Source organism: Zobellella maritima (assembly GCF_003075035.1).
Taxonomy (GTDB): Bacteria; Pseudomonadota; Gammaproteobacteria; order Enterobacterales; family Aeromonadaceae; genus Oceanimonas; species Oceanimonas maritima.
On record NZ_QCZE01000001.1, the window covers coordinates 842720 to 899092 of the forward strand.

53 protein-coding genes (1 of these 53 running past the window's edge) are annotated in these 56373 nt (G+C 59.7%); 26 read left to right on the plus strand and 27 right to left on the minus strand.

The features are described from left to right. Together DCS96_RS03810 and lhpI are read right to left on the minus strand one after the other, a co-directional pair. Positions 1-118: the beginning of a proline racemase family protein gene (locus DCS96_RS03810; RefSeq protein WP_116473015.1), read on the minus strand. Its footprint begins 881 nt before the window's first position; the window shows 118 of its 999 coding nt (coding positions 1-118); its start codon is at positions 116-118; its stop codon lies beyond the left edge, outside the window. A 136-nt stretch (positions 119-254) separates the two neighbouring features. Next, on the minus strand, positions 255-1214 hold the full coding sequence (lhpI, locus tag DCS96_RS03815) for a bifunctional Delta(1)-pyrroline-2-carboxylate/Delta(1)-piperideine-2-carboxylate reductase (RefSeq protein ID WP_116473016.1): 960 nt from the start codon (positions 1212-1214) through the stop codon (positions 255-257). Between the two features lie 167 nt (positions 1215-1381). Here lhpI and DCS96_RS03820 point away from each other — a divergent pair, with 167 nt between their 5' ends. Then, on the plus strand, positions 1382-2206 hold the full coding sequence (locus DCS96_RS03820) for an AraC family transcriptional regulator (RefSeq protein ID WP_116473017.1): 825 nt from the start codon (positions 1382-1384) through the stop codon (positions 2204-2206). Here the strand turns inward: DCS96_RS03820 and DCS96_RS03825 are convergent. After that, positions 2155-3984, minus strand: coding sequence for a putative bifunctional diguanylate cyclase/phosphodiesterase (locus tag DCS96_RS03825; RefSeq protein ID WP_116473018.1), 1830 nt, complete (start codon positions 3982-3984; stop codon positions 2155-2157). The two genes, DCS96_RS03820 and DCS96_RS03825, sit on opposite strands and share 52 nt — an antisense overlap. Positions 3985-4533: 549 nt before the next feature. Here DCS96_RS03825 and DCS96_RS03830 point away from each other — a divergent pair. Together DCS96_RS03830 and DCS96_RS03835 are read left to right on the plus strand one after the other, a co-directional pair. Then, positions 4534-5529: a c-type cytochrome gene (locus DCS96_RS03830; RefSeq protein ID WP_198649911.1), complete on the plus strand. Its 996-nt coding sequence runs from the start codon at positions 4534-4536 to the stop codon at positions 5527-5529. Between the two features lie 137 nt (positions 5530-5666). Further along, positions 5667-6407, plus strand: a complete 741-nt coding sequence (locus DCS96_RS03835) for a DUF6969 family protein (protein WP_198649912.1) — start codon at positions 5667-5669, stop codon at positions 6405-6407. Between the two features lie 348 nt (positions 6408-6755). On the opposite strand, the gene DCS96_RS18515 is transcribed toward DCS96_RS03835, so the two are convergent. Further along, positions 6756-7217, minus strand: coding sequence for a glutathione S-transferase N-terminal domain-containing protein (locus DCS96_RS18515; RefSeq protein ID WP_157953572.1), 462 nt, complete (start codon positions 7215-7217; stop codon positions 6756-6758). A gap of 193 nt (positions 7218-7410) precedes the next feature. Between DCS96_RS18515 and DCS96_RS03845 the strand changes: the two genes are divergently transcribed. From DCS96_RS03845 to DCS96_RS03860, 4 genes are all read left to right on the plus strand, one after another. Next, a complete protein-coding gene (locus tag DCS96_RS03845; protein ID WP_198649913.1) occupies positions 7411-7794 on the plus strand; it encodes a thioredoxin family protein in 384 nt (127 codons plus the stop codon). 9 nt (positions 7795-7803) lie between these two features. Next, positions 7804-8532: a cytochrome c biogenesis CcdA family protein gene (locus DCS96_RS03850; protein ID WP_116473021.1), complete on the plus strand. Its 729-nt coding sequence runs from the start codon at positions 7804-7806 to the stop codon at positions 8530-8532. A 94-nt stretch (positions 8533-8626) separates the two neighbouring features. Next, on the plus strand, positions 8627-10021 hold the full coding sequence (locus DCS96_RS03855; RefSeq protein WP_116473022.1) for an SLC5/6 family protein: 1395 nt from the start codon (positions 8627-8629) through the stop codon (positions 10019-10021). Next, on the plus strand, positions 10021-10992 hold the full coding sequence (locus DCS96_RS03860; RefSeq protein ID WP_116473023.1) for a metallophosphoesterase family protein: 972 nt from the start codon (positions 10021-10023) through the stop codon (positions 10990-10992). Before DCS96_RS03855 ends, DCS96_RS03860 begins: the two co-directional genes overlap by 1 nt. 159 nt (positions 10993-11151) lie before the next feature. On the opposite strand, the gene DCS96_RS03865 is transcribed toward DCS96_RS03860, so the two are convergent. The 7 genes from DCS96_RS03865 to DCS96_RS03895 all read right to left on the minus strand — a co-directional run bounded on the left by DCS96_RS03865 (position 11152) and on the right by DCS96_RS03895 (position 17788). Further along, a complete protein-coding gene (locus DCS96_RS03865) occupies positions 11152-12261 on the minus strand; it encodes an FAD-dependent oxidoreductase (protein WP_116473024.1) in 1110 nt (369 codons plus the stop codon). Then, positions 12258-12872, minus strand: coding sequence for a TIGR04282 family arsenosugar biosynthesis glycosyltransferase (locus tag DCS96_RS03870; RefSeq protein WP_116473025.1), 615 nt, complete (start codon positions 12870-12872; stop codon positions 12258-12260). The genes DCS96_RS03865 and DCS96_RS03870 overlap by 4 nt, the downstream gene beginning before the upstream one ends. Beyond that, a complete protein-coding gene (locus DCS96_RS03875; protein WP_116473026.1) occupies positions 12869-13540 on the minus strand; it encodes a TIGR04283 family arsenosugar biosynthesis glycosyltransferase in 672 nt (223 codons plus the stop codon). The genes DCS96_RS03870 and DCS96_RS03875 overlap by 4 nt, the downstream gene beginning before the upstream one ends. Further along, positions 13537-15747: an FAD-dependent oxidoreductase gene (locus tag DCS96_RS03880; protein WP_116473027.1), complete on the minus strand. Its 2211-nt coding sequence runs from the start codon at positions 15745-15747 to the stop codon at positions 13537-13539. The genes DCS96_RS03875 and DCS96_RS03880 overlap by 4 nt, the downstream gene beginning before the upstream one ends. Positions 15748-15778: 31 nt before the next feature. Further along, entirely contained in the window at positions 15779-16747 is a 969-nt protein-coding gene (arsS, locus tag DCS96_RS03885; RefSeq protein WP_116473028.1) for an arsenosugar biosynthesis radical SAM (seleno)protein ArsS, read from the minus strand. A gap of 217 nt (positions 16748-16964) precedes the next feature. Beyond that, on the minus strand, positions 16965-17177 hold the full coding sequence (locus DCS96_RS03890; protein WP_116473029.1) for an anti-sigma factor family protein: 213 nt from the start codon (positions 17175-17177) through the stop codon (positions 16965-16967). Then, complete coding sequence (locus DCS96_RS03895; protein ID WP_232818176.1) at positions 17171-17788, minus strand: RNA polymerase factor sigma-70; 618 nt, start codon at positions 17786-17788, stop codon at positions 17171-17173. The genes DCS96_RS03890 and DCS96_RS03895 overlap by 7 nt, the downstream gene beginning before the upstream one ends. A gap of 462 nt (positions 17789-18250) precedes the next feature. Here DCS96_RS03895 and DCS96_RS03900 point away from each other — a divergent pair, with 462 nt between their 5' ends. Then, a complete protein-coding gene (locus tag DCS96_RS03900; protein ID WP_116473030.1) occupies positions 18251-20515 on the plus strand; it encodes an arginine/lysine/ornithine decarboxylase in 2265 nt (754 codons plus the stop codon). An 8-nt stretch (positions 20516-20523) separates the two neighbouring features. Continuing rightward, the gene (locus tag DCS96_RS03905; protein ID WP_116473031.1) at positions 20524-21123 is read left to right on the plus strand and encodes a DUF938 domain-containing protein; all 600 of its coding nucleotides are present in this window, start codon (positions 20524-20526) and stop codon (positions 21121-21123) included. Between the two features lie 305 nt (positions 21124-21428). Here the strand turns inward: DCS96_RS03905 and DCS96_RS03910 are convergent, their stop codons facing one another. Continuing rightward, positions 21429-22577: a GNAT family N-acetyltransferase gene (locus DCS96_RS03910; RefSeq protein ID WP_116473032.1), complete on the minus strand. Its 1149-nt coding sequence runs from the start codon at positions 22575-22577 to the stop codon at positions 21429-21431. A 443-nt stretch (positions 22578-23020) separates the two neighbouring features. On the opposite strand from DCS96_RS03910, the gene DCS96_RS03920 reads away from it, so the two are divergent. The 6 genes from DCS96_RS03920 (at position 23021) to oppF (ending at position 30245) form a co-directional block, all read left to right on the plus strand. Continuing rightward, positions 23021-24388, plus strand: a complete 1368-nt coding sequence (locus DCS96_RS03920) for a YjiH family protein (protein ID WP_116473034.1) — start codon at positions 23021-23023, stop codon at positions 24386-24388. Positions 24389-24653: 265 nt separating this feature from the next. Continuing rightward, positions 24654-26279: an ABC transporter substrate-binding protein gene (locus DCS96_RS03925; RefSeq protein WP_157953573.1), complete on the plus strand. Its 1626-nt coding sequence runs from the start codon at positions 24654-24656 to the stop codon at positions 26277-26279. Between the two features lie 145 nt (positions 26280-26424). Further along, positions 26425-27345 (plus strand): oligopeptide ABC transporter permease OppB, encoded by a 921-nt coding sequence (gene oppB, locus DCS96_RS03930; RefSeq protein WP_116473035.1) that lies wholly within the window; start codon positions 26425-26427, stop codon positions 27343-27345. 13 nt (positions 27346-27358) lie between these two features. Next, positions 27359-28267, plus strand: coding sequence for an oligopeptide ABC transporter permease OppC (oppC, locus tag DCS96_RS03935; RefSeq protein WP_116473036.1), 909 nt, complete (start codon positions 27359-27361; stop codon positions 28265-28267). A gap of 12 nt (positions 28268-28279) precedes the next feature. After that, on the plus strand, positions 28280-29254 hold the full coding sequence (oppD, locus tag DCS96_RS03940) for an oligopeptide ABC transporter ATP-binding protein OppD (RefSeq protein WP_116473037.1): 975 nt from the start codon (positions 28280-28282) through the stop codon (positions 29252-29254). Further along, positions 29244-30245, plus strand: coding sequence for a murein tripeptide/oligopeptide ABC transporter ATP binding protein OppF (gene oppF, locus DCS96_RS03945; protein ID WP_116473038.1), 1002 nt, complete (start codon positions 29244-29246; stop codon positions 30243-30245). The genes oppD and oppF overlap by 11 nt, the downstream gene beginning before the upstream one ends. A 290-nt stretch (positions 30246-30535) precedes the next feature. On the opposite strand, the gene DCS96_RS03950 is transcribed toward oppF, so the two are convergent. The 3 genes from DCS96_RS03950 to dinG all read right to left on the minus strand — a co-directional run bounded on the left by DCS96_RS03950 (position 30536) and on the right by dinG (position 34168). Next, positions 30536-31168, minus strand: coding sequence for a YccT family protein (locus DCS96_RS03950; RefSeq protein ID WP_116473039.1), 633 nt, complete (start codon positions 31166-31168; stop codon positions 30536-30538). A gap of 172 nt (positions 31169-31340) precedes the next feature. Further along, the gene (locus DCS96_RS03955; protein ID WP_116473040.1) at positions 31341-32108 is read right to left on the minus strand and encodes a sulfite exporter TauE/SafE family protein; all 768 of its coding nucleotides are present in this window, start codon (positions 32106-32108) and stop codon (positions 31341-31343) included. Further along, the gene (gene dinG, locus DCS96_RS03960; protein ID WP_116473041.1) at positions 32108-34168 is read right to left on the minus strand and encodes an ATP-dependent DNA helicase DinG; all 2061 of its coding nucleotides are present in this window, start codon (positions 34166-34168) and stop codon (positions 32108-32110) included. Before dinG ends, DCS96_RS03955 begins: the two co-directional genes overlap by 1 nt. Positions 34169-34423: 255 nt before the next feature. Here dinG and DCS96_RS03965 point away from each other — a divergent pair, with 255 nt between their 5' ends. After that, a complete protein-coding gene (locus tag DCS96_RS03965; RefSeq protein ID WP_116473042.1) occupies positions 34424-35437 on the plus strand; it encodes a porin in 1014 nt (337 codons plus the stop codon). A gap of 281 nt (positions 35438-35718) precedes the next feature. Here the strand turns inward: DCS96_RS03965 and DCS96_RS03970 are convergent, their stop codons facing one another. Beyond that, positions 35719-36090, minus strand: coding sequence for a transcriptional regulator, TraR/DksA family protein (locus DCS96_RS03970; protein WP_116474519.1), 372 nt, complete (start codon positions 36088-36090; stop codon positions 35719-35721). Between the two features lie 69 nt (positions 36091-36159). Continuing rightward, the gene (locus DCS96_RS03975) at positions 36160-37089 is read right to left on the minus strand and encodes a tRNA-dihydrouridine synthase (protein WP_116473043.1); all 930 of its coding nucleotides are present in this window, start codon (positions 37087-37089) and stop codon (positions 36160-36162) included. 158 nt (positions 37090-37247) lie between these two features. On the opposite strand from DCS96_RS03975, the gene DCS96_RS03980 reads away from it, so the two are divergent. The 4 genes from DCS96_RS03980 (at position 37248) to DCS96_RS03995 (ending at position 40890) form a co-directional block, all read left to right on the plus strand. Then, a complete protein-coding gene (locus tag DCS96_RS03980; RefSeq protein ID WP_116474520.1) occupies positions 37248-37640 on the plus strand; it encodes a YbaN family protein in 393 nt (130 codons plus the stop codon). A gap of 69 nt (positions 37641-37709) precedes the next feature. Beyond that, positions 37710-38255: an adenine phosphoribosyltransferase gene (apt, locus tag DCS96_RS03985; protein WP_116473044.1), complete on the plus strand. Its 546-nt coding sequence runs from the start codon at positions 37710-37712 to the stop codon at positions 38253-38255. Positions 38256-38261: 6 nt separating this feature from the next. Then, positions 38262-40508 (plus strand): DNA polymerase III subunit gamma/tau, encoded by a 2247-nt coding sequence (gene dnaX / locus DCS96_RS03990; protein ID WP_116473045.1) that lies wholly within the window; start codon positions 38262-38264, stop codon positions 40506-40508. A 52-nt stretch (positions 40509-40560) separates the two neighbouring features. Next, entirely contained in the window at positions 40561-40890 is a 330-nt protein-coding gene (locus DCS96_RS03995; RefSeq protein WP_116473046.1) for a YbaB/EbfC family nucleoid-associated protein, read from the plus strand. A 189-nt stretch (positions 40891-41079) separates the two neighbouring features. Here DCS96_RS03995 and DCS96_RS04000 read toward each other — a convergent pair whose 3' ends face one another. Next, the gene (locus DCS96_RS04000; protein ID WP_116473047.1) at positions 41080-41349 is read right to left on the minus strand and encodes a hypothetical protein; all 270 of its coding nucleotides are present in this window, start codon (positions 41347-41349) and stop codon (positions 41080-41082) included. A 638-nt stretch (positions 41350-41987) separates the two neighbouring features. On the opposite strand from DCS96_RS04000, the gene recR reads away from it, so the two are divergent. Together recR and htpG are read left to right on the plus strand one after the other, a co-directional pair. Then, positions 41988-42593 carry a recombination mediator RecR gene (recR, locus tag DCS96_RS04005; protein WP_116473048.1) on the plus strand — a complete coding sequence of 202 codons (606 nt, stop codon included), beginning with the start codon at positions 41988-41990 and terminating at the stop codon, positions 42591-42593. Between the two features lie 295 nt (positions 42594-42888). After that, positions 42889-44802, plus strand: coding sequence for a molecular chaperone HtpG (gene htpG, locus DCS96_RS04010; protein WP_116473049.1), 1914 nt, complete (start codon positions 42889-42891; stop codon positions 44800-44802). Positions 44803-45174: 372 nt separating this feature from the next. Here htpG and DCS96_RS04015 read toward each other — a convergent pair whose 3' ends face one another. After that, the gene (locus DCS96_RS04015) at positions 45175-46926 is read right to left on the minus strand and encodes an amidohydrolase (protein WP_157953574.1); all 1752 of its coding nucleotides are present in this window, start codon (positions 46924-46926) and stop codon (positions 45175-45177) included. 403 nt (positions 46927-47329) lie between these two features. On the opposite strand from DCS96_RS04015, the gene adk reads away from it, so the two are divergent. Together adk and hemH are read left to right on the plus strand one after the other, a co-directional pair. After that, positions 47330-47974 (plus strand): adenylate kinase, encoded by a 645-nt coding sequence (gene adk / locus DCS96_RS04020; RefSeq protein WP_116473051.1) that lies wholly within the window; start codon positions 47330-47332, stop codon positions 47972-47974. A 65-nt stretch (positions 47975-48039) separates the two neighbouring features. Beyond that, positions 48040-49008: a ferrochelatase gene (gene hemH, locus DCS96_RS04025; protein WP_116473052.1), complete on the plus strand. Its 969-nt coding sequence runs from the start codon at positions 48040-48042 to the stop codon at positions 49006-49008. A 67-nt stretch (positions 49009-49075) separates the two neighbouring features. On the opposite strand, the gene DCS96_RS04030 is transcribed toward hemH, so the two are convergent. After that, complete coding sequence (locus tag DCS96_RS04030; RefSeq protein ID WP_116473053.1) at positions 49076-49546, minus strand: hypothetical protein; 471 nt, start codon at positions 49544-49546, stop codon at positions 49076-49078. Positions 49547-49697: 151 nt separating this feature from the next. Here DCS96_RS04030 and DCS96_RS04035 point away from each other — a divergent pair, with 151 nt between their 5' ends. Together DCS96_RS04035 and DCS96_RS04040 are read left to right on the plus strand one after the other, a co-directional pair. Then, the gene (locus tag DCS96_RS04035; protein ID WP_116473054.1) at positions 49698-49895 is read left to right on the plus strand and encodes a DUF4250 domain-containing protein; all 198 of its coding nucleotides are present in this window, start codon (positions 49698-49700) and stop codon (positions 49893-49895) included. Positions 49896-49949: 54 nt separating this feature from the next. Beyond that, complete coding sequence (locus DCS96_RS04040) at positions 49950-50606, plus strand: thiopurine S-methyltransferase (RefSeq protein WP_116473055.1); 657 nt, start codon at positions 49950-49952, stop codon at positions 50604-50606. A gap of 5 nt (positions 50607-50611) precedes the next feature. Here the strand turns inward: DCS96_RS04040 and grxB are convergent, their stop codons facing one another. From grxB to maoP, 7 genes are all read right to left on the minus strand, one after another. After that, positions 50612-51262 (minus strand): glutaredoxin 2, encoded by a 651-nt coding sequence (gene grxB, locus DCS96_RS04045; protein ID WP_116473056.1) that lies wholly within the window; start codon positions 51260-51262, stop codon positions 50612-50614. A gap of 21 nt (positions 51263-51283) precedes the next feature. Next, positions 51284-52138: a cytidine deaminase gene (cdd, locus tag DCS96_RS04050; protein ID WP_116473057.1), complete on the minus strand. Its 855-nt coding sequence runs from the start codon at positions 52136-52138 to the stop codon at positions 51284-51286. 58 nt (positions 52139-52196) lie between these two features. Beyond that, positions 52197-53024, minus strand: a complete 828-nt coding sequence (locus DCS96_RS04055) for a methylenetetrahydrofolate reductase (protein ID WP_157953575.1) — start codon at positions 53022-53024, stop codon at positions 52197-52199. 197 nt (positions 53025-53221) lie between these two features. Next, on the minus strand, positions 53222-53908 hold the full coding sequence (locus tag DCS96_RS04060; protein WP_116473059.1) for an LrgB family protein: 687 nt from the start codon (positions 53906-53908) through the stop codon (positions 53222-53224). Then, on the minus strand, positions 53905-54243 hold the full coding sequence (locus tag DCS96_RS04065) for a CidA/LrgA family protein (RefSeq protein ID WP_116473060.1): 339 nt from the start codon (positions 54241-54243) through the stop codon (positions 53905-53907). Before DCS96_RS04065 ends, DCS96_RS04060 begins: the two co-directional genes overlap by 4 nt. A 16-nt stretch (positions 54244-54259) precedes the next feature. Further along, complete coding sequence (gene sbcB / locus DCS96_RS04070; RefSeq protein ID WP_116473061.1) at positions 54260-55675, minus strand: exodeoxyribonuclease I; 1416 nt, start codon at positions 55673-55675, stop codon at positions 54260-54262. A gap of 308 nt (positions 55676-55983) precedes the next feature. Beyond that, positions 55984-56322 carry a DUF413 domain-containing protein gene (gene maoP, locus DCS96_RS04075; protein ID WP_116473062.1) on the minus strand — a complete coding sequence of 113 codons (339 nt, stop codon included), beginning with the start codon at positions 56320-56322 and terminating at the stop codon, positions 55984-55986. Positions 56323-56373 lie beyond the last annotated feature (51 nt).

Consider the following 56373-nt stretch of genomic DNA (forward strand, 5'->3'; position numbering starts at 1 on the left):
ATCGTCTTTTTTCAAGAATAGTATCGCCTTCAATATGAGGGTAACCATTAGTGATGATCCGAAGGGGTTCACCACCAGTGTGCATGTCAACTACATCGATTCGTGGATAATTTTCCATTACGTCACCATTTATGGTTGGTTTAATTTTAATCAAAGGCTTCTACTACTAAATCTTCGACAGGAGATCCCACAGTTTAAAAACAGCAATACAATATTCTGGTGGGTATTTGAAGCATCACGTTATGTTTTCCGTCTTAAGGATTCTTGCTGCGCTGGTACGCCAGTACCGCCGCCGCCAGATCTTCAATGGAAGCGCCGACAGATTTGAACAGGGTGATAGCTTGTTCGGGTTCGGCAAGTTCGGCACGGCCCCGGTGGGTGCCTCGGCACAGCTCGGGCAGCTCGGCCAGCACATCGCTTTTATCGATTACGCCCTGCTGCAGGGGAATGAGCAGCTCTCCGGTTTCGCTCAGGGCGCCGGCCCGGGTATCGACAAAAATATGGCTGCGACGCAGTGCCTCATCATCCGCTTCGCGCATGAAGGGGGTAAAACTGCCGACCAGATCGAGGTGGCATCCCGGGCTCAGCCATTCCCCCTTGAGGATGGGGGTTTCGGCCATGGTGGCACAGCTGATGATATCCATCCGGGCGGCGATCTCGGGCAAGTCCTGCTCGCCGGCAACCTGGATGTCGATGTTCAGCTCTCGGCATTCCGTCACCAGTTTGGCCGCCGCGGCCGGATTTCGTGCCCAGACCCACACCTGAGTGATGGGGCGGACGGCCATATGAGCCTGGATCAGACGCCGAGCCATGCGGCCGGCGCCCATGACCAACAGCTTGCCTGCATGTGGCCTGGCCAGGTAACGGGCCGCCAGGGCGGATGCAGCGGCGGTGCGGCGGGCGGTCAGCTCGTTGCCTTCCAGTTGGGCCAGGGGCTGGCCGGTTTTGCCACAGTTAAGCAGGTAATGGCTGTTCAGGCCCGGCAGATTGAAGCGGCTGTTGCCGGGGAAGACGTTGACCTGCTTGATCCCCAGGTACTCGTTTTCGATCCAGGCGGGCATCAGCAACAGTGTCGCCTGCGGCGCTCCGGGTACATTGATGAAATGGTGATGGCGTACCGGAGAATGGACTTCCTTGGTGAACATGGTGGCCAGCTGTTCGATAAGGGCGTTCCAGGGCAGGGCGTCGATCACTTGCTGCGCGTTCAGTTGCATGGCTTACCTCGGCTTTAGGGATATAGTGTCATGCTAGCCAGAGACGTTGGTAAAGAATTGGCAGAGGCTATCAAGTACTTGTTTCAGACTACCAAGATCAGCCTTTGTTACCCGCAGCTGTCGAATAGGTGAAGCTTAGATTCACATGGGATTCACCCAGGGTTAGTATGCTGCGGATAGTGATACCGGATGAAGAGGATGCGTCCATGATTGTTACCCAGGCTCGGAAAAATGTGATTGCAACCCACGCGGGGGAGCATCTTCATAGCTATCCGCAAATACTGATAGGCGTGGCCGGGGAGACCCGCTGCGAGTTCGAAAACAGTGCAGCCCGGGTGGCGCGCGGCAGTGTATTGATGGTGCCTCATTCGGCCAAGCACAGCTATGCCGGGCAGGGAGAAGACAGCGAACTGCTGGTCCTGGATCTGAATCTGGCGGATGAGCTGGTTCGGTCGCTGGAAACGGAATGCAGCCTGTCGTTCCATGAGACCCTGTTCAGCTCTCCCCAGTCGGTGGAGTTGGCCGGTGAAATTCAGCCCTTGCTGGACTTTGCCGGCCATCAGTTGGCACAGGGGAACACCGGCTTGTACCGGGTTGTGAATCAGCAGCTGGTGACCCTGTTCCTGACCCTGATCAGCCAGCATTATGCCGGCAGCAGTCGGGAGCCTTTACCGCCATCGCTGCGTCTCGATGTGCTGGATCAGCTAATCGACAATTCGCTGGATGAACCGCCCGCCAACCAGGTGCTGGCGGATGCCCTGCACATCAGTGAAAGTCACCTCTACTATTTGTGTCGCAAGCAATTTGGTCTGACGCCGCAGCAATACGCCAGTGCCCGGCGTCTCAACCGGGCCCGCACCTGCCTGCAGCAGACGCGGATGAGTGTAACCCAGGTGGCCCTGGAACACGGTTTTTCCGATACTGCCGCCTTTTCACGGGCCTATAAGCGGTTTTTTGGTCGCTCCCCGCGCCAGGATAGGGACGGAAACTGAATGGGAAGCCGGGTTAATGCTGAACCAGTGCCGTCCTGCTGTGTTGTCAGGCTGGCCTCCAGGTAGCGGGCGAAGTCATCGGCCAACAGGGGCCGGCTGAAGTAGTAGCCTTGCAGCAGGTCGCACTGTTGCGTCTTGAGAAAATCGAGCTGCCCGCTGGTTTCAACCCCTTCGGCAACCACCTGCAGCCCCAGCTGGTGCGCCATGGAGATGGTGGCATTGACCAAGTCACGGTCGCTTTGCTTCATTTCCACTTCGTTGATAAAGCTGCGGTCGATTTTAAGGATGTCAAATGGATAAAGGCGCAGGTAGCTAAGCGATGAATACCCGGTCCCGAAGTCATCCATGGCAATGCCTATCCCCTGGTTGTGTATCGCATCCAAGGTATCAGCTATATACCAGTAGCCGTTCATCAGCACACCCTCGGTTACCTCCAGGACGAGCGCCTGGCCTGGGAGGCCTGCCTGCTGTAAAGCCCGGGAGATGAAGTCCGGTAGGTGGTTTTCCCGGAATTGCAGGGGAGAAATATTGATAGAAACCTTGAAGTTGTCGTTATATTGCGCGCGCCAGGCCGCGGTGTTGGTGATTGCCGTTGTGATCACATACCTGCCAATGGGAATAATGAGTCCTGTTTGTTCAGCAACAGGAATAAACTCATCGGGCGAAACGTCTCCCAGTATGGGGTTGTGCCAGCGTAACAGGGCTTCCGCACCTATTACCCGCTGATTCTCAATATCGACAATTGGTTGATAACGCAATGAAAATTCATTTCTTTCAAGTGCACATTGTATCTGTTCTTCCAGAGCCAGGCGACGAGACAGGCTCTTGCTCATATGTTCGGTGAAGAAGCAGTAGCAATTCCCCCCGGCTTTCTTGGCACCATACATGGCTGTATCGGCGTGCTTTATCAGCTGCTGGGGCTGGTCTCCATCTCGCGGGTTAAGGGCAATGCCGATGCTGACGGTGAGATAATAGTCATGCTCGGCGAGTATAAAAGGAAGGCGGAATTGCTCAAGTAGGGAATCGGCGAAAACTTTAGCTTCATTTTCGTCATTACGGCCAGGTAAAACAATAATGAATTCATCTCCACCCAGACGTCCCAGCATGTTTCCTTCAGGCATTACTTTGGCTAATCGCTGCGCAGCCTGAAGTAATAAGTGGTCGCCCATATCATGTCCCAGGTGATCGTTGACCTTCTTGAAGTCGTCCAGATCCAACAACATGACGATACTGGCGGCTGGACCTGAATGACTGCGCTGGTGGTTGAAAAACTGATGAATGCCATAGCGATTTGGCAGGCTGGTCAGCAAATCATGTGTAGCCTGAAAATTGAGCCGTTCTTCGAACCTGATACGCTCGGCAATCTCATCCTTTAGCTTGCGGTTGGCCGCTTGCAGATCCAGGGTGCGTGCTTTGACGCGTTGCTCCAGCTCGGTATTCAGTATATCGAGGTCGGCGCGGGCATTCTCCAGCTCTATGATGTCGGGGATCCAACGCCAGAATCCCAGCGTGAGCAACAGCAATCCCAGGAGGGTGCCAACCATTTTTTCAAGAAAGGCCTGATATTCGGTATCACCGATCACGATCAGGTAATTGAGTTCGGGAAAGTTGTCGGTAATATCGATGAGCAAGCTGAAAAAAAGCAGTCCGAAACCAGCGATCACGAAGCGGGTGCCCGTCTGTCTTTTTATCCTGGGGTGTCGAAGCCCGCGCACAACTGTGTAAAAAATAACCGCCGAGAAAGAGATTCCTACTGCTTCTAAATATACATCTACCATGCAAGAGATCTCTTTTTATATTTATCGTGCAGGCTGTCCCTGAAAGCCTGCCTATATACTTGTTCTAAGTTAGATGAAAAGAAAAACTTTTTCATCATGGTGTTCAATAATTCTCTGATACAAATACCACTATCTTTCGAGACAGAAGTCAGGATGCGAGAGCCGAAACACCACGGCAGGGCCGTAGAGGTGCCTGCCGTTCTGCATTTCCGACCTCCCTGGCCGGCAGTGGCGTGCCCTGTTAATATCCGTTCGCTGCCAAGCAGGCCCTTCCAGACTGGTGGGCTCATGCCGGTAGTCATGCAGCTTCGGAATGGTGCAACCCAGTCGGTGAAGCTCGTCCACCATGCGGGAATAGACATGCCATGGCGGCTGTCAGCATCGCGAACGGTGTGGCAATGAGTCCAGGTACAGCCTGCCAAAAACCGGGATGTCGATAAAAATGAGGGATGTGTGTAATAAGTAAGGAGCTTATCGCGTCTTATTATCTAGCAAGGGTCGTTTACCCTGCGCCTTTCATGGACAGTTATTATCTAAAGGAGCATGATCATGCGTCGATGTCATTCCCAGCCCTCGGCTTACTTCCGTATTACTCCCGTTGCCGCCCTGGTGTCGGCCTCTCTGCTGACCCTGGCGCTGTCGGGCCCGGTGCAGGCCGTCGAATCGGGGGGGACAGGTATTCAGCTGATTGCCATGAGCAAGAAGCCCTGCGCCGCCAATCCTTGCGCTGCCAACCCCTGTGCGGCCAAGAATCCCTGTGCGGTGAAAAGCCCGTGCGCCGCCAATCCCTGTGCCACCCAGAATCCCTGTGCAGTGAAGAGCCCGTGCGCCGCCAATCCCTGTGCCACCCAGAATCCCTGCGCGGTGAAGAGCCCCTGTGCCGCCAAACCGGCGGCAGTAAACCCCTGCGCCGCCAAGGCCGTACAACGCCCGGCCAACTATCAGCCTTATCAGGGAGACAAGGCGGAATTGGTGGCCCTGGGTAAGGCGCTGTTCAATGACACCAGCCTGAGCAGCAATGGCCTGTCTTGCGCCAGTTGTCATCAGGACCAGCAGATGTACCAGGCCGGCTTTGCCATGGCCTACCCCCATCCGGTGGCGATGGCCCAAGGGCAGTTTGGCCTGAGTCAGGTGCACCTGGATGAGATGATCCAGATCTGCATGGTCGCTCCCATGGCATCGCAACCCCTGGCTTGGGACTCGAAAGAGCTGGCCGCCCTGGTGGCCTATGTAGAGACAGAGCAGGCTACCTTTAACCCCTGTGCGGCCAAGAATCCGTGCGCGGCCAACCCCTGTGCGGCCAAGAATCCGTGCGCGGCCAACCCTTGTGCGGTCAAGAATCCGTGCGCGGCCAACCCTTGTGCGGCCAAGAATCCGTGCGCGGCCAACCCTTGTGCGGCCAAGAATCCGTGCGCGGCCAACCCCTGTGCGGTCAAGAATCCTTGTGCAGCCAACCCCTGTGCAGTCAAGAGTCCTTGTGCAGCCAACCCCTGTGCGGCCAAGAATCCTTGTGCAGCCAATCCCTGTGCCGCCAAGTCTCAGTGAGGGGAACAAGACAGCCTGCAGACAGATAGGGGAGTTTGGCAGGCAATCAGCCGGCGATGCATGGCCGTCAGGCCCCGCCGGCGGGACAATGTGTTTGAACCGCCTGGTATTGGAAGATGACGTTTTCAAGGATGCCTATGACAGCAGATATACACCAGCCCTTGCCTGAACTGGTGCCGCCGGTGGCGGCCAGCCTGCTTCCCGGGGATATTCGCCGGATGCGTGAGGCCGGCGCCCGGATCCGGGAATGCTACCGGGTACTGAGCAGGGGCGGAGTCAATATCGTCGGTGAGGTACTCAAGGGGCAGGGGACCTTCTATGAAATGACTCACTATCCCCTGGACGATGTATTCGATAAAGACAACCACAGTCAGTATTACTACCATGCCCATCGCGGCGGTGGGCTGGAGCATGGCCACTTCCATACCTTCCTGCGCGCGCCGGGTATTCCTGAGCAGCTGAAGATGCTGGACTATTCCGGAGCGAGTGAGCCCTGGCCCAGCGGGGATCAGGCGATTGCCCATCTGGTGGCCATTTCCATGGACGGCTGGGGTTATCCTGTCGGCCTGTTCGCCTGCAATCGCTGGGTGACCGGTGAGAGCTGGTATCCGGCCGAGGCGGTGATTTCCCTGCTGGACAGCTTCGTGATCGATCATGCCAGTCCGTCCTGGCCGGTGAATATCTGGTTGAGCAATATGCTGGTGCTGTTTCGACCCCATATCGAGGCGTTGCTGCGGCACCGGGATGCGGTTATCAGCCACTGGCTGGCAGTTAACCCCGGGCGGGACGTGTTCGAAGACCGGCAATTGGAGATCACCGGCCAACTGGCGATTTCGGTGGATGACTGGCTGGCCGAGCTGGAGCAGGCCTCGGCCTGATTGCCTGCTCTGTCACAAGAGCAGCGACCTCTCGCGATAAATCGCAGCCCTGCTTTGTCGGCCCGAGGTTGGGCCTCCTACATAATGGGTCGATTCAGTGCCGGCCCCTGTGCCCCGGGCGCATTCCCAGGCCTGGCTGGCCCAGGCGAACTGGTAAGGGAAGGTGTGCCCGAGATCCTGCGGCCCCACCATCATGGGGAGGCGGAGTATCGGCAATGAAGGCACTGGCTTCAGCCGCCGGTCGTCGTTTTTGCCGATGCGCGCTGTCCGACGCGGGCCAGGTAGGCACTTAGCCGGGGGGGAGGGTGCGAGATCCACACCCAGCTTTGGACACCAGCCGAGTACGATCTAGAGATAGGCATCGACCAGCTGCAGGTCCAGATAGACGGCTCGCTGGCCAAGCTTTTCGAGCCGCGCCGGTTTTGCGATCTCCGCCAGCCTGGGGTTGAACAGCAGGCCCAGTGTCTTGTGTACCTCCGAGTCGATAAATCCCAGCCATTCCAGGAGCCGGTAACGGGCGAGGGCGCCGTTGGCCGGAGCCAGGCCGATTTCCGGTTTTTGAGCGGCGATATATTGCAGTATCGCCACGTTTTCGGTCAGCACTTTGCCGTTGTCCAGTTCGAGGCCGGGCACATAGCCTTTGGGGTTGATATCGTTCAGGTGTCGGCCATCGGGCAGGCGTCGATCACCCCCCAAATTTACCTTGATCAGGGTGAAGTCCAGCCCGGCTTCGAGCAGACAGATATGGGCGGCGGACGAGCAGGAACATTTCCATACCGCAAGCACAGGATACGAAAAATATCGCGCCACTCCCGATGCCTGAGTGAGGGGGCGTCGGGATGAAAAATACCTGCTGGTTGTAAGAAAAGCGGGCCCGGTCGCGTCTATTTTTATAAAGCCGGCGTGCCGGTGAGCAGCCGGTTTATCTCGTTTAACTCGAGATCGACAAGCAGTGGCGCGGCTAACGCCGGCCCACACCATGATGATCTCGTAAGGATGCCCTATGACATTGTTAAAGACACTCTTGTGCGCCGTCGCTCTGTTGGTTGGGGCCGAGGCGATGGCGGCCGGCATTCAGCCTTTCTCCCAACAGGCTTTTGCCCGATTGCAGACCGACAAAGCGGCGGTGCTGGTTGAAGTGTATGCCGATTGGTGTGCCGTCTGCCAACGGCAGGAGGCGGTGCTGACGCCCATGCTGGCGGAACCGGAATTTGCCCATATCACCCTGCTCAAGCTGGATTTCGATCGGCAAAAGGAGGCACTCCGCACCTTGGGTGTGAATCGTCAGAGTACGCTTATCCTGTTCGACGGCGGTGAGGAAATCGCCCGGGTGCTGGGCGATACCAGCCCGGAACGGCTGCGGGCCTTCCTCGGGCAGCTCAGGTAAGGGCTCGGCGTGGAGATCGGTATTACCTTGCTGTCTTTCAGCCTGCTGGCCGGCCTGCTCACCACTCTGTCGCCCTGTGTGCTGCCGCTCCTGCCGGTCGTGGCGGCCGCGGCCATGGCCAGACAACGGCTGGGGTTGTTTTCCCTGGCGTTTGGCCTGGCGCTGTCCTTTACCTTGGTGGGGACGGGCTTCGCCTCCTTCGGCCTGGCGTTGGGACTGGAGGGACAGGGGCTGCGCCTGGGGGCGGGCCTGTTGATGCTGCTGGCGGCCTGCTGGCTGCTGAGTGGGCGGCTGCAGGCCAGGTTCAGTGCCCGTACAGCCCGACTCGGTGCCGGGGCGCAGGCCCTGCTCAGTGGCTTCCATCCGGATGGCAATCGCGGCCAGTTGCTGGTGGGCGCGCTGCTTGGCGTGGCGTGGACGCCCTGTGTCGGCCCCACCCTGGGGGCGGCAATCGTCCTGGCGGGGCAGGGCGATAGCCTGGGCGCCGTCAGCCTGGTGATGCTGGTGTTCAGCCTGGGTGCCGTGATCCCCCTTATCGGTATCGGCTTGCTGTCCCGTGCGCGGTTTACCAGGGGCCGGGAGCGTTTACTCAGCCTGGGGCGGGGGGGACGCCGGCTCATGGGAGCCAGCCTGCTGGTGGTGGCCCTGTTGGTGCTGACCGGCTTGGACAAGCGCCTGGAAAGTTGGCTGCTGTCGTTAAGCCCGGCCTGGCTTATCGAGCTGACTACCCGGTTTTAGGGAGGACGATACCGTGTATTAATGTCGCTGGCACTGTGCCGTTTCGAACAAGGCGCACCTCGTGATGACCGATTAAAACGACCAAGGAAAGACCATGACCCATATCCATATTCCCAGCCTGATCGGCATTCTGTCTCTGATAGGACTGGCCAGCCTGCTGCTGGCTCCCCGGGTGCGTACTGTCGAAGGCTTCTTTGGCGGACGCGACGACCAGGGGGTTGCCCCCGGCGTACTGACCCTGACCTTTTCCCAGGTGACCACCTGGATCTTCGCCCGTTCACTGCTCAATGCCGCCATCCTCGGTTATTTCTATGGCATTGCCGGCGCCCTGGCCTATGCCGCCTATTATGGTTCCTTTCTCTCCGGCTGGCTGATCGTCGACCGGTTACGTTACCGTTATGGAGTCGACAATATCCAGGGTTTCCTGCTGACTCGCTTCGGCCGGCTGGGGGCCGGCTGTTACAACCTGCTGATCTCCCTGCGGCTGTTGACCGAGGTATTCGCCAACCTGCTGGTGGTGGGTATGGTGTTCGGGGTGGCCGATTCCCAGGCCTATACCTGGTCTATCCTGGCGGTTGCCGGCCTGACCCTGGCCTATTCCATGACAGGTGGTCTGCGCGCCTCGCTGCGCACCGATGTGCTTCAAATGAGCCTGTTGCTGCTGTTGATCGGCGCCATCGTGATCATCACCCTGGGCCACCCGCTGTTCGATGCCGGTGCCTTGCTGGCCAGCAGCCCGCAACTGACCAGCCCGGGCTGGGTGTTGCTGGTGGTGGCCCTGCTGCAGGTACTGAGTTATCCCATGCATGATCCCGTGATGATGGACCGGGGATTCCTGGCGGACAGGGACACCACCCGGCGCAGCTTTATTCATGCCTTCTGGTTGTCGGCGCTGCTGATCCTGGGCTTCGGTCTGGTCGGGGTGTTTGCCGGCCTGCATGGCGGGGAAGACAAGGACTTGCTACTGACCCTGGAGCGGCTGCTGGGTACCCCGGCCATGTTTCTGCTCGGCCTGGCGCTGGTGATCTCTGCCGCCTCTACCATGGACTCCACCCTGTCCAGCGCCGCCAAGCTGATGGTGGTGGATATGGGACTGAGCAGGCCGTCGGCGGGACATGGTCGGGTTGCCATGGCGCTGTTTGCCGTCGGCGGTCTGTTCCTGGTGTTTGTGGGTAGCAAGGATTTGTTTGATGCAGTGGCGGTCAGCGGCACCGCCTCCCTGTTTCTGACCCCGGTGATCCTGTTCAATATCCTGGCCGGGCGGGAGGTGGCGCGCTGGAGCTTCCTGGCCAGCTTCGCCGCCGCCATGGCGGGGGCCGTGCTCTACTTCTTTGAGAAAGCCGGATATGTGGACTGGATAGGGCCTCTGACCGGGGTCGAGCACAGCTACAGCAAGCTGCTGGTGATCACCATCGCTATCCTGCTCACCGGCCTTGCGAGCTTTGCCCTCGGGCTCAGGCCGAGCGGCATCAACAGGGCGCAGGCCTGATGACCATCGAGGGGCGCAGCTGCCCCCTCAGCTATCGCATCGATCCCCGGCAGTTGGGTCAGGGGCCGGCTCCGGTGCGGGAGAGCGTCTATATCATCGGCGGCCTGTACGGCAACTGGACGGCGTTAACAGCCATAGAGGCGTTGCAACAGCAAGAGGTGGCCGCCGGACTGGTTGAACCCGGGCTGGTGTTTAACGGCGACTTCAACTGGTTCAATGTCGATAACAGCAGTTTCCGGCTGATCAACGAAACGGTGTTGGCGCACAATGCCATTCAGGGCAATGTCGAGGCCGAACTCTGTGCGCCCTCTGCCGGGGCAGGTTGTGGTTGCGGCTACCCGGAGTGGGTCGATGGCGAGACGGTCACCCGTTCCAATGCCATCATGACCCGTCTGCAGCAGGCAAGCGTCGACCATGGCGACATGCTTGGCCGCCTGAAACAGCTGCCCCGCCAGCTGGCGCTGACAGTGGCCGGGCACAGGGTGCAGGTATTGCACGGTGACCCCGAGTCTTTGTCCGGCTGGCAGCTGGCGCTGGAGGCCATGCCGGAGCCGGGGCAGCTCACCGACCGGCTGGCCGACTGGTTCGGGCTGGCCGGTGCCCGCATTTTTGCTTGCAGTCACACCTGTCTGCCCTATATGCAGGACTTCGACATCAATGGCGTACGCCACCTGGTGGTCAACAACGGGGCCGCCGGCATGCCCAACTTCAGGGGCGATCGGCGGGGGGTGCTGACGCGCCTCAGCTCTCGGCCGTCTCCGGTGCCCGTCCTCTACGGTACTCGCCTCGGTGCGCTCTATTGCGACGCCATCCCCATCGACTGGGATGAACAATGGGATGACTGGTTTGCCAGCCACTGGCCACCGGGCTCGCCGGCCTGGGCATCATACCGGGAGCGCTTTATCCGGGGGCCGGAACACAGGCCAGAGGATGCTGTCCGGTTGACGGGAGCATTGAACTGCTGCTTGTGATGGCCTTTGGCCATATCGCCGCGAGGTCGCGCCTCCCACAGGATCCCAGCCTGATTTGGGGTTTGCTGTGGGAGGGGTGACCTCGCCGCGATGATATTAGCAAGGGCGTTAGCCCCAAGGGCGGCCCTCCTGCAGAGCGGGACCTCGCCGCCATTGTCTTTATGCCGGGTCATGGCTGAACCGGCGGATAAAGCTTCTGTCGATATGATCCTTCCAGTACCAGACCCACTTGCCTTCCATGCTGATCGGACCCCAGGAAGCCACCGCATGGCGGGGGCCGGTGGCCAGCAAATAGAGGGAATGGCGACGGGGTTGATAGCTGCGCAGCGGCAGGCCTTTAAGGGCGGCCCTGAGGTTGGCAGCCAGTACCGGCCCTGCGTGTACCGCATGCACCCCGGAGCGGGCCATGGTCACATCCCGGCGGGCGCAGACATCGCCGGCGGCAAACACCCGAGGTTGAGACAGGCTCTGGTGATGCTCATTAACCATCACATAGCCCTGTTCATCCAGCTGCAGGCCGGTGTTGGCCAGCCATGGCGGGGCACTGGCTCCGGCGGCGGCGATAATGCAGTTCGCCGGCAGCTGGCTGCCATCGGCCAGCATCACGCCCTGGTCGGTTCCGGCGGCCCTTTGTTCGTATACATCGATACCGGCCCGGGCCAGCACCCGGCGAATGCGTTCTCGCGCACCTTTGGCATGGCCGTTCAGCGGTCCGGACTCGGACGTCACCAGGATCACCCGGCCATCAATCCGTTCCCGTTCAAAGGCATGTCGAGCCGCCAGGGCCAGCTCGACCCCGGCGGCGCCGCCGCCGACCACCAGCAGCCGGTAGCCGGGTATGCATCGTGCCTGCGCGAGTTGTTGTGGCCAGGCCTCGAAGAACCGGGGCAGTGGCCTGGCCGGCAACAGCTTGTCTCCTGCCGCCGCCAGCCAGGACAGCTCAACCTCGCTGCCGGTGTCGAGCGACAGCAGATCGTAGTCAAGCGTCCGGCCATCGGCGAAGGTAACGACCCGGTTATCCGCCTCCATGCCGACCAGCCTCTGTATTTCAAGTCGGCCCCGGGCTGCCCGCGTCAGCGGACGCAGATCAATCCGGCACTGATCCCGGGTGTAGTGGCCGGAAATCCAGCCGGGCAGCATGCCCGAATAGTACTGATGCGGGTCCGGTGTTACCAGCACCACCTCGACGCCGGCCAGTGGTCGCCTGGCCAGGGCGGCCAGCACAAAAAGATGGGCATGGCCACCGCCGGCCAGGATCAGTCGCCTCATGAATTTATCCAGTGGTCAGGTAAGAGGTGTAGATCTCCGGGCACATCGATATCGGACAGGGGTTCGGCCTTATGGTATGACCAGCCAAGCGCGTCGAGGCGGGCCAGAGTGATGGGGCCCACCTGCGCCGTGCTCCAGGGAATGTCCGCAAACAGGCGGGGGCTGAAGCGGGTCAGGCCGAGCAGCACATAGCCGCCGTCCAGGGCGGGATGAATGACTGCATCATGCCGGTTCAGCCGCTCGGCGGCGGCTTGTAGCCGTAACGGAGTGAGCGCCGGACAGTCGGTGCCGATCAGCAGGACCCTGGGGGCTTGTGTCAGCCCTCGTGCGGCGGCCCGGGCCATGCGTTCTCCCAGGTTACCAGCCCCCTGGTCGCTACAAATCAGCTTCGTCGGCAGGGGAATATCAGCCCAGGCCGGATCGTCCGGGGTTGGGGTCATGCACAGTTCCACCGGGCCCAGGCTGGCGGCCAGGCTGCGCTCAATGGTGGAAAGCAGCATGTGGCGGGCCAGCCGGGCCGCGCCCTCGGCACCGAGAGCGGGGATCAGCCGGGTCTTGGCCAGGCCGGGCCGGGGCGCCTTGGCGAAGATGATGATACGGGCCCGGTTCAACGGTAGGCCCTCGCCAGTTGCTCGGCCGGGGCGCCGCGCCAGTAGGCGAAGCGCAGTTGCCACATCAGCCAGATGGTCCGCCACAGGCCCCGGCTTTCCCAGCGGCGGCCCGAGGTGCTGACCTTCAGCTTAAGGCAGGCAGGAGGCGACAGCCGCTTGAGCCGCTTACTGAGCTCGACATCCTCCATCAGCGGTTGGTCGGGGAAACCGGCCACCTGCTCAAAGGCCGCGCGGGTGACGAACATGGCCTGATCGCCGGTGGCGATGCCGGTCAGCCGCGAACGCAGGTTCATCAAGCCGCCGATCACGGCGAGCATGGGATGGCGGCCACTGATATGCACATCGAAGCGCCCCCACTGATGTTGGCCGTCGGCGAGGGCGGACTGCACCGCCTGCACCGCCATCGGGGGCAGTATGGTGTCTGCATGGAGAAACAGCAGCAGCTCGCCGCTGGCGGCCGTCGCCCCGGCATTCATTTGCCTGGCGCGGCCCCGTTCGGACTCGAGCACCCGGAACCCGGCCTGGCGGGCGATGGTCACGGAGTCGTCGCGACTGCCGCCGTCGACCAGGAGAACCTCGCAGTGGCAGTCGCGCAGGGGAAGGCGGGCCAGGAGCCCCGGTAAATCCGGGGCTTCGTTGAGCATGGGGATGATAATGGACAGTGTCATCGTGACACCTCTTCTTCCCCGGCCTTGGTCTTGGATTGCTCTGTGTCTGAGCTCCGTCCTCCACGCCGCCAGTCGTGGTATCGGCCCACCCAGCTCAGCAGGCGCTCGGGCGCATGAGCCCGCTTCCATTCCCCGGCCGCATACTTGTTGGCCTCAACCAGGGTCGGGTAGATATGGATGGTGCCGAGGATCTTGTTCAGTCCCAGCCCCTGTTTCATCGCCAGTACATATTCGGCGAGCAGGTCGCCGGCGTGTTCACCGACGATGGTCACCCCCAGGATCTTGTCTTTGCCGGGCATCGTCAGCACCTTGACAAAGCCTTCATCGGTGCCATCGGCGATGGCTCTGTCCAGGTCGTCCAGGCCATAGCGGGTGACCTCAAAGGCGATGCCTTTCTCTTCGGCTTCCTGCTCGTTGAGCCCAACCCGGGCCACTTCCGGCGCCACGAAGGTGGCCCAGGGAATGACGCGATAGTCGACCCGGAACCGTTTGAGGTTGCCGAACAGGGCGTTGACGGTGGCGTACCAGGCCATATGGGCGGCGGTATGGGTAAACTGGTAGGGTCCGGCCACATCCCCGGCGGCATAGATATTGGGATAGAGGGTTTCCAGGTAATCGTTGGTCTGCACGGTGCGGTTGGTTTGTATGCCCAGCCGCTCCAGGCCATAGCCTTGCAAGCGGGCACTGCGCCCCAGGGCCAGCAGCAGGTCGTCGAATTCGATCTCCACCTCTTTGCCCTGATGCTCGGCGATCATCAGCTTGCGCCCGTCTCGCAGCTCGAAACGCAGCGCGGTGTGGCCGGTTAGCACCCGTACCCCATCTTTGGTAAGCGCATTTTCCACCAGTTGGCTGACCTCTGTGTCTTCCCGGGCCATCAGCCTGTCGGCGAGCTCGGCCTGGGTCACCTTTGACCCCAGGCGGGCAAAACTCTGGGCCAGCTCGCAACCGATGGGGCCGCCGCCCAACACCAGCAGCCGGTGGGGGGCCTGCTCCCGCCTGGCGAATTCCTCCCACAGGGTATCGCTGGTGAGGTAGCCCACTTGCTCCAGGCCGGGCAGAGCCGGCACCAGGGGGCGGGCGCCGGCGGCGATGATGATGCTGCGGGCGGTCAGCCGCCGGGTACTGCCATCATGGAGCGTCACCTCCACGGTCCAGGGGTCGATCAGTTTGCCGTAGCCGGTCAATACCTCGACGCCCAGTTTGGTATAGCGCTCTATGCTGTCGTGAGGTTCAATCTTGCGGATCACCGCCTGTATCCGGGCCATCACCGCCTTGAAGCTGAAGGCGGGGTTGCCGCCCTCCAGGCCATACCGGTCGGCGTGTTTGATCTGGTGGGCCAGCCTGGCGCTGCGGATCAGTGCCTTGCTCGGCACGCAGCCGGTGTTGAGGCAGTCTCCGCCCATCTTGTGGTCCTCGACCAGGGTCACCTTGGCCTTGACCGCGGCGGCGATATAAGCACTGACCAGACCGGCGGCCCCGGCACCAATCACGATCAGGTTGCGATCATAGTGGCGAGGGCGGGTCCAGTTGCGGTAGACCCGGCGACGCTGGATTACCCGCACCAAGGCGCGGGCCACCAGGGGAAATATTCCCAGCAGGGCGAACGACAGCAACAGGCCTGGCGACAAAATGCCGGCCAGGCTGTCGATGGCCGCCAGCTGGGTACCGGCGTTGACGTAGACCAAGGTGCCGGCCACCATGCCCAGCTGGCTAACCCAGTAGAAGGTGGCGGCCTTGATCGGTGTCAGCGCCATCAGGATATTGATCAGGAAAAACGGAAACACCGGCACCAGCCGCAGGCTGAACAGGTAGAAGGCGCCGTCCCGGGCTACCCCCGCATTGATCGCCTTGAGCTTGTCGCCGAAGCGGCGCTGCACCGCATCGTGCAGCAGGAAGCGAGCCACCAGGAAGGCCAGGGTGGCGCCGATGGTGGAGGCAAAGGAGACCAGTACAAAGCCCTGCCAGAGGCCGAACAGGGCGCCGGCGGCCAGGGTCATGATGGCCGCCCCCGGCAGCGACAGGGCGGTGACCAACACATAGAACACAAAGAAGGCGCCGGCCATCAGCCAGGGATTATCTGCCTTGAAGTCGGCGATATCGGCCTGGTGCTGCTTGAGGGCTTCCAGGGTCAGCTGCTTGTCCAGGTCGAACAGGAAAAAGGCGGCCACCAGGGCGGCCAGTACCAGGATGAGGAGGAGTCTGCGCATGATGATTCCTTGAGGACGAGTCAGGCGATAGTTATTTTTTGTCTTCGTGCAGGGCGCCGCCGCAGCTGCTGCCCTGACCGGCGGTACAGCCGTAGCAGTGATCGGCGATGCGGATCGGCTGGCCTTCCAGTTCCCGGCTGAGCAGATCACGCAGGTGGGGCCATTCGCCGCCGGGCAGGTGCAGCCCCAGTTGCTGGTTGAAGTCGCAGTCGTAGAGGTAGCCCTGCCAGTCGACACTCACCAGCGAGCGGCACATCAAGCTATCCAGGTTGGCGGCGGCATAGTTCTCCTTGAGCAGGCGCATGTAATCGTGGAACTGACGTTTGGTGATCAGGTAGTCGCCGAAGCGCTTGATCGGCATGTTGGTGAGTGCGAACAGCTGGTTGAAGCGAATGCCGAAATGGTCGAACAGCTGTTGCTTGTAGGCTGCCTCCAGGGCCTGTTGGGGCGGCGGCAGGCTGGGGCCCAGAGGGTTGTAGACCAGATTCAGGGTAAGTCCGGAGCCGGGTTGGCCATAACCGAGCCGGTTGAGCGCGATCAGCGCCTGAATGCTCTTGTCGAAGGCGCCCTTGCCCCGCTGCTTGTCGACATTCTCAAGGGAGTAGCAGGGCAGGGAGGCCACGATTTCGACCTGGTGCCCGGCGAGAAATTCCGCCAGATCTTCCTGTCCCGGTTCGAACAATATGGTGAGATTGCAGCGGTCGATCACCTTGACGTCCAGCTCTCGCGCGGCCTTGACCAGGTCACGAAAGCCCTCGTGCATCTCGGGGGCGCCGCCGGTCAGGTCCAGGGTGGTCAGGCCACGGGCCTTCAATACCCGGGGGATCAGCGCCAGGTTGTCGGCGTCCATCATCTCGGTCCTGTGGGGGCCGGCGGCGACATGACAATGCACGCATTTCATGTTGCAGCGATAGCCCAGGTTGACCTGCAGGGTGTCAAGAGTACGCCGGCGGATGGGCGGGAAGTCGGTCAAATCGAGCAGCGGTAGTGTATCTCTCATGGCAAGTCCATATATTGTCGGAGTCTGACTATATAGTCCGAAGCGGCGGGGTATTTATTACATATTTTATGCATATATTCGGACTAATGGAGGGATGGGGGGCCGTTGCCCCGCAAGTTAGGGGTCTGGCACTGTCGCGGTGGCATAGACCCGGGGCCGGGTATCCCACAGGCACAAGCGGGGCAAGGTCCGGGCTTTCATATACCAGCCCGCAGTTTTATTCCCGCTTTTTATCCGGCGTGTCTTCGGTCGGTGGCTGGTGGCGGGCAAAGCCCCGCGCCATCCTGCGCAGGGCCGGCAGCTGTTTTTCAAAGTTGCTGCAGGCCGAGCACATCATGGTATGTAGCCTGAGGGCCAGTTTTTCACCCAGGGTCAGCGGTCTGTCCTGGGCCTCGGACATCAGCCGGGTCGCTTTATGGCAGTTCAACATCGGCAGTCTCCATCCAGATACCACTTGTTTTCAAGGCACTCCCGCAGGCGCAGCCGGGCCCGATACAGCAGCACATTGAGGTTACTGACACTGATGTCGAGCTCGCTACAGATTTCACTGCTTTCCAGGTCGACGAACTCGCGCATCATGAATACCCGGCCCTGATTGGGCGGCAGGTCATCGAGACAGGCCTCGAAGATCTGCCAGAACTGGCTGTCTTCGGCGCTGCCTTCGGGCGATGACCAGGCCACGGGTCGTTCATCCCGATGCCACATGCCGTTTTGATTGAACAGGGTCTCTTCCAGGCTGTCATCTTCCGTCCGGGTCAGGCTGCTGACATTGACCAGGCGCTGGTTCTTGCGCAGCAGATCGGCAATCTTATTTTTCAGGATGGCGAACACCCAGGTCTTGTAGGCAGCCCGGCCGGCAAAGGCCTGGGCATACCTGAATGCACCCAATAGTGCTTCCTGTACCGCATCTTCTGCCAGGTGGCTGTCCCTTAGCTGCAGGGTGGCAAATTTGAGCATCTGCAGGCGCAGTTCGTCAGACATCAAGGTGTCATGGGAAGAGCCGGTTGGGTGAGGGTCTTGCGGTACCGAGTCCTGGGTCATTGCTGACTATCCTGATTTGTGATGATTGTCTGGCCGTACTGTATCTTGATATAAAGTATGGCACCAGACTCATCAGAAACCAGTGTACTCATCCCATCATCCGCCCTGCATCTTGCTTTCATGATACCTTGGTCGTATCGGGGTGGATTTTATTACAATGGAAGGACAACTTCTGGTTCCGGGTAGGACGGTATGGTTGTTTTTTAATGCTACTTTGATGAATATATAATCACTTGGTTGCTTCCTTATCCCGCTGCTTATTGCCCCCGGAAGCAGCGGGCGCGGCATCGTCAGGGCCGAATTTTTCAGTCTTTCATGCGGTGCGGAGCCAGGCCTGCCGGGTGGCGTTTTCGATGAATTTTTATGTAAACTTCTTTTGTCACGCATCGAGATAAGGATTAGAATTGGCGACCATTAACAGGCCGCCACCGTCATTCGACACAGCACCCAAGGAGCCTCTCCATGCAGTTTCATTTTCCCATCGTCATTATCGATGAAGATTTCCGCTCCGAAAATACCAGCGGTTCCGGCATCCGTGAACTGGCTTCTGCCATAGAAAAGGCCGGCATGGACGTGGTGGGCTACACCAGTTATGGAGACCTGACCTCCTTCGCCCAGCAGCAAAGCCGGGCCGCCGGCTTTATCCTGTCGATTGACGATGAGGAGTTTGGTGGTGGCAGTCGGGAAGAGGCCCAGTCGGTGCTGGATCAGCTGCGCCGCTTTGTCGAGCAGATCCGCCATCGCAACCCGGATATTCCCATCTACCTGTACGGCGAAACCCGCACCGCCCGGCATATCCCCAATGACATACTGCGCGAGCTGCATGGTTTTATCCATATGCACGAAGACACCCCCGACTTCGTGGCCCGGCATATCATCCGCGAGGCCAAGAGTTACCTGGATTCGCTGGCGCCGCCTTTCTTCCGTGCCCTGACCCACTATGCCCAGGACGGCTCATACTCCTGGCACTGCCCGGGACACTCCGGAGGTGTCGCCTTCCTGAAATCGCCGGTAGGGCGTATGTTCCATCAGTTTTTCGGCGAAAACATGCTGCGTGCCGATGTCTGCAATGCGGTGGACGAGCTGGGTCAGTTGCTTGACCATACCGGCCCGGTGGCCGCTTCGGAACATAACGCGGCGCGCATCTTCAATGCCGACCATCTGTTTTTCGTAACCAACGGCACATCCACGTCCAACAAGATAGTGTGGCACTCGACCGTGGCCCCGGGCGATATCGTGCTGGTGGACCGCAACTGTCACAAGTCGATTCTGCATGTGATCATGATGACCGGCGCCGTGCCGGTATTCCTGATGCCGACCCGCAACCATTACGGCATTATCGGCCCGATCCCGCGCAGCGAGTTCGAGCCCAAGCGTATCCGCGAGAAGATGATGGCCAACCCCTTCTGCCGCGAGATTCTCGAGAAGACACCGAATGTCAAGCCGCGGGTGCTGACCATTACCCAGTCCACCTATGATGGCATCCTCTACAATGTGGAGGAGATCAAGACCCTGCTGGACGGCGAGATTGACACTCTGCACTTTGACGAGGCCTGGCTGCCCCATGCGGCCTTTCATGACTTCTACGGTGATTATCACGCCATCGGCGAGGCGCGGCCGCGCTGCAAGGATTCCATGGTGTTTTCGACCCAGTCGACCCATAAGTTGCTGGCGGGGATTTCCCAGGCCTCGCAAATTCTGGTGCAGGACGCAGAAGACAACAAGCTGGACCGAGACTTGTTCAACGAAGCCTACCTGATGCACACCTCCACCAGCCCCCAGTACGCCATCATCGCCTCCTGCGATGTGGCGGCGGCCATGATGGAAGCCCCGGGCGGCACGGCGCTGGTGGAAGAATCCCTGGACGAGGCGCTGGAATTCCGCCGTGCCATGCGCAAGGTGGACGACGAATACGGTGACGACTGGTGGTTCAAGGTGTGGGGCCCTGATGACCTGACCGATGACGGCCTGGACCACAGGGATGCCTGGATGCTGCATGCCGGTGAAAGCTGGCACGGCTTTGGTGATGTGGCGCCGGGCTTCAACCTGCTGGACCCCATTAAGGCCACCATCCTTACCCCCGGTCTGAACGTGGACGGCAATTTCGCCGACGACGGCATACCGGCGGCCATCGTTGCCAAATACCTGGCCGAGCATGGTGTGGTGATCGAGAAAACCGGTCTCTATTCCTTCTTTATCATGTTTACCATCGGCATTACCAAGGGCCGCTGGAACACCATGGTCACCGCCCTGCAGCAGTTTAAGGACGACTACGACAAGAATGCCCCCCTGTGGCGTATCCTGCCGGAGTTTATTCAGAAATATCCGCAATACGAGCGGGTGGGCCTGCGCGATCTCTGTGCCGATATTCACCGCTTCTACAAGCTGAACAATGTGGCCCGGATGACCACGGAAATGTATCTGTCGGATTTGGTGCCGGCGATGAAACCGGCGGATGCCTTCGCCCGCATGGCTCACAAGAAGATCGACAGGGTGCCGCTGGATGAACTGACCGGCAGGGTTACGGCGGTGATGCTCACCCCCTATCCGCCGGGCATTCCGTTGCTTATCCCGGGTGAGGTATTCAACGATACTATCATCAGCTACCTGAAGTTTGCCCGCGAGTTCAATGGCAAATTCCCCGGCTTCGAAACCTTTATCCATGGCCTGGTGGCGGAGCAGCAGGCGGGCCAGACCCACTATTATGTGGACTGCGTAGCGGAATAGGGAAAATCATGAGCGACAAACCTTTCTCCCAGGCTTGTGAAAACAACAAGCGACCGATCCTGGCGGTGCTGGCGCAGGTCTTTGACCGGCCCGGTGTGGTGCTGGAGATCGGCAGCGGTACCGGCCAGCACGGGGTGTTTTTTGCCGAGCGGCTGACCCATCTGTACTGGCAGCCGAGTGACAGGGCGGAAAATATCCCGGGTATGTCGCTCTGGTTTGCCGATGCCGGTCTACCCAACCTGTTGCCGCCGCTGGTGCTGGATGTTACCCAGGATCACTGGCCGGCCGGCCAGTATCAGGGGGTGTTTACCGCCAATACCCTGCATATCATGGCCTGGTCCGAGGTCGAGGCGATGTTTGCAAGACTGGTTGGGGTGCTGGCGCAGGGGGCATCGCTCTGTATCTACGGCCCCTTCAACTACGAGGGGCGGTTCACTAGTCCCAGCAACCGGGCCTTCGATGCCATGTTGCGAGACCAGGTTCCGCATATGGGGATACGGGATATCACGGACGTGACCGAGCTGGCCGAGCGCCACGGCCTGGGTTTACAGGCGGATCATGCCATGCCGGCCAACAACCGGCTGCTGGTGTTTAAACACCATTTGTAGGAGGCGCGACCCCGCGGCGATATGGCCGGCAGGCCATCAAGATGTAGTTGCAGGAAGTTCGGCCCCGGGTTTATGGGCCCATATCATTAAATCTCCTTCGGATATCAAAGCGCCGGGGTCGGCCCTCCTACAGCACACCTAGAATCGGGCAGGGACGCTGTGGGAGGCGCGACCCCGCGGCGATATGGCCGGTAGGCCATCAAGATGTAGTTGCAGGAAGTTCGGCCCCGGGTTCATGGGCCCATATCATTAAATCTCCTTCGGATATCATCACGGCGGGTACAGCACTTACCTCCTAACAATCCCTACTCTCCATCTTTAAAAGGCAGCTGTTGTTGGCATTGTGCCTGATAGCGAAGCAGTTGCGCCGTCTCTCGCCGGCAGTAGTCGGCAATGGCGTCATTGAACCCTCGTTCGAACAGCTTGAAATAACCGTAACAGAGCCGTGGTTCAAAGCCGCGTTGCAGCTTGTGCTCGCCCTGAGCCCCGGCATCGAAGCGGCGCAGCCCCTGTTCGATACAGTACTCGATCCCCTGGTAATAACAGGCCTCAAAATGCAGGAACTCCAGCTCCTGTTCACAGCCCCAGTAACGGCCGTACAGGGTGTCGGCTGAGCGAAAACACAGGGCCCCGGCTACCAGTTGTTGCTCCCGATAGGCGGCAAACAGCACGCATTGGTCGCGGCAATCATTTCCCCATCGCAGGAAGGTTTCCTGGGTCAGGTAGCCATCGTGACCGGCCCGCTTCTGATAGGTGCGTCGGTAGAAGTGATAAAACTGCCGCCAGATGTCGGCGGTGAGGGCATCGCCGCTCAGGGTGGAAAAACGGATGCCGCCTGCCAGGACCCGGGCCCGTTCCTTCAGCAGGTTCTTGCGCTTGCGAGAGCTGAAGCGGGCAAGAAAGTCGTCCATGTTTCGATAGCCCCGGTTCAGCCAGTGAAACTGCACATTGGTCCGTTGTTGCCACTGTTGTTCCCCTAGCTGTTGTCCCAGTGGCTGTTCACAAAACAGGCACTGGTAGCCGCTGGCGCCGATCTTCTCACTCAGGGCGATCAGGCCTTGCTCAAAGAGCGGCATAAGCTGTGCGGGTTGATATCCGGGTGCCAGGCCCAGCCGGGGGCCGGTAGCGGGGGTGAAAGGAATGGCGCACACCAGCTTGGGATAATAGGTCAGCCGGTGGCGTTCATAGGCCTCGGCAAAGGCCCAGTCAAACAGGTACTCGCCATAAGAGTGGGTCTTGATGTAGCAGGGCATGGCGGCAATCAGCTGCCCTTCCCGGTACATACAGGCGTATTGCGGCAGCCAGCCGGACTCGGCTCCTATGCTGCCGCCGGCCTCCAGCGCCAGTAAAAAGCCATGGCGGGTAAAGGGATAGCCGTCAGTAAACAAGGCATCCCAGGCAGCGGCATCTACCTGGGAGAGGCTGGGGATAAAGACCAGTTCGGGGGAGGGCATGGGCTCCTGTCTGCGTTGCTGGGATGACTGTGGACGAGTATATCATTAAGCCATCAGCTATCAGCCATCGGCTTGCTCACCCATCCCCAACTTCAATTGAAACCACTTTTATCGTCAAAAAGGGATCCGGGTCGCTGATTTGGAATCCTGTCCGTATTGCAGCTTGCATGTGATTACAAATTGCTTATACTGCCAGCCCAAAGTTAACACGTCAGAACAAAAATCTAACAAAGTTCCATTAAGTAGGTTTAAGTTTTGATATTTCATTTTGATTAAATATATTTGGCTGTAAAATAAGTATTCATCAATCTTTCGTGAAATTGACGCCTTATTCAGAAATAAGTTGTTTTTATTCTCAAGCTGTTTGATGGGCTGCATAAAAATGCAGCTTTTACCTTTTATAACCAAATTGGGTGATTTGCCTGATTAAGGAAGGACAACCTATGGAAAAGACATTGCTGGGACAGGCCGCCTGTAGCAAAAGAAACCTGCTGATGTTTCTGGTGCCATCGCTGGTGGGTATATTGCTGTTTATGACTCCGGTCAGTTACAACGGCGATCTCACCATCATGATTGCCGTGCTGGCCAAGGGCCTGCAGGCCATGCTGGACGGCCACCTGACGTTGATTGTAACCCTGCTGATCAGCAGCTCTGCGCTGATGACCCTGTTTACCAAGGTGGTGAAGCCGGACTGGGTAATCTCGCATCCTTTCTTGAACAGCCTGTTTAATATCCGGCCCATCTGGCTGGTCAGCCGCCTGCTGGGAGCGCTGTTCGTGGTGCTGGCTTACAGCCAGACCGGCAGCGAGCTTGTATTCAGTGAGGTGACCGGTGGCTTGGTGCTCAACGACTTGTTGCCGGTGCTGTTCGCCGTCTTTATCTTTGCCGGCCTGTTGCTGCCCCTGTTGCTCGATTTTGGTCTGCTGGAATTTGTCGGCACCCTGCTGACCGGCCTGATGCGACCCATTTTCCGCCTGCCCGGCCGCTCGGCGGTGGACTGTATGGCCTCCTGGCTGGGGGACGGCAGTGTGGGTATTCTGCTGACCAGCAAGCAATACGAAGGTCAACACTATACCCAGCGCGAAGCAGCGGTGATCGGTACCACCTTCTCGGCGGTCTCCATTACCTTCAGCCTGGTGGTGCTGGCGCAGGTCAAACTTGAGCATATGTTCCTGCCTTATTATCTGGCCATCTGTATCGCCGGTATCGTCGCCGCCATCGTCGTGCCCAGGCTGCCCCCCCTGAGCCGGAAAAAGGATCTCTTTATCAATGGCCAGGCCCGCAGCCAGGACGATGAAGCCATCCCCGCCGGACAATCGACCCTGAAGCATGGCTTTAACCTGGCACTGAACCGTGCCGGCAAGGTAGAAGGCCTGGGTCAGGTGGCCAAGACCGGCGTGCATAATGCCCTGGATATGCTGTTCGGCGTATTGCCAGTGGTTATGGCGTTCGGCACCCTGGCGCTGATCATCGCGGAAAATACGCCGCTGTTCAGCTGGCTGGGCATGCCTTTTGTACCGCTGCTGGAACTGCTGCAGATCCCCGAAGCCGCCGCTGCCTCGGAAACCATAGTAGTTGGCTTTGCCGACATGTTTATCCCGGCAATCCTGGCGACCTCCATTGAAAGCGAGATGACCCGCTTTGTGATAGCCGCCCTGTCGGTGACCCAGTTGATCTATATGTCGGAAGTGGGTGCCCTGCTGCTGGGCAGCAAGATCCCGGTGAATATCTTCGAGTTGTTCGTTATCTTCCTGCTGCGCACCCTGGTGACCCTGCCGGTGATCGCACTCATTGCCCACCTGGTGTTCTAGACTCGATAAGTATCAGTGATAAAAAACGGGCCCTGTTTGGGCCCGTTTTGGTGTTGGGGCTGCAAGAACCTTAAGGATAGAAGTCCGCTCACAGGGGCATGCCGGGCCCGGGGGGCCTCAGCGTCGACCCGGCCGCGATACGCCGGCTGACAGCACAGATTCATCGGCGCTGTTTGGGCCTGCCGCAGGCAGCTATAGTTAATCAATGCTGCCCGAGCGATGATTCCAGAGAGAGGCGGGCCATTTTCTTGAGGGAGTAGGCAAGATGCAATCGAAGCGTACGGAGAAGACCACCTCGATTCTGGCCGCGACGCTGCTGGCCATGGCGGCGCAAACCTGGGCCGCTGAGATCCCCGCCGACACCCGGCTGGCCAAGGTGCAGCAGCTAATCAAGGGCAATGGCGCGGAGCCCGCCACCCTGGACCCCCACAAGACGGAAGGGGTGCCCGAATCCAATATTTTGCGTGATCTGTTTGAAGGTCTGGTGGTATCCGGCCCCCGGGGTGAGATCCTACCCGGCGTCGCCGAACACTGGGAGACCCAGGACAATCAGCACTATCTCTTTCACCTGCGTGCCGACGCCAGATGGTCCAACGGCGAGCCGGTCACCGCCCATGACTTCGAGTACAGCTTCAAGCGGGCGATTGACCCTAACACCGCCTCTCCCTATTCCTGGTACCTGGAAATTCCCACCATCGTCAATGCCGGCGCCATCCTCAAAGGGGAGCAAGACGTAGACACCCTGGGCGTCAAGGCGCTGGATGAGCGCACCCTGGAAATAACACTGGAACAGCCGGTGCCCTATTTCGTGACCATGCTGGCCCACACCACCACTTACCCGGTCAATCGCCGGGCGATAGAACGGCACGGTGCCGAGTGGACCCGGCCGGGCAACCTGATATCCAACGGCGCCTATACCCTGTCCGACTGGGTGGTCAACGAGAAGATCGAGCTGGTGCGCAACCCCCATTACTGGAACAATGACAAGACGGTGCTCGAGCGGGTCAGTTATTTGCCCATCACCTCCCAGAATGCGGCCATGAACCGCTTCCTGGCCGGTGAACTGGACATGACCAATGAGATACCCATAGAGCACTTCACGCGCCTGAAACAGGAACACCCTGATAAAGTCCGCATCACCGGCTATGTGGGCACCTATTATTACCAGTTCAATACCAGAAAACCGCCTTTTGATGACGTGCGGGTGCGTAAGGCACTGTCCTATGCCATCGACCGCGAGGTGATTGCCAACCTGGTGCTGGGCCAGGGTCAGAAACCCGGCTACACCATGACCCCTGAGATCGTCGACGGTTTTACCCCGCCCAGGCTGGCATGGGCGAGCTGGACCCAGAAGGAGCGAAATGCCAGGGCCCGGGAACTGCTGACGGAGGCCGGCTTCAACAAGCAGAATCCGCTCCGATTCGAGCTGCTCTACAACACCAGCGAGAATCACAAGAAGCTGGCGGTGGCCGTGGCATCGATGTGGAAGAAGCAACTGGAGGTAGAGGTGGAACTGGTGAACCAGGAATGGAAGACCTACCTGGATACCAAGACCCAGGGTAATTTCGATGTGGCTCGGGCCGGCTGGATTGCCGACTACAATGAGGCCTCGTCCATGCTGGATCTGCTGCAGACTACTCATGGTAACAACGACGGCAAATATTCCAACCCCGCGTTTGACGCGCTAATGAATGCCTCTCGCTCCATCGTCGATACGGAAAAGCGTAATGCCCAATACACCCAGGCGGAAGAGATTCTGGCCGAGGACATGCCCATCGCACCCATCTACCAGTATGTGACCGCGCGCCTGGTGCAGCAGTATGTGGGGGGGTACCCCAACAACCCGCTGAATAACCTCTATTCTAAGGATATGTATATTCTGGAACATTAAGGACAGGGAGAGCCGGGAATCCCCGGATGGGAGGGCGACCCCGCCGCGATTCATGGTTGTTGGCCTGCCGGCCCTATCGCCTGGGCCGGGGTTCCACCATGTTTCGTTCTTAGGCTGTGTGTGGGAGTCCACTGAAGGAGACTCAATGCTTAAATTCATTGTTAAACGTCTGCTCGAAGCCATTCCCACCCTGCTGGTGCTGATCACCATTTCCTTCTTTATGATGCGCTTCGCCCCGGGCAACCCCTTCAGCTCGGAGCGTAGTCTGCCCCCCGAGGTGTTGGCCAATATCGAAGCCAGATACGGGCTGGACAGACCGGTGCTGGAACAGTACTTCGGCTACCTCGGCAACCTGCTGCGGGGAGATCTGGGCCCCTCTTTCAAATACAAGGACTTTTCCGTCAACGAACTGGTGAGCCAGGCCTTGCCGGTATCCGCCGAAATCGGCTTGTACGCCTTCTTCGGCGCCGTGCTGTTCGGCGTCGCCCTGGGGGTAGTGGCGGCACTGAAACAAAACAGCTGGATTGATTATCTCACCATGTCAACGGCCATGGTCGGGCTGGTGATCCCCAGTTTCGTACTGGCGCCCATCCTGGTGCTGGTATTTGCCATTACCCTCCAATGGCTGCCGGCCGGCGGCTGGAACGAGGGGGCGCCCCAGAACCTGATCCTGCCGGTGGTGGGCATGATGATGCACTATATCTCGGCCATCGCCCGTATTACCCGGGGGTCCATGATTGAAACCATGAACGCCGATTTTATCCGTACCGCCAGGGCCAAGGGCCTGCCTCGGCGCCATATCATCCTCCGGCATGCCCTGCGGCCGGCCATGCTGCCGGTGGTGTCTTACCTGGGGCCGGCCTTCGTCGGCATCATCACCGGCTCTGTGGTGATCGAAACCATATTCGGCCTGCCCGGACTCGGCCAGCTGTTTGTTAACGGGGCGTTGAACCGGGACTACTCCATGGTGCTGGGTCTGACCATACTGGTCGGTACCCTGACCATTGCCTTCAATGCCCTGGTCGATATCCTCTATGCGGCTATCGATCCCAAGATCCGTTATTAAGCCGGAGCCCGTCATGGTCGTGCCCAAAGCAAAACGCGATGCGCTGGAGCAGTTTTCCGAGCAGTTGGAGGTGGAGGGGCGCTCCCTGTGGATGGATGCCCGCCGCCGCTTCTTCCACAACAGGGCGGCCCTGGCCAGCCTGCTTATCCTCGGCCTGATCACCCTGCTGGTGCTGGTGGGACCCTTGTTGTCCGGGTTCGCCTATGACGATACCGACTGGAACGCCATGATGGCGGCCCCCAGCCTGGAAAGCGGCCATTACTTCGGTACCGATTCCCTGGGGCGGGATCTGTTCGTACGTACCCTGGTGGGAGGACGCATCTCCCTGATGGTGGGGCTGATGGGGGCCCTGGTGGCGGTGATCATCGGCACCCTGTATGGCGCCGCTTCCGGTTTTATCGGTGGGCGCACCGATCGGGTGATGATGCGCCTGCTGGAAATCCTCTACTCCTTCCCTTTTATGTTCTTCGTGATCCTGCTGGTAACCTTCTTCGGCCGCAATATCCTGCTGATCTTCTTCGCCATCGGCGCGGTCAGCTGGCTCGATATGGCGCGTATCGTGCGCGGCCAGACCCTGAGTTTGAAGCGCCGGGAGTTTATCGAGGCGGCACAGGTCTGCGGGGTCGGCAAGGCCACCATCGTCACCCGCCATATCCTGCCCAATGTACTCGGCATAGTGGCCGTGTATGCCACCCTGCTGGTGCCCGGCATGATCCTGTTTGAATCTTTTCTCAGCTTTCTCGGCCTGGGGGTGCAGGAGCCGATGACCAGCTGGGGCGCCCTGCTGGACGAAGGGTCCAAATCGATGGAGGTCGCCCCGTGGCAGCTGTTGTTTCCGGCAGGCTTTATGGTCACCACCCTGTTCTGTTTCAACTTTTTGGGGGACGGTCTGCGTGACGCCCTGGATCCGAAAGACCGTTAAGGAGAGCCGTCGATGACGCTGTTGGAGGTCCGGGAACTGCGGGTGGAATTCACCACCCCGGAGGGCAAGGTGGTGGCGGTCAACGATCTCGATTTTTCGCTGGATGCGGGCGACACCCTGGGGCTGGTCGGTGAGTCCGGCTCCGGCAAGAGCCAGGCTGCTTTCGCCATCATGGGATTGCTGGCCAGGAACGGCACCGCCTCCGGCTCCGTCCGCCTTGAAGGACAGGAGGTGCTAAACCTGCCGGAAAAGGTGCTGAACCGGATCCGGGCCGAGCACATCGCCATGATTTTCCAGGACCCCATGACCTCGCTGAACCCCTATATGAAGGTGGGACCCCAGCTGATGGAGGTGCTGATGCTGCACAAGGGCATCAGCCAGGCCCGGGCCTTCGAGGGGTCGGTACGTATGCTGGATGCGGTGGAGATCCCCGAGGCCCGGCAGCGGATGGGCATGTTTCCCCACGAGCTCTCCGGCGGCATGCGCCAACGGGTAATGATCGCCATGGCGCTGCTGTGCCAACCCAGGCTGCTGATCGCCGACGAGCCGACCACGGCCCTGGATGTGACCGTCCAGGCCCAGATCATGAGCCTGCTCAACGAGTTGAAGCGGGAATTCAACACCGCCATTATTATGATCACCCATGATCTGGGGGTGGTGGCCGGCAGCTGCAACCAGGTACTGGTGATGTATGCCGGCCGCACCATGGAGATCGGCCCGGTGGACGACATCTTCTACCGGCCCAGCCACCCCTACACCGAAGGGCTGCTGAAGGCGGTTCCGCGACTGGATGCGGGTGGAGAGGAGCTGGCGACCATCCCCGGCAGTCCTCCCAACCTGCTCAGGCTCCCCCCCGGATGCCCCTTCCAGCAGCGCTGCCCTCGGGTGCATGATGCCTGCCGCCGTGTGATGCCGCCGCTGACCCCGTGCGGAGAGGGTCGCCGGCGCGCATGCCATTGGGATTGGGAGGCCAAAAATGGTGAATAGCAGGCCGCTGCTGGAGGTGCGCGATCTCCGGGTGTACTTCGATGTCAGGGGGGAGCGGGCCTGGCCCTGGTCCAGGCCGGCGGTCCTGAAGGCGGTGGACGGCGTCAGCTTCAAGCTGTACGAGGGCGAAACCCTGGGAGTGGTGGGCGAGTCCGGCTGCGGTAAGTCCACCCTGGCCCGGGCAGTGATCGGGCTGGAGCGGGCCAGTGCCGGCGAGGTGATCTGGCAAGGGCGAGATCTGACCAAAATGGATCGCAAGGTACGGCGGGAAACACGCAAGGAAATACAGATGATTTTTCAGGATCCTCTGGCGTCCCTCAATCCCAGGATGACCATAGGCGAGATCATTGCCGAGCCGCTGCGGGCCTTCTACCCACAGATGCCGAAGGCGAAGGTGAAGGACAAGGTCAGGGCCATGATGATGAAAGTCGGTTTGTTGCCCAATGTGATCAACCGCTACCCCCATGAGTTCTCGGGCGGCCAGTGTCAGCGGGTCGGCATCGCCCGGGCACTGATACTCGGTCCCAGACTGGTTGTCTGCGACGAGCCGGTTTCGGCCCTGGACGTTTCCATCCAGGCCCAGGTTATTAACCTGCTGAAGGAACTATCGCAGGAGATGGGGTTGTCGCTGATCTTTATCGCCCACGATCTGTCGGTGGTGAAGCACATATCGGATCGGGTGCTGGTCATGTATCTGGGCACGGCGGTGGAGCTGGGTGAGGGCAGGGCCCTGTTCGAGCGTCCCACCCATCCCTACACCCAGGCGCTGATGAGCGCGGTGCCGGTGCCGGATCCGGAATATGAACGCAACAGGCAGGCGCAGATCCTGCACGGCGATCTGCCGTCGCCAATCACGCCGCCCTCCGGCTGCGTGTTCCGCACCCGTTGCCCGTTGGCGGACGAGGACTGCGCCCTTACCCGGCCGGTGCTGGAGGGCAGCGAGCAACATCGGGCCGCCTGCCTCAAGGTGAAGGTCAAGCCGGACAGGTAACCGGGGACGGAGTAAGAGGGAGGGATTGGGAAATGGGGAGTATGTAGGTCAGAATTTATTCTGACAGCGGCCTGTCAGGTTGAAACCTGACCCACAATTCCCCGCAGGATCATCGGTTTGCTGTGGGAGCGTCGACCTCGGCGCGATGATGTTTGGTATGGCCTTGCGGCCAATCGGCCCGGGGTCGAGCCTCCTACAGGCCTATGTCGGTCCCGGGGCTTGCTGTAGGTAAACATTTATTCTTACCACGCGCTGTCAGGTTGAACCCTGACTCACAAGCCCCGTTCCCCTTACTGTTGCTGAATCATCCAGATCTGGAAGGCGCGGCGGGTATCTTTGTCGGCGGCATTCCACCATTGCTTGAGCATATCCAGGGAGTCGGCATTGACGCTGGCATCCCCGAACTGGGCTTCGGCGGCGGCCAGGGCGGCGTCGGTACGGCCACCGAAGGATTTACCAGCTTCTTCCAGATAGTCCTGGATGCCGCGGGCCAGATCCATGCCGGCGGGTCGGTGGATGGTATAGAGCTCGGCCTCGACCGGCTGGCCGGTGGTCTGGTCGACGATGCGCATCTCGCCGGCCTGGTCACGCAGGAATTCACGGGCAGCCTGGTAGTTGATGGGCGTCGGGTAATCCAGGGTCAGCGCGGCATCTTCCGGCACCTCCAGGGTAACGATCACAGGATCGCCGTCCAGCACCCGAATTTCGCTGCGGTTGGAATAATCCTCGGTATAGCTGATGGCGAACTGGTGTCTACCTGCCTTCACCTCCACGACATTGACCGCACGCATGGCGCTGTGATCGGTCTTTTTGCCGTCGACCAGCAAGATCTGGTAGGGCTGGGGGGCTTCAAAGCTGGCGGCCATGGCGCCGACCGGCAGGCAGGCAATGGCCAGGGCGGCGAGGGTGGTACGTATTTTCATCAAGGGCTCCTAGCAGGATAAGCAAATGCCAAGCATTTGAACTGGCTGAGATAGTAACGCCCGGATTGTGGCAACTTTGGCTCTCCGGCGCAACGGTCAAAACCAGGCCTGCCTGGCCAGCTTGAGCGACAGGGCCAGTACCATCACCACAAATAACGCGGCGGAGACATGCTCAAAACCAGGCCTGCCAGGCCAGCTTGAGCGACAAGGCCAGCACCATCACAACAAAGATGGGGCGGATAAAGCCGGCACCAAAGCGGATCGCCGAATGGGCCCCGATAAAAGAGCCCGCCATGATGCCGACACTCAGGGTCAGCCCCAGTATCCAGTCGACCTGCCCGAGGGCGATAAAGGTCAGCAGTGATACCAGGTTGCTGGTCAGCACCATGCCCTTGGCCAGGCCGGACGACAGCAGCAGGTTGAGCCGGTACAGGGCCATCGACGAGACGATCAGAAAGGCGCCGGCGCCCGGGCCGAAGGCGCCGTCATAGGCGCCGAGCAACAGGCCCTGCCCCCACTGGCGCCGATAAAGCCGCTGGTTGGGCCTGGGCAGCTGGTTGCCCTGGTGTTCATGGCGGCGGTTGACGATGGTGTAGATGGCCACTCCGAAGATTAGCAGGGGCAGCAGCTTTTCCAGCCAGGCGGCGTTGATCAGATTGACCAACAGGGTGCCGACCAGGGCACCGACGGCCGCGGCCAGCAGGGCACGCCACCAGAACCCCGGCTGGAACAGCCGCTGGCGATAGAAGGTGATGGCCGAGGTGAGCGAGCTCAGGCTGGCCGCTACCTTGTTGGTGCCCAACGCCATATGGGGGGGCAGGCCGGCGCTGAGCAGGGCGGGAATGGTGATCAGGCCCCCGCCGCCGGCCACCGCATCGAGAAAGCCGGCCAGCAGGCCGGTCAGCGCCAGCAAAAAATAAACGGAAAAGTCGAATACCATCAGTCTGTTATTTCTTGGGTAAAGGGTGGCAGGGCGGCCAACAGGGCGGCCCCGTAACGACGGGTGACGATGCGCCGGTCGAGCAGCACGATTCTACCCTGATCCGTCTCGCTGCGCAGCAACCGGCCGCAGGCCTGAATGAGTTTGCGCGATGCCTCGGGAACGGTCAGCTCCATAAAGGGATTGCCGCCGCGCAGGCTGATCCACTCCGCCATGGCCTCTTCCACCGGTGAGGTGGGTACCGCGAAGGGCAGCTTGGTGATGACAAGGTTGGTCAGATAATGGCCGGGCAAGTCCAGCCCTTCGGAAAAACTGCCGGTGCCGAACAACACGCTGGGGCTGCCGCCGTCGCAACGCACCCGGTGCAGCTGCAGCAGGCCCTGGCGGCTGGCCTCTCCCTGCACCAGCAGGCTCAGGCCCTTGGCACGCAAGCCCTCGGCGACTGTCTGCATCTGCCGGTAGGAAGAAAACAGTACCAGGCTGGCCTGCTGTTGCGCAAGCCAATGGGGGAGCTGCTCGATCAGCGCCTGATCAAAGCCGTCGTCGCCGGGCACACAGCCGATATCCGGGACTATCAGCCGGGAGCCGGGGTAGTCGAAGGGCGAATTCAGGCGCAGATAGCGGCTGCCGTCATCGCTTTTAAGGCCCACGGCACGGCGAAAATAGCCGAAGTCGTTGAGGGCGGTAAAGGTGGCCGACACCATGATCACGGCGGCGGCCCGGGACCAGCACCATTGTTCCAGTAAATAGCCCACCGCCAGCGGGGTGGCGCACAGGCTGATATCCCGGCTCTTGTCATCCTGCTCCAGCCAGCGGGCGGGGGGTACATGTTTGGATCCCAGGGGGCGGGTCATCAGCTCGCAGAGGGTAGCGGTCTGTTCGGTGCGCAGCTGGGCCTGACTCAGGTCCGACAGCCAGGGCTCCGCCTGTTTCAGGGGCAGGGTGCCCAGCTTGAGCTGCTCGGCGACCTGGGTCTGCAGCCGCTCCAGGCTGCGCTGCAGGCCGGTATTTTCCTCTTTCAGCTGTACCAGCTGCAGGTGCAGGGCATCGGGCAGCTCACCGGCGGCAAAACGCAGGCACCCTTGCTCGTCTGTGGTCAGGGCCGACTCGGTAAGGGATTGTTGCAGGGAATTAAGGCTGGGGATCTGCTGCTGCAACGCGTCCTGTACCTGGGTCACCGACTTCTGTAGCTCGGGTGCATTCAGTCCGCTGGTATGCTTGCCGAGGCCCTGGTTGAATTGTTCCAGCCAGCGGCGGGTAGTGCGCAGCGGCAGCCGGGCCGACCCCTGGTCGCGGGCAATATCGGCAATATGATGGGCTTCGTCCAGCACATAGACGCAGGCTTCCGGCTCGGGCAGGATAATGCCGCCGCCCATTTTCAAATCGGCCAGCAACAGGGCATGGTTGACGACGATCACCTCTGCCTTGTCCAGCTCGTTGCGGGCCAGATGGAAGGGACAGTGCTGGTGACCGAGCTGGGGCTGGCAGCCGTGGCGCTGGGCCTGGATCCGCTGCCAGAGCCCGTCATCGATGGGTGTGGGCCAGCTGTCCCTGTCCCCGGCCCAGTCGCCGCGCTGGCGGGCCTGCCACAAGTCGGCCACCAGCGTCTGCTCGTCGCTACTTAGTCCGGCGGCCGGCTCCAGCAGGCTGAACTGGGCCTCGCCCTCGGCCAGCTGGGCCAGCCTGTGATCGCAGCAATAGCGGCCCCGGCCCTTGGCCAGTACGAAACGAAATGCCGGCGGGCAGTGCCGCAGAAACAGCGGCAGATCTTTTTCGATCAGCTGCTCCTGCAGGGCCAGGGTGGCGGTGGAGATCACCAGTTTTTTGTGTGCCTGGCGAGCCCAGGGCACGGCGGCCTGGATATAGGCCAGGGATTTGCCGATGCCGGTACCGGCCTCGGCCACCAGGATGCGGCGGCTCGGCTGATAGTGGCCCATCAATACCCGGCCGATTTCGGCCACCAGGTAATTTTGTGCCCGGCGCGGCTTGAAGCCGGCGATGGCGGCGCCGAGGCGGCGGTAATTGTCGCGGATAAGGGTGCGGTAGTGGGTGTCTGTCATCGGCCGGCCCGGGAGAAACGTTGGCGCAGAGTATACCGGCTAGATGAATAATCGCCAGATGCAAGGCCCTGGTGTGGGAAAGGCGCGGGCTGTCACATTTGTGTAACGTACGAGCGTTAATGTTCTAAAAAGTTCCCGAGTTATTGTTGCGCGGCCAAAAAACCGATGATAGGCTGCCTGCCATAGTGACGTGTTACGTTGCTAACACAGGGAATTACAAGGACTTAGTGTTTAATAACAGTAGGCATACAAAAAATGAAAAAAACGATTCTTGCACTGACTATCCCGGCTCTGTTCGCCACTTCCGCCAGCGCCGTTGAGATCTACTCCGCCGAAGACGGCTCCAAGGTCGATTTCTACGGTCGCGTTCAGTATGACGCCGGTGAACTGAAGCACCAGGTAGCTGATAGCACAAAAGCCGAGAACTTTGGTGGTGCCGGCTCTGCCCGTCTGGGTACCAACGTTCAGTATACCCTGAACAACGATGTCGACCTGATCGGTAAGCTGGAGTGGCAGGTCACTGCCGAAGGTGCTGACGATACCAAGACCAGTGACATCGACGCCCGCTACGCCTGGGCTGGTTTCCGCTTTATGGACACCACCGACCTGACCTTCGGTCGTAGCCAGGATCCTATGGCTCAAGCGCTCTACCTGACCGACGTCTTTAACATCTTCGGTGGCGCTGTAGCCTACGGTGATGCGATCGGCGGTGTTAGCGATAAGACTGACGACCAGATGCGCGTTTCTTATGCCGCCAACGGCGTTGATCTGCGTGCGGCCTATGCTTTCGCCGACGCTGACAAACAAGACGACAACGCCGGTAAAGAGAACCAGTGGTCAGCATCTGCCGGCTATACCTTCCCGTTCGGCCTGGGTCTGGTTGCCGCCTATGAGCAAGAGAGCTTTGGTAACGGTGCAGATATGGATGCCTGGATTGTCGGCGCCAGCTACTATGTAGACGGCTTGTATGTCGCTGGTATCTACACTGAAAGAGAAAAAGATGTTGTCGGCGGCGGCAAGGATGAGAGCGAAGGCTATGAACTGGTCGCTACTTACACCGTTGATGCCTGGACCCTGCTGGCCGAATACTCCAATGAAGAGTTTGATGCTGCCTCTTCTTCTACTAACGAAGACACCATTGACCTGGTAACTCTGGGTGTTCAGTACAAGTTCAACCCCAACACCAAGGTCTATGCAGAATATCTTATCAACGATAACGATGCCAATGACGATGACCTGTATGGCATGGGTATCCAGTACAACTTCTAAGCTCGGTTAGTTCCGAATTAGCAGTAAAAAGCCGGCGTCACGCCGGCTTTTTTCGTGTGTAGCAGGCTCGCGCTCGGGCCGGGCCCCATCACCCCCTATCGCGCCGGGGCCGACGCTCCTACAGCACACCTCGGAGCCCGGCATATCCCTGTTGGGCGGGTTTTAACCCGACGGCTCGCGGTCAGAATCAATTCTGTTGTAGGTCGGGTTTCACCCCAACAAGTCGTGGTCGGAATAAATTCCGATCTACCCGCTTCCCTCCATTCCCCCATCCCCAGGGATTACAGCTCCCATATCCCATGCTGGGCCTTGTAATATTTTTCTTCGCAGTGGTCACAGCGCTGGCGACAGGGATCCTGCCATAACTGCGCGGCAGTCAGCGGCGCCTCGCAGTCGCTACACAGGCCATACAGGCCCAGCCGCCACTGGCAGAGGGCGGCATCCAGCTGCTTGAGCAGCTTGATCCGGGGGGCTAGCTGGGGCCAGGCCTGCAGTGCCGGGTGATCGGCCCATTCATCCGCCGGCAGGGTAAGCAGCTGGCCGGCCAGCCCTGCATCCAGGGCACGCACTGCCTGCAAGAATGCCCGGCGCCGTTGCCGGGCCTGCGCCTGTAACTTCGCCGCTAACTGCTTGTCTGTTACTATCTTGTTCATCTGGACACCCGACATTGTGATACCAGCAGCCAGTATAGGGGCGGGGACCGGCTACAAGGATGATACAAGTCAAAGGCGGTGCAGTATCTGCTGGATCTCGTCAGCCCGCTTGAGGGTGCGGATCTGCAGGAACAAGGCAGCGGCTTGCGAGTACTGCAATTTTAAATAGCTCAGCCACTGCTTGACCCGGTTGGGGTAGTAGACGCCCTTGTCGCCGGTGATTTCCTGCCGGGAATAGTCCAGCAACAGGCGGACGACCTCCGGCCAGGCGAGTGGCTGCTGGCCGGCCTTGATGACCGCTGCCAGGTTGGGCAGGGCCAGGGCGCCGCGGCCCAGCATCAGGCTGGAGCCGCCGCTCTCGGCCCTGGCCCGGCGGGCATCGGCGGCATTCCAGATCTCGCCGTTGGTGATCACCGGGATGGCAATGGCCCTGCGGATTTCTGCAATATGATGCCAGTAGGCGGGGGGACGGTAACCGTCCCGCTTGCTGCGGGCATGCACCGCCAGTTCATCTACACCACCCTCATAGAGGGCCTGGCTGTTTTCCAGGTAGCTGTCCCGTTCATCAATCCCCAGCCGGATCTTGGCACTGACCGGCAGGTGGGCCGGCACGGCGGCGCGTACCGCACAGGCGATGCGATAGAGCTGCTCGCTGTCGGCCAGCAGGGCGGCACCGCCCCTGTGTTTGTTGACTGTCTTGGCCGGGCAGCCGAAGTTGAGATCGATGCCGTTGGCTCCCAGTCGGCAGGCCTGGGCGGCGTTTTCCGCCAGCCAGTCGGCATCTTGTCCCAATAGCTGGATGCGTACCGGCGTGCCGCTGGGTGTCGTGCACTCCTGGTGCAATTCGGGGCACAGGCGATAAAAAACCCGTGCGGGCAGGCGCATATCCACCACCCGAATAAACTCGGTGACGCACAGATCGTAAGGATTGATACGGGTGAGCAGATCCCGCATCAGGTGGTCAAGCACCCCTTCCATCGGGGCTAAAATCAGGCGCATAGGGGCTCGGCAAAAGCCGGCATCTTAAAGCCATACGCCGGATGCGACAAGCGCAAAGCCGGAAGATCAGGGAATGGGGAATGGGGGATGGCTCCAATCCCCGTTTCTGCTTTCCGCCCATGGCTGTTATGCTAAAGGCGTTTGCAGAGGAGGTCGTTATGCGCATACTGTTTGCCCTGCTTGGCAGCCTGTCCCTGGGTCTGGGGGTTCTGGGCGCTTTCTTGCCGGTGCTGCCGACCACGCCCTTTGTCCTGCTTTCGGCCTTCCTGTTTGGCAAATCCTCCCCCCGGGTACATAGCTGGTTGCTCCATCATCCCTGGTTTGGCGGCATGATCCAGGACTGGCAGCAGTGCCGGGGCCTGCGTCCCCGTGTCCGTCGCCGGGCGCTGCTGTTGATGAGCGCAAGCTTTGCCTTTTCTATCTATATGGTGCCCTTGTGGTGGGTGAAAATTGGGCTGGTGCTGACATATATTGCCCTGCTGGTCTGGTTTTTGCGCTTGCCCCTGCTCCCGGACCGGCCTGCGGTTGCAATGAAACAGCCTAGGCCCTAAGCTAGCCGCAATTGAATGACCATGCCTTCATTGTTATGTGGGCACTTTTTTCAGGGCTGCCATCACCTTATGAAACAAGAAACTCTCAAACTGATTGCCGACAGTATTGTTACCATTGCCGATTATCCCAAGCCGGGAATCCAGTTTCGCGATATCACCAGCCTGGTGGAAAATCCCCGGGCCTTTGCCCTGACCATAGAGGCGATGGTTGAGCAGTACCGTCACTCTGGCATCACCAAGGTGCTGGGCACCGAGGCGCGGGGCTTTATTTTCGGTGCCCCGGTGGCCGCGGCCCTGGGGGTGGGCTTTGTGCCGGCGCGCAAGCCGGGCAAACTGCCGCGGGAAGTGATCGAAGTGGCCTATGATCTGGAATACGGCCAGGACAAGCTGCAGATCCATGTGGATGCGATTTCCCCGGGGGAGAAGGTACTGATCATCGACGACCTGCTGGCCACCGGTGGTACCGTCGAGGCGGCAGTCAAGCTGGTACGCCGCTGTGGCGGCGAAGTGCAGGACGCCGCCTTTGTTATCGCTCTGCCAGCCCTGGGTGGGGTGCAACGACTGACGAATCTGGGTGTCAAGGTGATGAGTCTGGTTGAATATGACGGTGACTAAGCAGCCATGAGCTATCAGGTTCTTGCCAGAAAATGGCGGCCTCAGCGTTTTGCCGATGTGGTCGGTCAGGAACATATACTCAAGACCCTGGTGAATGCCCTGGCGCTGGGACGATTGCATCATGCTTATCTGTTCAGCGGTACCCGGGGGGTGGGTAAGACCTCGATTGCCCGCCTGCTGGCCAAGGCGCTGAACTGTGATGGCGGTGTTACCTCCGAACCCTGTGGCCAGTGCGGCAGTTGCCGGGAAATCGAGCAGGGGCGTTTCGTCGATCTGCTGGAAATAGACGCCGCCAGCCGCACCAAGGTGGAAGACACCCGGGAGCTGCTGGACAATGTCCAGTATCAGCCGGCCCATGGCCGCTTCAAGGTCTATCTGATAGATGAAGTGCATATGCTGTCTCGGCACAGCTTCAATGCCCTGCTGAAAACCCTGGAAGAGCCGCCGCCCCATGTGAAGTTTCTGTTGGCCACCACGGATCCGCAGAAGCTGCCGATCACCATTTTGTCCCGTTGCCTGCAGTTCCATTTAAAAAGCCTGGAGCCGGAGCGCATCGATGCTCAGCTGCAGCATATCCTGACCAAGGAGCAGGTGGGCTTTGAACCGGCGGCGACCGCGGCCTTGGCCCGGGTGGCCGATGGCAGCCTGCGTGACGCCCTCAGCCTGACCGATCAGGCCCTGGCATTCGGCAATGGCGAGGTCAGGTTGGCCCAGGTCGAGTCGATGCTGGGCAACGTCAGCCGACAAAGTCTGGAGGCGCTGATACAGGCCCTGCTGGCCGGCGACGGAGCCGCCTTGATGGCGCAGGTGGCCCACCTGGCCAGCCTGGGGCCCGATTATGATCAGTTGCATAAGGAGCTGATCGCCTTCTGGCATCATCTGGCCCTGGCGCAACTGGTGCCGGCCCATAACCTGCCTTACGCGGACGAGCTCAACCGCCTGGCCCCCCTGGTACCGGCGGAGCAGATCCAGCTTTACTACCAGATTTTCCTGCAGGGGCGAAAGGATTTACCTTTTGCGCCCGATGGCCGATCGGCACTGGAAATGACCCTGTTACGGGCGCTGGCGTTTAGGCCGGTTGCGGCCTCGGAGGATATATCGGCCGAGGCAGGGGGAGCGCCCGGGGCAAAAAAGCCCGCCGCTGAGCCCCGGCCAGATCAACCGGCCGTGGTTCAGCCGGAACAGCAGGCGGAACAGCAGCCGGAACAGGAATGTCCCGACGACCATGTCATGGCGGCCAGGCTGGCAGCCGAGCAGGGCGAGATCCTGGCCGAAGCCGACAAGCAGGGCTGGGTGATGCCGGCTCGGTCGACGGCGGCCGTCGGCAACGAGCCGGAGGCTTTGGATGCGAACAATGACGCAGGGGTCATGCCGGCGCCCGCAGCAGAACCGGAAATAGAGCCGGTACCAGAGCCGGCGGCACAGGCGCCAGCGGAGGTTGACTCAGGACAGGCATCACAGCTGCAGGACGAGGCCGCCGATGCGGTGGCCCGGATCCGGCGGCTGATCCAGACCCGTAACCGCTTGCGCAGCCAGGAGCCGGCTGCGTCCGAGAGGATGGCCGAGCCGGTGACACCGAGTCTTCCACCAAGGGCTGCGTCAGGCAAAGTGGCAACGGTTCCGCCGGCGGTGGCGTCGCCATCATTGGCCGGGAGTGAGCCGCGACCGCTTAACCGCCAGGCACAGGAGGAGTTGCCGCCGCTGGGTGCCTATGACGATGTGCCCTGGGCGATGGATGAAGACGATCCACCGGCTCCCCAATTACCGGTGACTGCCACCGAGGCCAGGGCTCAGCAGGGGAGAGCGATCGCCTCGGCCAACGGGGTATCAATGGAACCGGCTCCGCTTAAGGCCGCCAGCCTGTTGGCCGAGGCGGAAGACGCCTGGACCTTGCTGCTGTCCCGCTTGCCGCTAGGTGGTTTTTTGCGTCAGTTGGCGATGCACAGTACCCTGGAGCAACAGGGGGCCCGCTGGCAACTGACCCTGAGGCCCGAACATGGTCACCTGTTGACCGAAAAAACCCGCAGCGAGCTGGCCGCCCTGCTGAGTGAACATGCCGGCGAAGCCATCGAGCTGGAGGTATCTCTGGGGCAGGGGACGGGTCAGACGCCCTATGAAATCGAGCAACAGCTGTTTCAGGCGGCAAAAGTGCGCGCCCGGGATGAAATAGAGGCCGACGATGCGGTACAATTTCTTATTTCCCGTTTTGCGGCCAGCCTGGATCTGGACAGCATTGAACCTATGGCAGAGTAAGGTGTTCGACCTTCGCCATAACCCGTTAAACCGTTAACAAAGAGTAGAACCTATGTTTGGTAAAGGTGGACTTGGAAATATCATGAAGCAGGCCCAGCAGATGCAGGATAAAATGCAGAAGCTGCAGGAAGAGCTGGCCAAACTGGAAGTGGTGGGTGAATCCGGTGCCGGCCTGGTCAAGGTCACCATGACCGGCAGCCACTCGGTACGCCGGGTCGAGCTGGATGACAGCCTGCTGGAAGATGACAAGGAGCTGCTGGAAGATCTGCTGGCCGCTGCCGTCAATGACGCCGTACGCCGGGTGGAAGAACAAAACAAATCCCGCATGGGTGAGCTGACCGGCGGCATGCAGCTGCCGCCTGGCTTCAAGATGCCGTTCTAAGCAGTAAGTAATAAGCTGGAAGCCGGAAGAAAAAATTTGACAGGCCAGTGAGCCCCAACGATTTTTCTAGCTTCCAGCTTCCAGCTTCCAGCTTCCAGCTTCCAGCTTCCAGCTTCCAGCTTCCAGCTTCCAGCTTCTAGCTTCTAGCTTCTAGCTTCCAGCTTCTAGCTTCCAGCTTCCAGCTTCCAGTTATTCATGCCAGGCGCCGTAATAACAGTGCTTGAGCTCATGGATCAGGGTCTCGTAGTCATTATGAACGTAATGGACCTGGCAAAAGCGGCCCGACCAATTGGCATAGCCCTTTAGCCGCCCTTTGCTTATTTTGGCTGCCAGGGGGATCTCGGGTACCTGTTCAAGCTGGTCATAGTCATCATAGATATTGACTGTGATGATGTAGGAATCAAACGGTTGCGGATCTTCCGGCCCCTCCGTCAGCAGGCTGTTACATCCGCCCATCATGACGAGTAGCCAACTACAGGTTGCCATTTTACAGGTATACGCAACCCCTCGGCCTGTTCTGAGCCGATACCTGTTATCTTTATACATAGATCGTCCTGATCCATTCTGACTGAACGTGCGAATCCTTGCACGGGTTTATGTGTGACTGTCACACTTTTTGTATTAAAAGCTTGACATAAGTTACGGGTGGCAGCTGGTTAATTTTTGGTCTGTTTTTGGCCTGGTTTTTTTCGTTTCGATGTTCTACCGGGGTAGCCGGGTGGGGCAGGATGATGATGAAATGGCGGCCGACGGGGTAAATGGGCGATATGGGAGCGAACCGATTTTGGTGTGAGGCGTTATCCGAGCGGGGGATGTGCAGGAACCAACCCGAAAGTATAGTTGCCATGGATTTTTTTTGTGAAAATCACTGAACGTGAATGGGGGCGGACAGGTTTATTTATGCGTCATTTTTTCGTCTGTTATTTTTCACCCCCATGTTCTACGTGGTAGTGTTGCCGGTAATGCCAGTATGGCTTGCCCGCACCGGATTGCGGCAATGCTTGCTGCCCGGGGGGCACATCTTCGCTCGGTGAGTGTCCCGATTGTCGGCCGGGAGCGCATTCATTGGTAAATATGTTGTTTAAGAGAGTGATGTCATGCGTTTCAGTCCCTTGCTGGATGAGTTGATCAAAAGTTTGCAGGTATTGCCCGGCGTTGGCCCCAAGTCGGCCCAGCGCATGGCATTCGCCCTGCTGGAGCGGCACCGGGCCGGCGGGCGCAAGCTGGCCCATGCTCTGAACCAGTCCCTCGAGCATATCGGTCACTGCCGCCAATGCCGGACCTTTACCGAAGAAGATATCTGTCCCCTGTGTGCCAACCCCAAGCGGGCGGCCACCGGCCAGCTGTGCATTGTGGAAAGCCCCGCCGATGTGGTGGCCATCGAGCAGACCGGCCAATATCTGGGGCGCTACTTCGTGTTGATGGGTCATCTGTCGCCCCTGGACGGGGTCGGGCCGGAAGACCTGGGACTGGACAAGCTGGCCGACTGGCTGGCTGCCGAAACCTTCGAAGAGCTGATCCTGGCGACCAACCCCACGGTGGAAGGGGAGGCCACGGCCTATTTTATTGCCGATATCGCCCGCCAGCAGGGGGTACGGGTCAGCCGCATCGCACACGGGGTACCCATAGGTGGCGAGCTGGAGCTGGTGGACGGCAATACCCTCAGTCATTCGCTGATGGGCCGCAAAGCCTTTGCCGATTGATCCTGTAGGAGGCGCGACCCCGCGGCGATATGGCCGACAGGCCATCATATACCTTCAGATATCATCGCGGCGAGGTCGCCGCTCCTACCACAACCCCCAATGACCCTGTGGGAGGCGGGGCCGCGCGACGATATGGCGCCAGGCCATCACCCATCTTGAGCTGCATTCAGGGATATCGCGCAATCCCCTGCCGGCTAACGACTGCTCCCAATGCTATTTTTTCCATGCTCCTTCTTGAAATCGACGACCGCACCCCCATCTTTGTTGGCAAGGTTAATCAAGCAAGGAAAATCCCATGTCCGAAGCCGTGCATACTGAAACTCATGGTTTTCAAACCGAAGTAAAACAACTGCTCAACCTGATGGCCCACAGCCTCTATTCCAATAAAGAGGTGTTTCTGCGCGAGCTGGTGTCCAACGCCGCCGACGCCGCCGACAAGCTGCGCTTCAGGGCCCTGTCCGACAGCGCCTTGTATGAAAACGATGGCCAGCTGCGGGTACGTCTGTTGCTGGATAAGGACAACAAGACGCTGACCATTTCCGACAACGGCATCGGCATGACCCGCGACGAGGTGATCGAGCACCTGGGCACCATCGCCAAGTCCGGTACCAAGGCCTTCTTCGGCCAGTTGTCCGGCGATCAGGCCAAGGATTCCCAGTTGATAGGCCAGTTCGGCGTGGGCTTCTATTCCGCCTTTATCGTGGCCGACAAGGTGACGGTGCGCAGCCGGGCGGCCGGCGAAGCCGCCGATCGCGGCGTGCAGTGGGAGTCGGATGGTGACGGCAGCTTTACCGTAGCCGATATCGAGAAAACCGACCGGGGTACCGATGTGGTGCTGCATCTGCGTGAAGCCGAGCAGGAATTCCTCGATGACTGGCGTCTGCGCAGCATCATCGGCAAATATTCCGACCATATCAGCATCGCCGTGGAAATGTGGAAAGAAGGTACGCCCGAGCAGGAAGTGGAAGACGGCGACAACATTCCCGCCACCGAAGGCCAGTGGGAGCAGGTCAACAAGGCGACCGCCCTGTGGACCCGTTCAAAGGGCGAGGTTAGCGACGAGGAATACCAGGAGTTCTACAAGCATATCTCCCACGACTACCAGGACGCCCTGACCTGGAGCCATAACAAGGTGGAAGGCAACCAGGAATACACCAGCCTGCTGTATATCCCCGCCAAGGCGCCCTGGGATCTGTGGAATCGGGATCAAAGCCATGGCCTCAAGCTGTATGTGCAGCGGGTGTTCATCATGGATGACGCCGAGCAGTTTATGCCAACATACCTGCGATTTGTCAAAGGGGTGCTGGACTCCAACGATCTGCCGCTCAACGTGTCCCGGGAAATCCTGCAGGACAACAAGATTACCGCCCAGCTGCGCAAGGCCTGCAGCAAGCGGGTGCTGACCATGCTCGAACAGATGGCCAAGAACGATGCGGAAAAATACCAGGGCTTCTGGAAAGAGTTCGGTAATGTGCTGAAGGAAGGTCCGGCGGAAGATTTCGCCAACCGCGAGCAGATCGGTGGCCTGCTGCGTTTTGCCAGCACCCACCATGATTCCGACGCCCAGACGGTATCGCTGGATGACTATATCTCGCGCATGCCCGAGAGCCAGGAGAAGATCTACTACATCACCGCCGACAGCTATACCGCTGCCAGCCACAGCCCGCACCTGGAAATCTTCCGCAAGAAGGGTATCGAAGTGCTGCTGATGTGGGAGCGGGTCGACGAGTGGCTGATGAACCACTTCAGCGAATATCAGGGCAAGCAGCTGGTGTCTGTCACCAAGGGCGCGCTGGATCTGGGCGAGCTGGACGACGAAGAAACCAAGAAGGCCCAGGAAGAAGCCAAGGAAGCCCTGGCCCCTGTGCTGGAAAGGGTCAAGGCAGCCCTGGCCGACGAGGTGAAGGAAGTACGCCTGACCCATCGTCTGACCAGCACCCCGTCCTGCGTGGTGGCCGGCGAGCATGACATGAGCACCCAGATGATCAAGCTGATGCAGGCCGCCGGCCAGCCGGTGCCCGAGCAGAAATACATCCTGGAGCTGAATCCGGAGCATGTACTGGTCAAGAAGCTGGGCGAGCAGCCGGAAGGTGAGCAGTTCAACGAATGGTCGCATCTGCTGCTGGAGCAGGCGCTGCTGGCCGAGCAGGGTGGACTGAAAGATCCGGCGGCCTTCGTGTCCCGCGTCAACCGCCTCTTGCTGGGCTGATCCCTCTGGCCCGGTCAACAGCGGCCGCTCCGCAGTAATAAAGATGCCCCGCCTTTTGGCGGGGCATCTCTTTTATAGGCGAGGATGTCGATGGTAGTGCGGGGCCCAATGTTTGTAAGGAGCGGCGGTCTTGTGGGCGGGGCGACCCCGCCGCGATGGTAGCTGACGAGAGATGATGGCCTGTCGGCCATATCGCCGCGAGGTCGCGCCTCCTACAGGTTCATTGCCCGATTTGGGGTCTGTTGTAGGAGGGGCGACCCCGCCACGATGATAGCTGACGAGAGATGATGGCCAGTCGGTCATATTGCCGCGTTGTCTCGCCTCCTACACATCACCGCGGGGTCGGGCTGTCCACTATCGCTCCCGGAGGCGTCAGGGCTTAGGGGCTGCCTGGTGGTAAGGCTCAATATGCGAGCCGGCAAACACCTCTTTACCCGCCACTATGGTCTTTTCAACCGCCACATCCCGCAGGTGCAGGGGATCCACCGTCAGCGGATCCTCGGCCAATACCACCATATCGGCGACTTTACCCACTTCGATTGACCCCCGTTGCTGCTCATCAAAGGTCAGATAGGCCGGGCCCAGGGTATAGGCCCTGATGGCTTCCTCGACCTTGATGGCTTCTTCGGCGCCATAGACCTTGCCATCGTAGCCCATGCGGGTGGTGGCCGCCCAGATGCCGAGCAGGGGGCCATGAGGAAGGCCATCCGAGCCATAGGCTATCTTGATGCCATGATCCAGCAGCGAGCGCTGGGGATTCTGCCGTTCCAGGCGGTTACCACTGACCGCCGCCAGCATAAAGGCGTTGTTGTAGTAGGTATAGTTGGGCTGGGTGTCGACAATGATATCCAGCTCGGCGATCTTGGTCAGGGTCTCTTCGGGTGGCCGAATGGTCAGGTGATGCAGGTGGTGGCGGTGGTCCTCCCTCGGGCTTTCCTTCAGGATCCGCTCCAGTACCTTCACCGCCTGCACCGTGGCGGCGTCGCCTATGGTGTGAATACCCAGCTGCCAGCCCAGCTCGTGGGCGCGCTTGCTCACCCTGTACAGGCTGTCCCGGGGGATGACTGTGACCCCGTCGAAATCGCCTTGCTGGTTTTCCCAGGGACCCCGTTCATCGAAACGCACCTTGCTGTCGTAGGGTTTGAGGGTCCGGAAATCCGGTACCGCAATGGCGCCATCCATGGCCATCTTGATGGCGCCGAGTTTCAGCCGATCATCACCGACCCCGGTATGAAAGCCAAGTCCTTCTATTTCTGCCAGGCTGGTTTCCACATTGTCATAGCCGGGGAACAGGAAGATTTGCAGGGTTGCCCGGGGCAGCTCCTCCCCCCAGCGGGCATAGACATCCTGGATCAAGCGCAGTTCATGGGGCCGGACCCCGGCGACATTGACGCTGGTAACGCCCATGGGCGGGAACTTCTTCAGCTGGGCTCGCAGGTTTTCCCGGGCGCTGTCGTCGTTCAACGCCGGGTTGGGGATTACCCCGAGGGCATAACGCCGTGCTCCCATGGTCAGCACACCCAAAGGCTCCCCCTGTTCATCACGCACAATCAGGCCGTCCTTGGGTTCGGGCGTATCCTTGTTCAGACCGGTTTTGTCGATGGCCTGGGAGTTGAGCGTCAGCTTAAGTACGCCGCAGGCCAGCATCACCGGGTGGTCGGGGGCGATGGCGTCCAGCTCCCAACGGTTGGGCATTGCCATATGACAGTAGGGGCGACTCATGACCCCTATCAGCCATTCACCGGCTGGTGTGCTGGCGGCCTGTTCGGCCAGTATCTTGCCGAGTTGATCCGGGGTGGGGACATCGAAGCTGGCGCCGAATGGCCGGGCACCGGTGCTTACATGGATATGCCCGTCGTAGAAGCCGGGCATCAGGGTCTTGCCTTGCAGATCAATCTGTTTAGTGTCGGCTGAGGCCAGAGCCTGGATCTGACGGTTGTTACCGACCGCCATGATATGGCCATTTTTTACGGCGACCGCTTCGGCAATATCGAAGTTGTTATTGACGGTGATCACCTTGGCATTGTGATAGATGGTCTCGGCAACGTCGGCCGGATTGCCGGCGGTTGTGTTGAATGTCATGAGCGGCGCCATGGCCAGCGCCAGATGGGCAACCTTACGCATTACATTTTCCATATGCTCCTCGTTAACGTCCGTTTTGTTACAAAGCCCGGATCGGCAGGGCTGATGGCGAACAGCATGGATTTCCCTGCAGTGGGAAATACCGGTCATAAATTGATAACAATAAACAATAATATGGTTAGCAATTGTCATAAGAAACCATTGTATCCGGTGGTGTTAGGACCAGTTGTGTGGGTATGGTGGGCCAGGGGAGGGCGAAACAGTCGTGACTGGTGTCGGCTCTGCAGCTGGTTGCCTGAGCCTTTTCCCATGTGGCCCGCCATGAAAGCGGCTCTTTTCTCATCAATAGGTCTAACAGCCTCGCCCTCTGACTTGTCCCCATGACGGTGTCGTGACACAATCAGACCCCAAAATATGAATGACCAATCGATAAGAGGACGCAGATATGCGCATCGTTTTGCTGGGTGCACCGGGCGCGGGCAAGGGAACGCAGGCACAATTCATCATGGAGAAATTCGGCATTCCGCAGATTTCCACCGGTGATATGTTGCGTGCCGCCATCAAGGCCGGTACCCCGTTGGGGCTGAAAGCCAAGGAAGTCATGGATCAGGGACAACTGGTGTCCGACGATTTGATCATCGGTCTGGTCAAGGAGCGTATCAGCCAAGACGACTGTGCCAAAGGCTTTTTGCTGGACGGTTTCCCACGTACCATTCCCCAGGCAGATGCCATGCGCGAGGCCGGTATAGACGTGGATTATGTACTGGAATTCGCCGTGCCCGATGATGAAATCGTCAAGCGCATGAGCGGACGCCGGGTGCATCCGGGTTCCGGTCGTGTCTATCATCTGGTCTATAACCCGCCCAAGGTGGAAGGCAAGGACGATGTCACCGGTGAAGACCTGGTTATTCGTCCCGACGATGAAGCCGGCACGGTACGCAAGCGCCTGGCTGTCTATCATGAGCAAACCGCTCCGCTGATCGGCTATTATAAACAAGAAGCCGAAGCCGGTCGTACCCGTCACTACAAGGTGGACGGCACCCAGTCGGTTGAGCAAGTCAGCCGCGAACTGACCGATATTCTCGCGTAGTAATCACCCATCGGGGCCGTACTGTCGTTAGTACGGCCCCGATCTATTCAGGACATGGCAACAAGGTGAAAACAGGCGTTCTACTGGTAAACCTGGGTACCCCTACAGCCCCGACCGCCAAGGCGGTAAAAGTCTTTCTCAGTCAATTCCTGCACGACTACCGGGTGGTGGATATGCCCAGAGTGGTATGGTGCCCCTTGCTTCACGGAATTATCCTGCCGTTCAGAGCGCCCAAGGTTGCCAAGCTGTACCAGTCAATCTGGTGGCCGGAAGGCTCGCCACTGATGGTGGTAAGCCAGCGCCAGCAACAGGCGTTGAGCAAGGCTTTCGTCCGGGAAGGCATAGATATGCCGGTGGCGCTGGCCATGAGTTACGGTGAGCCTTCGATGGCCAACGCCTGGCAGGATCTCAAGTCGGCCGGTGTCGACCGGGTGATTATATTGCCGCTGTACCCGCAATATTCGGTCAGTACCACGGCGTCGGTATTCGATAGCTGGGCCAGGTTGATGAAAACCGAAACCTGTCTGCCGGCCTTTCGCTTTATTCATGATTATCATGATCACAGCGGTTATATCCAGGCCCTGGCCGATTCGGTACGGGCACACTGGGCGGAGCATGGCCAGGCGGATATGCTGCTGTTGTCTTACCACGGCATACCCAAGCGCTTTCAGGAGCGGGGCGACCCTTATGGGCAGCAATGCCATCGGACATCGGAGCTGGTGGCAGAACAATTGGGCCTTGAGCGCCACCAGTGGCGCACCACCTTTCAGTCCCGTTTTGGCCGCGAGGAGTGGCTCAAGCCCTATACGGACGAGGCCATGAAAACTCTGCCAAATGAGGGCATCAAGCGACTGGATGTGATTTGTCCGGCATTTTCCGCCGATTGCCTGGAAACCCTGGAAGAGATAGCCGAGCAGAATAAGGCGCTGTTTATCAAGTCGGGCGGTGAGCAATATCGTTATATTGCGGCCCTGAATGATAGTCGCTCGCATATCCAGATGATGCTGGATCTGGTCTGCCGCGAGCTGGCCTGAACAAGGCTGTGCCCGATAAACAGGGAAATGCTTCCTACTTCCTATTCCCGCCCTTACCTGCCCCCATTCAGTGCAGAGCCGGCAGCCCGGATGGGGCAGTAATGATAAATCCCCGACAATTTCCTCTTTGAGCCGCGGCCTGCAGGCAGGCCTGCTGGCGCTGGCCGGGTTTTGCCTGCCAGCTGACCAGGGCACCCATGCTCCCCTGCGCCAGGGCGCGCTCCATCAACGACTGACTTGCCCCCGGAGGTATTCCCTGGATGCTGAGCACCCGCCAGGGAGCCACGCCCGCCTGCTGCAGCGCCTGCTTTGAGAGGGGGGCGGGTGCGTTCACCATCAGGATCCAGCCGCTACCCTGCCGGCTGATGGTCGACAATTCGGCCAATAACCGGGATTGCTGCTGGCAGTTCCAATGCTCGATAAGGCTGACTCCCTTGCCGTGAGGCAGGGAGGCAGAGCCGGGCGTGGTTTGCGCCTGCTGCCAGGATCCGGACAGTGCATCGAAGACATTCTGGTGAGTGAGCATGATGGTAGCCATAAGCAATCCCTGTCGTTTGTCTGTGTATATATACAGTAGTCTTGCCGGGTGCCGGGGGTCAAGAAAATACTGTTTAAATTTACAGTATTGTTGGCCGGGGGGCTCGGGGCAGGGAGGCTATACTGAGCAGGGAACTATCAGGAGACTCATTATGGATGCGGTACAGCTGGGGCGAATGGACCCTCATATGGTGCTCAGCATTATCAACGAAAAACTGCGACTGGAATGCGACAGCCTGGATGTCCTGCTGGCACGCTATGATCTGGATGCCGGACACCTGAATGCGCGCATGGCGCAAATCGGCTATCACTACGATGTTCACAGCAATCAATTTAAACCAAACACTTGATGCCGGTGTCCGGGACTTGCGATAGTGGCAACCCGGTTACCATATGGAGTGAATATGGACGCAGAGTTTTGGCACCAGCGCTGGCAAACATCACGTATCGGCTTTCACCGGTCGCGGGTCAACCAGCAGCTACAGCAGTACTGGCAGGAACTGGCTGTCCCCGATCAGGCAGAGGTGCTGGTTCCGTTGTGCGGCAAGAGCCTGGACATGCACTGGCTGGCCGAGCAGGGGCACCGGATTGCCGGCTTCGAGCTGTCGCCCCTGGCGGTCCGGGATTTTTTTGCCGATGCGGGTTTTATCCCCCAACAGCATCGGCTGGAGCATTATCTCTGCTGGCAGGCCGTCGATTTCAACCTGTTTCAGGGGGATTTTTTCCAGGCAGAGAGCCTGAACAAGCGGTATGAGGCAGCCTATGATCGGGCGGCGCTAATCGCCTTGCCCGAGCCGGTTCGCAGCCTTTATGCCCGGCTGATGGCGCGCCTGCTGCACCCGGGGGGCCATATGTTGCTGGTTACCGTTGAGTTTGCACCGGCACAGTCTGATACGCCCCCCTTCTCCGTGTCGGAAGCAGAAGTCAGACGGCTGTTCGAGCCCTGTTTTGAGGTCACCCTGCTGGGCTGCATCGAAGAAGGCATGAGCAATCCCAGGGTGGCATCGGGCGAGCGGACGTTTTTCAACGAATTGTGCTTTAAACTGGTGCGCCGCCAATAGGCTGGTCAGCAGGCCAGCTCTCGGTAAAGGGCGACCCGGCACAGGGCCGAGACTTCATTCAGATACGCATCAAGGGCGGCGGGAAAATTCAGTCCCTTGACCATGGTAAGGTTACGCAGGGTGGGAAACAGTTGAATATCATCCCAGCTCAGTCGGCTGTCCCGGCGCCGGGACGGAGGCTGTAGCCAGTCCAGCCCGGCGAAGGCGGCTTCCATTTTGGCAATGTACTCCGGGCTGTCGGCCAGCGCCCTGGCAAACGAACAGCCCAGCATGGCGGTTTTATTGGCGGTGAAATACGCGATTGACTCTGGCTGCCGGAATTCGGGTAGCGGTAACTGCACATCGCGGGGGAACAGCAGCGACCAGAGCGTGTGCTGGTGCGCTTCCAGCCAGTGGCTCAGGGCCTCGGCATGCCGGGCGGGGGCCAGGCTGTCGCCGCTGCATTCCATCAGATACTGGACGATATCGGCACTTTCGGCCATAAAGCTGCCGTCGTCCTTTTCCAGTATCGGCACGGCGTTATAGCCGATCATGGCTTCGCGCCGGGCCACGTCGTGGTTGTCGATAATGCACTGGGTGACCGGCAAGCGGGTGTAGCCGGCGGCCATCATCGCCTTGATGCAAAAAGGGCAGTGATCGAAGACATAGAGTTTCATTGGACCTTCCTTGATAAGGCGTTAAATCGTTACCCTGGTTAATGGTATTGCCGTAAAGCGGGACAAGGTCTGGGCTGCGGTTTCATATTGCCGGATCGGGGCCCGTTGTTCCACCAGGACGGCCCGGACTATCTGTCCGCCCTGGCCGCCGCCGAGCATCAGCTGGCTCAGCGCCATCTGCATCGGACTCAGGCTGGGGTTGAAGGCGGCATTCTCCAGGTAACGCCCCCGGCAGAGTCGGCCGTCGTCGAGTGCCAGTACCACCCCGGCCCGGTTGCCGCTGTAGGGAGCATGGCTGGCATTGGCCTCGGCCAGGGCGGCAAGCAAGAGCGGATCCTCGCTGCTCAGGTCAAGCTGTCCGGCAGCGGCGCCCAGCATGCCCCCCCGGATGCCCAGATCGGCCGGGCCGAAGGCATGAGGCAGGAGGTCGCCCAGCTTGTGGCTGCCGTCCGGCAGCAAGATGGTCAGGGAGTCGCCCTGGTTGAGTTCATTCATAAACTGCCGGCAATGCCCGCAGGGGGGAGCGCTGACCACGATTTTTTCGATGGACTGCTCACCCCGCAAGGCGGCATGGCCGATGGCGGCCTGCTCGGCGTGCAGCGAGTGGTTCAGCGGCAGGTCCGGCACCTCCAGGTTGGCGCCAAGATACCAGTGCCCCGAGCCGCCGACGGCGATGGCGCCGACATGAAAACGGGACACGGTAGCCGAGGCTTTTTGCTGGGCCAGGGGCAGCAGCGCAAGGGCCAGGGCATCGTTATTGAGGGCGGTGGCCTGGGCCAGTGCCCGGACTTGTGGCGGGGAAAAGGCAATGCAGTCTGCCAGACCGGCCCGAGTCAGGGCCAGTTGCAGGTTGGCATTGAGCGGTATATGCGTCATTGACCGACTCCTGGTGGGGTGTAAAAAGCGTTGCAGCCTTGATGCAGATGTTCATTTGTCATGCTGCGGTGCCGGAATAGCCCTGTATCCATTTCATCACGCCGGATAGTTCTCCCATTGGATAGACGTGCAAGCGGACATCTCCCAGCTCGCGATGCGTGAGACCATCCTGGAGTGTGCTCAGAAAATGCTCTGGACCGACGGTTCCCAGCAGCGAGGTTATTTTCCAGCCATATTGACGCAGGAGTCGCATGGATACGCCGACGTGACATTGGCCGGCAAATTTGAGCAATCCGTTCACGGTCGACGGGCTCGGGATGCCGACGCGGATGGGGACATCGATCTTTTCGCGCCTGACCCTTTCTATCCAGGACATCACCAACTCCACATCGAAAGACAGCTGGGTGGTGATTTCTACCGAGAATCCCCTGGCGGTCAGTGCATGAATTTTCCGCTTCAGGTAATCCCATAACGCCTGATCGCCTATCCGAGGATGTCCCTCGGGATAGCCCGCAATCCCGACCGTATCTATATCGGCCTTGTCCAGGATATGGCTGTTGATCACATCCATTGAGTCGATAAATGGCCCCCGGGGCGAGGATGGATCGCCGCCGACCAGGAAAATGCTCCGAATTTGACCGGTGCGAGTGGCCTGCGTCAGGTATGAATCAAGTACATTCAGTGATTCCAGTCTGCGTGATGAAATGATGGGCATCGGACTGACCCGACTCGCATGAAGTGTTTCAACGGCCTGGAGCCGCTGCTCGAAGGTCTCGTTACCCAGGAACGCGATTTTGACCTGGGCACCTTCCGGGACATGCGGCCTGGCCTGAAGAAAGCGTGCGGCGTTTTTGGCCGTGGTTTCCATGGAAAAATCCGTGAACATGGTTGAGCGCCTGTTACTCATGGAATGACCATTATATTGAAATACTGTGTCTGAACCAGCTCGAATCCGGACTGCCCCGACTCGGGAAGGCCGGGGCCTCGCGAAAGAGGACAGGATGAAGGAGCCGGGTTCATTTCTGCCTCTGGGAGGTGTCCGCATGTTATTGGCCCATCCTACAACCTGAAACTGACGGTTGATCAGGCAGTGAGCCACATATAGAGATGGAAGGCGGGCGGTGCCAGCAAGGCGGTCAGTATGCCGCACATCACCATCGCCAGGGAAGCAAAGGCCCCCTGGATGGCTCCGGCCTCCGCCGCCGCGCCGGTGCCGATGGCATGGGCGGCGGCCCCGATGGCAATTCCCTGGGCCTGGGGATCGTGAATACCGGCCAGCCGCATCAGCGGAAAGCCGAGGATGGCGCCCATCATGCCGACAATAATGACCAGCCCGGCGGCGATAGCCGGGATACCCCCCAGGGAATCACTGACACTCATGGCCAGTGGCGTGGTGATGGATTTGGTGGCGATCGAGGCCAGCAATTCGGGACGGGCGGCAACCAGGGCGCCGATCATCAGGGTGGTGCCGACCGAAATCAGCACCGACAGGCCACAACAGGCCAGGATCGGGAGCAGTTGCTTGCGGATCTGGGCCGCCTGCTGATAGAGCGGCAGGGCAAAGGCCACGACCGCCATGTCCAGCAGGAAGCCCAACGGTCGGGTGCCTTGACGGTAATCGGCCACCTCAAGATCGGTGACGGCCAGCAGGGCCATCAGCGCCAGGGCAGGCAACAGAATGGGATTCAGCAGTGGGCTTTTGAAACGGCGCGCCAGTTTTTTGGTCAGCAGATACAGGCCGGCGGTCAGGGGGATGGCCAGCCAGATCATCGGCTCCACCTCTGATACAGGTGGCCGACGCAAAGCAGGATCAGCACCAAGCCTGCCAGCGAAGTGCCGATGATCAGCCACAGGCCGTCGCTCAACACGTCCAGATAGCCGAGCAGGCCGACCGCCACCGGAATAAACAGCAGGGCCATGTGGCGCAGGATCAGCTGGCCGCCATCATGAACCCAGTTCAGCCGGATCAGCTGCAGGCTCAACAGCATAAACAGGACGAACAGGCCGATGATACTGCCGGGAAAACCGAACGGCAGCAGGGCTGCCACGCCCTTGCCGAGCTGCAGGCAGGCCAGAATAATCAGGAAGTCTCTTGCTAGTCTCATGGGATTGCCGGATCCCCTAAAGTGACTGCACATAGCGGGCCATGGCGCGCAGCAGGCCCAACTTGTTATCGTTATCCTGATGCTCGATCACCAATTGTTCGAGCCTGGCCATATAGGACTCCAGCTGCGGGGCCAGTTTATCCTGGCAATGCAGGCGCCAACGTTGCCATTCCTGCTCGTTAAGGGTGTGTGGATAATTGCGGGCCCGGTAACGGAACAGCATTTCGGGCAGGCGGGAATCGTTGAACTGCAGCGGCAGCGTGGCCAGGGCATTGGGGCTGCTGTTACGGATCATGGCCATGGCGGCCTTGTCGGCCTCGCCGAAAAAACCGCCCTGGTAGAGGGCGCTGTCCACATCCTGGACAGGGTTTTCCGGCCAGGCATCGCTGTACAACTCGACGACCTTGGCGCGGATTTCCGGATGCTGTTTAAGCAGATCCAGGCTCCGTCGGCACTGCCGGCGATCGATGCCCAGTTCGTCGGCGCGGGCTTCACTCAGGGCGGCGGCCTTGGCCAGTACCGGGCATTTGTTGATATGGATAAGTTTCAGGGGAACAGGGGCCAGCTCTCCCAGTTCGCTGCGCCGGGTATAGAGGCGCTCGCGCAGGCTGGCAACATCCAGTTCCACCAAGGGCGTAAGATCCATGGCCAGGTTCACGCAAATCACCGCATTGCCATTGTCCGGATGCCAGGCCAGGGGGGCTATCCAGCTGGCACAGCCCTGAAAGGGGGAAAACATGCCGGAAACATGGACCAGCGGCGTGCCGTTCACCACATCGAGCAGCGCCTTGACCTTGCCCTTGGCCCTTAGTTCAAACAGATAATCAAACAGCCTGGGCTGGGCTTGTCTGAGCAGGCGGGCCAGGGCGATGGTGGCGCGTACGTCGGCCAGGGCATCGTGGGCATTGCTGTGGCTGATACCGTTGGCTGCGGTCAGCAGCTCCAACCTGAAGCTGGGCTTGCCGTCGTCATCCAGCGGCCAGTTGATGCCAGCCGGGCGCAGGGCATAAAAAGCGCGGACCACATCCAGCAGATCCCAGCGGGAATTACCCTGCTGCCAGCTGTAGGCGTAGGCATCATAAAAGTTGCGGTACAGGGTGTAGCGGGTCACCTCATCGTCGAAGCGGATGTTGTTATAGCCCAGAATGCAGCTGTTGGGCTGGCTGAACTGCTCATGGATACGGGCGATAAACTCGGCTTCACACAGCCCCTCCTGCTCCGCCTTCTGGGGAGTGATGCCGGTGATCAGGGTTGCTTCCGGGCTCGGCAGGTAGTCGCTTGGCAAACGGCAATAGAGGGTCAGCGGGTCGCCGATTTCGTTCAGTTCGGCATCGGTCCGGATGCCGGCGAACTGGACCGGTCGGTCGAGGGCCGGGTTTACTCCGGCGGTTTCGAAGTCGTGAAAATAGAAGCTTGGTTGTGTGGTGGTCATGCTGTGCCCGTATCCCGGTGCCCGTCGTGGGTTTTATTATGCGTGAGCCGCTCCGGGATCCCAAGCCATGAGCGGGGAGATGGTTAAGAAAGGGCGTCGATAGCTGCTGTTTTAAACAATTTTTGGCGAAAGGCAAGGAGCCTGTGGCCAGGCCGTGGGAGCGGCGATTCCGCCGGAAAAAACAGCCACCGTCGAGGCCGCCGCTTCCACAGGGGTCAGGTCGGCAGGCAGATACCGGGGCTTGGGCGTGGCGCCAATAAAAAGGCCGGCCTTGGGCCGGCCTTGGGCCTAGGGGGCAGGATGACAATTTATTCGGCGACGTCTTCGACGGGCTCGAAATCTTCATCATTGCTGCTGGATTGCATGGGGGTGCACAGACGGTGTACCCGTCTTGGACCTATTACCTTCAGGTACTTCAACCACACCTTGGCATGATTGTTATTCAGGGCCGCCCCTTGCTGAACCTGCTCGATAAAACGCTGCTCCTCATCGGTTGCCGGCGCCCGTTGGCCTGTATACAGGCTCAGCATGGCATGGCCGCATTGTTCAAGCAACAGGGCCTCCGCCACCGTAAACTCACCACAACGACGCAAACCGCGAGGGAAGTGGGCGAAGTCCTGAAAAGGCTTGGGTGACTCAAAGCTCATTTTCACTCTCACTCTAAGTGGCTCTCTAGATCGCGAAAAGTATGGCACTGT

Coding starts and splice junctions, on each gene's coding strand:
- DCS96_RS04015 (WP_157953574.1), bottom strand. CDS start 46,926: ATGCGTAAGGTTGCCCATCTGGCGCTGGCCATGGCGCCGCTCATGACA.
- DCS96_RS04035 (WP_116473054.1), top strand. CDS start 49,698: ATGGATGCGGTACAGCTGGGGCGAATGGACCCTCATATGGTGCTCAGC.
- apt (WP_116473044.1), top strand. CDS start 37,710: ATGAAACAAGAAACTCTCAAACTGATTGCCGACAGTATTGTTACCATT.
- recR (WP_116473048.1), top strand. CDS start 41,988: ATGCGTTTCAGTCCCTTGCTGGATGAGTTGATCAAAAGTTTGCAGGTA.
- DCS96_RS03855 (WP_116473022.1), top strand. CDS start 8,627: ATGACCCATATCCATATTCCCAGCCTGATCGGCATTCTGTCTCTGATA.
- grxB (WP_116473056.1), bottom strand. CDS start 51,262: ATGAAACTCTATGTCTTCGATCACTGCCCTTTTTGCATCAAGGCGATG.
- DCS96_RS04055 (WP_157953575.1), bottom strand. CDS start 53,024: ATGTTCACGGATTTTTCCATGGAAACCACGGCCAAAAACGCCGCACGC.
- oppC (WP_116473036.1), top strand. CDS start 27,359: ATGGTCGTGCCCAAAGCAAAACGCGATGCGCTGGAGCAGTTTTCCGAG.
- adk (WP_116473051.1), top strand. CDS start 47,330: ATGCGCATCGTTTTGCTGGGTGCACCGGGCGCGGGCAAGGGAACGCAG.
- DCS96_RS03980 (WP_116474520.1), top strand. CDS start 37,248: ATGCGCATACTGTTTGCCCTGCTTGGCAGCCTGTCCCTGGGTCTGGGG.
- dinG (WP_116473041.1), bottom strand. CDS start 34,168: ATGACAGACACCCACTACCGCACCCTTATCCGCGACAATTACCGCCGC.
- DCS96_RS03860 (WP_116473023.1), top strand. CDS start 10,021: ATGACCATCGAGGGGCGCAGCTGCCCCCTCAGCTATCGCATCGATCCC.
- DCS96_RS03820 (WP_116473017.1), top strand. CDS start 1,382: ATGCTGCGGATAGTGATACCGGATGAAGAGGATGCGTCCATGATTGTT.
- DCS96_RS03965 (WP_116473042.1), top strand. CDS start 34,424: ATGAAAAAAACGATTCTTGCACTGACTATCCCGGCTCTGTTCGCCACT.
- DCS96_RS04065 (WP_116473060.1), bottom strand. CDS start 54,243: ATGAGACTAGCAAGAGACTTCCTGATTATTCTGGCCTGCCTGCAGCTC.
- cdd (WP_116473057.1), bottom strand. CDS start 52,138: ATGACGCATATACCGCTCAATGCCAACCTGCAACTGGCCCTGACTCGG.
- arsS (WP_116473028.1), bottom strand. CDS start 16,747: ATGAGAGATACACTACCGCTGCTCGATTTGACCGACTTCCCGCCCATC.
- DCS96_RS03950 (WP_116473039.1), bottom strand. CDS start 31,168: ATGAAAATACGTACCACCCTCGCCGCCCTGGCCATTGCCTGCCTGCCG.
- DCS96_RS03955 (WP_116473040.1), bottom strand. CDS start 32,108: ATGGTATTCGACTTTTCCGTTTATTTTTTGCTGGCGCTGACCGGCCTG.
- DCS96_RS03975 (WP_116473043.1), bottom strand. CDS start 37,089: ATGCGCCTGATTTTAGCCCCGATGGAAGGGGTGCTTGACCACCTGATG.
- DCS96_RS03920 (WP_116473034.1), top strand. CDS start 23,021: ATGGAAAAGACATTGCTGGGACAGGCCGCCTGTAGCAAAAGAAACCTG.
- DCS96_RS03910 (WP_116473032.1), bottom strand. CDS start 22,577: ATGCCCTCCCCCGAACTGGTCTTTATCCCCAGCCTCTCCCAGGTAGAT.
- DCS96_RS03970 (WP_116474519.1), bottom strand. CDS start 36,090: ATGAACAAGATAGTAACAGACAAGCAGTTAGCGGCGAAGTTACAGGCG.
- oppD (WP_116473037.1), top strand. CDS start 28,280: ATGACGCTGTTGGAGGTCCGGGAACTGCGGGTGGAATTCACCACCCCG.
- DCS96_RS04040 (WP_116473055.1), top strand. CDS start 49,950: ATGGACGCAGAGTTTTGGCACCAGCGCTGGCAAACATCACGTATCGGC.
- DCS96_RS03895 (WP_232818176.1), bottom strand. CDS start 17,788: ATGACCCAGGACTCGGTACCGCAAGACCCTCACCCAACCGGCTCTTCC.
- DCS96_RS04060 (WP_116473059.1), bottom strand. CDS start 53,908: ATGATCTGGCTGGCCATCCCCCTGACCGCCGGCCTGTATCTGCTGACC.
- DCS96_RS03890 (WP_116473029.1), bottom strand. CDS start 17,177: ATGTTGAACTGCCATAAAGCGACCCGGCTGATGTCCGAGGCCCAGGAC.
- sbcB (WP_116473061.1), bottom strand. CDS start 55,675: ATGACCACCACACAACCAAGCTTCTATTTTCACGACTTCGAAACCGCC.
- DCS96_RS03825 (WP_116473018.1), bottom strand. CDS start 3,984: ATGGTAGATGTATATTTAGAAGCAGTAGGAATCTCTTTCTCGGCGGTT.
- htpG (WP_116473049.1), top strand. CDS start 42,889: ATGTCCGAAGCCGTGCATACTGAAACTCATGGTTTTCAAACCGAAGTA.
- DCS96_RS04000 (WP_116473047.1), bottom strand. CDS start 41,349: ATGATGGGCGGATGTAACAGCCTGCTGACGGAGGGGCCGGAAGATCCG.
- dnaX (WP_116473045.1), top strand. CDS start 38,262: ATGAGCTATCAGGTTCTTGCCAGAAAATGGCGGCCTCAGCGTTTTGCC.
- DCS96_RS03835 (WP_198649912.1), top strand. CDS start 5,667: ATGACAGCAGATATACACCAGCCCTTGCCTGAACTGGTGCCGCCGGTG.
- DCS96_RS03905 (WP_116473031.1), top strand. CDS start 20,524: ATGAGCGACAAACCTTTCTCCCAGGCTTGTGAAAACAACAAGCGACCG.
- maoP (WP_116473062.1), bottom strand. CDS start 56,322: ATGAGCTTTGAGTCACCCAAGCCTTTTCAGGACTTCGCCCACTTCCCT.
- lhpI (WP_116473016.1), bottom strand. CDS start 1,214: ATGCAACTGAACGCGCAGCAAGTGATCGACGCCCTGCCCTGGAACGCC.
- DCS96_RS03830 (WP_198649911.1), top strand. CDS start 4,534: ATGCGTCGATGTCATTCCCAGCCCTCGGCTTACTTCCGTATTACTCCC.
- DCS96_RS03995 (WP_116473046.1), top strand. CDS start 40,561: ATGTTTGGTAAAGGTGGACTTGGAAATATCATGAAGCAGGCCCAGCAG.
- oppB (WP_116473035.1), top strand. CDS start 26,425: ATGCTTAAATTCATTGTTAAACGTCTGCTCGAAGCCATTCCCACCCTG.
- DCS96_RS03880 (WP_116473027.1), bottom strand. CDS start 15,747: ATGCGCAGACTCCTCCTCATCCTGGTACTGGCCGCCCTGGTGGCCGCC.
- DCS96_RS04030 (WP_116473053.1), bottom strand. CDS start 49,546: ATGGCTACCATCATGCTCACTCACCAGAATGTCTTCGATGCACTGTCC.
- DCS96_RS03845 (WP_198649913.1), top strand. CDS start 7,411: ATGACATTGTTAAAGACACTCTTGTGCGCCGTCGCTCTGTTGGTTGGG.
- oppF (WP_116473038.1), top strand. CDS start 29,244: ATGGTGAATAGCAGGCCGCTGCTGGAGGTGCGCGATCTCCGGGTGTAC.
- DCS96_RS03865 (WP_116473024.1), bottom strand. CDS start 12,261: ATGAGGCGACTGATCCTGGCCGGCGGTGGCCATGCCCATCTTTTTGTG.
- DCS96_RS03875 (WP_116473026.1), bottom strand. CDS start 13,540: ATGACACTGTCCATTATCATCCCCATGCTCAACGAAGCCCCGGATTTA.
- DCS96_RS03900 (WP_116473030.1), top strand. CDS start 18,251: ATGCAGTTTCATTTTCCCATCGTCATTATCGATGAAGATTTCCGCTCC.
- DCS96_RS03925 (WP_157953573.1), top strand. CDS start 24,654: ATGCAATCGAAGCGTACGGAGAAGACCACCTCGATTCTGGCCGCGACG.